The sequence below is a fragment of the Acidovorax sp. CCYZU-2555 genome, assembly GCF_018413525.1.
In the GTDB taxonomy this organism is placed as follows: Bacteria; Pseudomonadota; Gammaproteobacteria; order Burkholderiales; family Burkholderiaceae_C; genus Comamonas.
Map to the genome: position 1 here is coordinate 1 of NZ_JAHCDD010000023.1, position 57671 is coordinate 57671.

28 protein-coding genes and 1 tRNA gene are annotated in these 57671 nt (G+C 66.7%); 9 read left to right on the top strand and 20 right to left on the bottom strand.

From position 1 onward, the window contains the following. Together KHY18_RS10230 and KHY18_RS27350 are read right to left on the bottom strand one after the other, a co-directional pair. Nucleotides 1–776, bottom strand: a 776-nt coding sequence (locus KHY18_RS10230; protein WP_213298919.1) for a phosphate/phosphite/phosphonate ABC transporter substrate-binding protein, incomplete at its 3' end; no start/stop codon positions are given. 13 nt (nucleotides 777–789) lie between these two features. Then, on the bottom strand, nucleotides 790–3159 hold the full coding sequence (locus tag KHY18_RS27350) for a putative bifunctional diguanylate cyclase/phosphodiesterase (protein ID WP_349630270.1): 2370 nt from the start codon (nucleotides 3157–3159) through the stop codon (nucleotides 790–792). 246 nt (nucleotides 3160–3405) lie between these two features. On the opposite strand from KHY18_RS27350, the gene KHY18_RS10240 reads away from it, so the two are divergent. Next, nucleotides 3406–4641, top strand: coding sequence for a spore maturation protein (locus tag KHY18_RS10240; protein WP_213298923.1), 1236 nt, complete (start codon nucleotides 3406–3408; stop codon nucleotides 4639–4641). Nucleotides 4642–4761: 120 nt separating this feature from the next. On the opposite strand, the gene sbcB is transcribed toward KHY18_RS10240, so the two are convergent. From sbcB to dnaE, 5 genes are all read right to left on the bottom strand, one after another. Continuing rightward, nucleotides 4762–6207 (bottom strand): exodeoxyribonuclease I, encoded by a 1446-nt coding sequence (gene sbcB, locus KHY18_RS10245; RefSeq protein ID WP_213298926.1) that lies wholly within the window; start codon nucleotides 6205–6207, stop codon nucleotides 4762–4764. Nucleotides 6208–6244: 37 nt separating this feature from the next. Continuing rightward, nucleotides 6245–7699 carry a cardiolipin synthase gene (gene cls, locus KHY18_RS10250; protein ID WP_213298928.1) on the bottom strand — a complete coding sequence of 485 codons (1455 nt, stop codon included), beginning with the start codon at nucleotides 7697–7699 and terminating at the stop codon, nucleotides 6245–6247. Between the two features lie 75 nt (nucleotides 7700–7774). Beyond that, complete coding sequence (clpA, locus tag KHY18_RS10255; protein ID WP_213298931.1) at nucleotides 7775–10111, bottom strand: ATP-dependent Clp protease ATP-binding subunit ClpA; 2337 nt, start codon at nucleotides 10109–10111, stop codon at nucleotides 7775–7777. Between the two features lie 60 nt (nucleotides 10112–10171). Further along, on the bottom strand, nucleotides 10172–10528 hold the full coding sequence (clpS, locus tag KHY18_RS10260; protein ID WP_213298934.1) for an ATP-dependent Clp protease adapter ClpS: 357 nt from the start codon (nucleotides 10526–10528) through the stop codon (nucleotides 10172–10174). 116 nt (nucleotides 10529–10644) lie between these two features. Then, nucleotides 10645–14181 carry a DNA polymerase III subunit alpha gene (gene dnaE, locus KHY18_RS10265; protein ID WP_213298937.1) on the bottom strand — a complete coding sequence of 1179 codons (3537 nt, stop codon included), beginning with the start codon at nucleotides 14179–14181 and terminating at the stop codon, nucleotides 10645–10647. Nucleotides 14182–14389: 208 nt separating this feature from the next. On the opposite strand from dnaE, the gene KHY18_RS10270 reads away from it, so the two are divergent. Continuing rightward, complete coding sequence (locus KHY18_RS10270) at nucleotides 14390–15190, top strand: outer membrane protein assembly factor BamD (RefSeq protein ID WP_213298940.1); 801 nt, start codon at nucleotides 14390–14392, stop codon at nucleotides 15188–15190. On the opposite strand, the gene yoaA is transcribed toward KHY18_RS10270, so the two are convergent. After that, the gene (yoaA, locus tag KHY18_RS10275) at nucleotides 15153–17252 is read right to left on the bottom strand and encodes a DNA repair helicase YoaA (protein WP_349630271.1); all 2100 of its coding nucleotides are present in this window, start codon (nucleotides 17250–17252) and stop codon (nucleotides 15153–15155) included. The genes KHY18_RS10270 and yoaA overlap by 38 nt on opposite strands. Then, nucleotides 17249–18145: a serine hydrolase domain-containing protein gene (locus KHY18_RS10280; protein ID WP_213298943.1), complete on the bottom strand. Its 897-nt coding sequence runs from the start codon at nucleotides 18143–18145 to the stop codon at nucleotides 17249–17251. Before KHY18_RS10280 ends, yoaA begins: the two co-directional genes overlap by 4 nt. 317 nt (nucleotides 18146–18462) lie before the next feature. On the opposite strand from KHY18_RS10280, the gene KHY18_RS10285 reads away from it, so the two are divergent. Next, nucleotides 18463–19629, top strand: coding sequence for a GGDEF domain-containing protein (locus tag KHY18_RS10285; RefSeq protein ID WP_349630272.1), 1167 nt, complete (start codon nucleotides 18463–18465; stop codon nucleotides 19627–19629). A 12-nt stretch (nucleotides 19630–19641) separates the two neighbouring features. Further along, nucleotides 19642–21438 carry a monovalent cation:proton antiporter-2 (CPA2) family protein gene (locus KHY18_RS10290; RefSeq protein ID WP_213298946.1) on the top strand — a complete coding sequence of 599 codons (1797 nt, stop codon included), beginning with the start codon at nucleotides 19642–19644 and terminating at the stop codon, nucleotides 21436–21438. 13 nt (nucleotides 21439–21451) lie between these two features. Here KHY18_RS10290 and KHY18_RS10295 read toward each other — a convergent pair. Continuing rightward, a tRNA-Gly gene (locus KHY18_RS10295) sits at nucleotides 21452–21525 on the bottom strand. Nucleotides 21526–21704: 179 nt separating this feature from the next. Next, complete coding sequence (locus KHY18_RS10300) at nucleotides 21705–22244, bottom strand: hypothetical protein (protein ID WP_213298949.1); 540 nt, start codon at nucleotides 22242–22244, stop codon at nucleotides 21705–21707. Nucleotides 22245–22515: 271 nt separating this feature from the next. Here KHY18_RS10300 and KHY18_RS10305 point away from each other — a divergent pair, with 271 nt between their 5' ends. The 4 genes from KHY18_RS10305 (at nucleotide 22516) to KHY18_RS10320 (ending at nucleotide 26191) form a co-directional block, all read left to right on the top strand. Next, nucleotides 22516–23355, top strand: coding sequence for an alpha/beta fold hydrolase (locus KHY18_RS10305; RefSeq protein WP_213298952.1), 840 nt, complete (start codon nucleotides 22516–22518; stop codon nucleotides 23353–23355). Nucleotides 23356–23460: 105 nt separating this feature from the next. Next, entirely contained in the window at nucleotides 23461–23790 is a 330-nt protein-coding gene (locus KHY18_RS10310; protein WP_213298955.1) for a c-type cytochrome, read from the top strand. Further along, complete coding sequence (locus KHY18_RS10315) at nucleotides 23787–25067, top strand: NAD(P)/FAD-dependent oxidoreductase (protein WP_213298958.1); 1281 nt, start codon at nucleotides 23787–23789, stop codon at nucleotides 25065–25067. The genes KHY18_RS10310 and KHY18_RS10315 overlap by 4 nt, the downstream gene beginning before the upstream one ends. Before the next feature lie 83 nt (nucleotides 25068–25150). After that, nucleotides 25151–26191: a DNA/RNA non-specific endonuclease gene (locus KHY18_RS10320; protein ID WP_249729032.1), complete on the top strand. Its 1041-nt coding sequence runs from the start codon at nucleotides 25151–25153 to the stop codon at nucleotides 26189–26191. A 5-nt stretch (nucleotides 26192–26196) separates the two neighbouring features. Here KHY18_RS10320 and KHY18_RS10325 read toward each other — a convergent pair whose 3' ends face one another. The 6 genes from KHY18_RS10325 to KHY18_RS10350 all read right to left on the bottom strand — a co-directional run bounded on the left by KHY18_RS10325 (nucleotide 26197) and on the right by KHY18_RS10350 (nucleotide 52291). Beyond that, nucleotides 26197–27384: a beta-barrel domain-containing protein gene (locus KHY18_RS10325; RefSeq protein WP_213298961.1), complete on the bottom strand. Its 1188-nt coding sequence runs from the start codon at nucleotides 27382–27384 to the stop codon at nucleotides 26197–26199. Beyond that, complete coding sequence (locus tag KHY18_RS10330) at nucleotides 27381–29528, bottom strand: type I secretion system permease/ATPase (protein WP_213298963.1); 2148 nt, start codon at nucleotides 29526–29528, stop codon at nucleotides 27381–27383. The genes KHY18_RS10325 and KHY18_RS10330 overlap by 4 nt, the downstream gene beginning before the upstream one ends. Continuing rightward, entirely contained in the window at nucleotides 29525–30892 is a 1368-nt protein-coding gene (locus KHY18_RS10335) for a TolC family protein (RefSeq protein ID WP_213298966.1), read from the bottom strand. The genes KHY18_RS10330 and KHY18_RS10335 overlap by 4 nt, the downstream gene beginning before the upstream one ends. A gap of 137 nt (nucleotides 30893–31029) precedes the next feature. Next, entirely contained in the window at nucleotides 31030–50310 is a 19281-nt protein-coding gene (locus KHY18_RS10340) for a SwmB domain-containing protein (RefSeq protein WP_213298970.1), read from the bottom strand. A 698-nt stretch (nucleotides 50311–51008) separates the two neighbouring features. Beyond that, nucleotides 51009–51281 carry a PsiF family protein gene (locus KHY18_RS10345; RefSeq protein WP_213298973.1) on the bottom strand — a complete coding sequence of 91 codons (273 nt, stop codon included), beginning with the start codon at nucleotides 51279–51281 and terminating at the stop codon, nucleotides 51009–51011. A gap of 98 nt (nucleotides 51282–51379) precedes the next feature. After that, on the bottom strand, nucleotides 51380–52291 hold the full coding sequence (locus tag KHY18_RS10350) for a pseudouridine synthase (RefSeq protein WP_213298976.1): 912 nt from the start codon (nucleotides 52289–52291) through the stop codon (nucleotides 51380–51382). Nucleotides 52292–52516: 225 nt separating this feature from the next. Here KHY18_RS10350 and KHY18_RS10355 point away from each other — a divergent pair, with 225 nt between their 5' ends. After that, nucleotides 52517–54745, top strand: coding sequence for an AsmA family protein (locus tag KHY18_RS10355; protein ID WP_213298979.1), 2229 nt, complete (start codon nucleotides 52517–52519; stop codon nucleotides 54743–54745). A 7-nt stretch (nucleotides 54746–54752) separates the two neighbouring features. Here the strand turns inward: KHY18_RS10355 and KHY18_RS10360 are convergent, their stop codons facing one another. The 3 genes from KHY18_RS10360 to KHY18_RS10370 form a co-directional block, all read right to left on the bottom strand. Further along, nucleotides 54753–56189 (bottom strand): HD-GYP domain-containing protein, encoded by a 1437-nt coding sequence (locus tag KHY18_RS10360; RefSeq protein ID WP_213298982.1) that lies wholly within the window; start codon nucleotides 56187–56189, stop codon nucleotides 54753–54755. Nucleotides 56190–56287: 98 nt separating this feature from the next. Next, entirely contained in the window at nucleotides 56288–56926 is a 639-nt protein-coding gene (locus tag KHY18_RS10365) for a 3-oxoacid CoA-transferase subunit B (protein ID WP_213298985.1), read from the bottom strand. 2 nt (nucleotides 56927–56928) lie between these two features. After that, nucleotides 56929–57636 (bottom strand): CoA transferase subunit A, encoded by a 708-nt coding sequence (locus KHY18_RS10370; RefSeq protein WP_213298988.1) that lies wholly within the window; start codon nucleotides 57634–57636, stop codon nucleotides 56929–56931. Between the last annotated feature and the right edge of the window lie 35 nt (nucleotides 57637–57671).

Consider the following 57671-nt stretch of genomic DNA (forward strand, 5'->3'; position numbering starts at 1 on the left):
GCCTGCAGCGCCGGGCACAGCTTGCGCCGCACGACCAGAGGATCGGTGGGCAGTGGCGACGACATCCACAGCGTGCGCAGCGCGCCGGCGGCCATGGCCTTGCGCTGCTGCGTCAGCGCCAGGCTGTCGCTGGACACAAACGCCGCGTCCACCAGGCCGTCCTGCACGGCCGCAATGGCGCGCGTGTGCGAGCCCGCATAGGAGACGCGCGAAAAATAGTCCTCGAGCCGCATGCCGGTCTGCGCCTTCATCGCCTGGCGCGGCAGCAAGGCGCCCGACGTGCTGGCGGGATCGACCAGGCTCAGGGTGGCGCCGCGCAGGTCCTGCCAGCGCCGATAACGCGAGCCGCCGCGCACGATCAGCAGCGCGTGGTAGCGCGTCAGCACGCCGGGCTGCTTGACCATGGCCGCGACCGGCAGCGCCGACGCACCGCTGCGCTGCATCTGCACATAGGTGGCCGGGCCCAGCTCGGCGACATCGATGCGCCCACCCTGCAGGCCCTGCACCACCGCCGAATAGGAGGCCGCGGACACCAGGTCCACGGGCATGTCCAGCGCCGTGCCCAGCAATTCGGCCAGCAGTCGGTAGCCGCTGGCCTGCGCGTCCTCGTGGTTCTTGGGAATGAAGGCCAGGCGCAGCCGCAGCGGCAGCTCGCACTCCTGGGCGGCCGGTGCCTCGTTGGCCCGCGCCGTGCACATTCCCGCCGCGATACCGCCCAGGCCCAAAAGCTTCGCCAGTGCCAGTCGGCGGTCTTTGGTGTCTGCGCAAGGGTTCATCGCTGCGGGCCTTTCAAGCCGGGTACAAATAGGCAGCGCGCAGCAGTTCCTGCGCGGCTTTCGCGCCCACCGGGCGGCTGAGGAAATAACCTTGGGCTTCGTCGCAGCCCGCGGTCTTGAGATAGACCAGCTGGTCCATCAGCTCCACGCCTTCGGCGACCACGCGCATCTTGAGGTTGTGGGCCAGCGTGATCACCGAGGTCACGATCACGCCGGCCTCGCTGCTGCTGCGGATGTCGTTGACGAACGAGCGGTCGAGCTTGAGCGTGTCTATGGGCAGGTCCTTGATCTGGCTCAGGCTGGAAAAGCCCGTGCCGAAATCATCCAGTCCGATCGAAACGCCCATGGCGCGCACCTGCTCCAGCACGCTCAGCGCCAGCTCCCGGGGTTCGAGCAGGCAGCTTTCGGTGATTTCCATGCTCAGATCGGAGGCCTCGATGCCGTAGTGCGCGATATGCGCCGCGAGCCGCTCGGCAAATGCGCTGTCGCGCAGTTGCACCGGCGAGACATTGAACGCGATGGGCACGGGGTCCAGCCCCAGCGCGCGCCAGTCGGCCACCTGCTGGCAGCAGGCCTGCAGCACCCAGTCGCCGAGCGCGCGTATCGCACCCGTGACTTCGGCCGACGCAATGAATTCGCCGGGGTAGATCAAGCCGTACTCGGGATGCTGCCAGCGCACCAGCGCCTCGAAGCCCATGATGCGGCAGTCGTGCAGCCTGACCTTGGGCTGGAAATGCAGCACCAGCTGCTGGTCGATCACGGCCTTGGGCAACTGGCGCTCGAGGGCGTAGCTGCGCGCGCTGTCGGCGCTGGCCGTCGCGTCGTAGTAGGTGAACTGCCCGCGGCCCGCGCGCTTGCTCGCATACATCGCTGCGTCCGCGTTGCGGCACAGCAGCGTCACGTCATGGCCGTCGCGCGGGAAGAACGCCACGCCTATGCTGGGCGTCACCTGCAGGCTGTTGCCTTCGAGCCCCTCATAGGGCTGACTCAGGCAGTCGACGAGCTTGGCCGCGAGCGCGTCCATGTCGGTCATCGCATCCATTCCCGTCACCAGCACCGCGAACTCGTCGCCGCCCATGCGCGCGATGATGTCCGAACTGCGCAGCAGCAGGCGCAGCCGCTGCGCGACCGCCTGCAGCAACAGGTCGCCCACATGGTGGCCCAGCGTGTCGTTGATCGCCTTGAAGCGGTCCAGGTCCAGGTACATCAGCGCATAGAACTTGCGGCTGCGCCGCGCCAGCGCCAGGTGGCTGGCGACCAGTTCATTGAACATGCGGCGGTTGTGCAGCCCCGTCAGGTGGTCGTTCGCGGCCAGCTCCAGCGCCTTGGCCTTTTCCTGCTCGAGCTGGTCGATCAGCATGTGCTTGTCGCGGTTGGCAAAGCTCAGCGCGGTGAACAGCCCTTCCTGGTGGCGCAGCACGCGCAGCATGCCGCCCACGGCCAGCAGCATGCAAAAGCTCAGCACGCCCAGCAGCGTCCAGACCTTGCGGCTGTCTTCGCGCTGCGAGCCATGCACCCATTCCAGGCCGCGGCTCGCGACCACGAGGAACGGCGAATTGGCATTGCGCCGCCAGCTGAAATGGCTTTTGGCGCCGCCGGGCTGCAGCGCGGCGACGGTCGCGCCGCGGTTGCCGGTCATCTGGGCCAGCGCGGCCACGGGCTCGCGCGAAAACGGCATGGTCAGGCCCTGGGGGCCCAGCTCCGCCAGCGCCACGCCCTGGGCGTTCAGCAGGTGGATGGCACTGCCCGCGCCCATTTCCACGTCGCGGTAGAGGTTCAGGAAATAGCCCAGGTCCAGCATCAGCAGCAGATATCCGCCGGGCGCGCGCGCGCGCGATGCTTCGGCTTCGAGCGGACGCAGCGCATAGACCAGCGGAATCTGCCAGAGATCGGGGTGGCCGGACAGCGCCGACTGGGCTGCGGGCGGCAGACGCGCGTGGCCCTGCTCGGGCGCCTGCAGCGAAACGCGCAGCGCCGCGAGCAGCGGCGTCAGCTCGCTGGGGGACAGTGCGTACGAAGAGTCGACCGGCTGCAGCGCCGCATCGAGCAGCAGATAGCGCGCAAAGCTGTGCTCGGCGACCAGCATGGTGGAAAGGCGCCGGTGGACTTCGGCGGCCGACTGCTGACCGCGCATATGGCCGGCGAGCGCATCGCCCGCGGCCAGACCCATCAACTGCCCCTTGTTGACCACCTGCGCAAGATTCTCGGCCACCACCGCCGCCAGACTCGCCTGCTGTTGCGCGGTGCTGATCTGCTGCTGCTCGCGCTCGGCTTCCACGCTTTGCCAGGCCAGCCACCACACCAGGCCCAGCACCAGCAGCGCCGCGCCTATGCAGGCCATGCGCATTCCGCGCCAGCCCATGCGCCACGGAATCGCTGACACCGGCCGGCGAAAACGCAGCAGCAGAGAAAAACAACGGGCGTACAGGGCAGTCACAGAGCGGGCGCAGACGGGCAGATGCCTGGATGATGCAAATCCAGCAAGTCAATGGCGTGACACTTTGAAATATTTCTCGAATGGCGGGGTATTTGTGACACATCACAAACTCTGTGACAGCCCGCGAGCCGCCACAATAGCGCCCAGGCCGCGCAGCGCGGCCCGCATGCCATTCCTACCAGGAGACCTTCGATGCTCAACGCCTTGTGGCTGGGCTTTTTCATCATCGCCGCGGTCGCGGCGCTGGCCCAATGGCTGGTCGGCGGCCAAAGCCAGGTATTCGCGGGCATGGTCCAGGCGCTGTTCGCGATGGCCAAGCTGTCGGTCGAAGTGATGGTGCTGCTGTTCGGCACGCTGACGCTGTGGCTGGGCTTTCTGCGCATCGCCGAGAAAGCCGGCGTGGTGCAATGGCTCGCCTGGGCGCTGGGCCCGCTGTTCGCCAAGCTGATGCCCGAAGTGCCGCGCGGCCACCCCGCGCTGGGCCTGATCACGCTGAACTTCGCGGCCAATGCGCTGGGCCTGGACAACGCGGCCACGCCCATGGGCCTCAAGGCGATGCGCGAACTGCAGACGCTGAACCCGCGGCCCGACACCGCCACCAATGCGCAGATCCTGTTCCTGGTGCTCAACGCTTCGTCGCTGACGCTGCTGCCGGTCACGATCTTCATGTACCGCATGCAGCAAGGCGCGCCCGACCCGACGCTGGTGTTCCTGCCCATCCTGCTCGCGACTTCGGCATCGACCCTGGTCGCGCTGCTGGCCGTGGGCCTGGTACAGCGCCTGAAATTGTGGCATCCCGTGGTGCTGGCCTATCTGCTGCCGGTCGCGCTGCTGCTGGGCGGCTTCATGGCGCTGCTCGCCACGCTCAGCAGCGCGGCGCTGGCCTCGCTGTCATCTTTGCTCGGCAATTTGACGCTGTTCGGCTTGATCATGCTGTTCGTGGGCCTGGGCGCCTGGCGCAAGGTACCGGTTTATGACAGTTTCATCGAAGGCGCAAAGGAAGGCTTCGACGTCGCCAAGGGACTGCTGCCCTACCTCGTCGCCATGCTGTGCGCCGTGGGCGTGTTCCGCGCGTCGGGCGCGCTCGACTATGCGCTGTCGGGCATACGCTGGCTGGTGGATCTGGGAGGCTGGGACGCACGCTTTGTCGACGCCTTGCCCACGGCCTTGGTCAAACCGTTCTCGGGCAGCGCCGCGCGCGCCATGCTGATTGAAACCATGCAAAGCCAGGGCGTGGACAGCTTCGCCGCGCTGGCCGCCGCGACCATCCAGGGCAGCACCGAGACCACGTTCTATGTACTGGCCGTGTACTTCGGTGCCGTGGGAATACAGCGCGCACGCCATGCCGTGGGCTGCGCGCTGATCGCCGAGTTCGCGGGCGTGGTGGCGGCGATCGCGGTGTGCTATCAGTTTTTTGGCGGGATGTAGGCTCTAAAGGATGAACGGCCCGCGCTCCAGTCATGGCGGCTAGCGTTCATGGTTCGACAAGCTCACCACGAACGCTTGCTCCCGTTTGTGGTGAGTTGACCTTGGCACCCTCGGCCTGCCTCAAGCGTCAGGAACAATCGCTTCCGCGTAATCGTAAAGCGCGCCCAGAATTTCCTCGCCGCGCTCGTCTACCGTCTCCGACAGCTGGTCGATTTCGGCGAACATGCGTTCTGCCGTGCGCGCCCCGCCCTGGCCGTCGAGCAGGCAGGCCGCGCGATGCGCCTGCCAGCGCTGCTGCTCTTCGGGCGACAGCGTGTCGGCGAAGTTGCGTGCGCGGTAGCGGAACACCAGTTCGCCCAGGCGCGCATCGTCAAAGCCCGTGCGGTCCATGGCCAGCTCCAGCGGCGTGAGCGAGCGCAGGTGGTTGAGCCGGCGCCGGTCTTCATTGCCGACAAAGCCGCCATACAGATCCTGATCGGCATCGGTAGCTGCGCCGTTTGCCGGCCGCTGGAACACCTGCTTCCACAGCGCGCTCATGTCTGGCAGGTCGCGCGCCACGGCGGCGAACTGCAGCGCCTGCTCCATGTCTATGCCCCATTGCTGGGCCATGGCCGGGCTCAGCGTCTTGAGGCTGCCGACGACCATGGGCGACTTGTTGATGTGGATGCTCTTGATCGGCAGCCGCGTCACGCCTTCGGGCAGATCGGCGGCGCGCGAGAACATGCGCAGGCGCAATTCTTCCACGCCCAGGCGCGACAGCTCGGACGGGTCCTGAGACAGGTCCCAGGCGATGATTTCGTTCTTGTTCGCGGGGTGCGTGGCCAGCGGCCACATCACGGCGATGCAGCCGCGCGCCGCGCCGAACATGCCCGACACATGCAGGAAAGGCTTGGCATGCGCGGCCACGGCCGGCAGGCCCAGCTCCTGCAGCACGCGGTCTTTCTTGTGCAGGCTGAACGCGAAGTCGAACAGCCGCGGCTGGTGCTTGCGAATCAGCCGCGCCAGCGCAATCGTCGCGCGCACATCGCTCACGGCGTCATGCGCCTGCTCGTGTGCCAGGCCGTTGGCGCGCGCCAGGTCTTCGAGCTTGAAGCTCACCGTGCCGTCTTCCTTGCGCGGCCAGACGATGCCTTCGGGGCGCAGCGCATAGACCATGCGCACCACGTCGAGCAGGTCCCAGCGGCCGCAGCCGTTTTGCCATTCGCGCGCATAGGGATCGATCAGGTTGCGCCAGAACATGAAGCGCGTGATCTCGTCGTCGAAACGGATGGAGTTGTAGCCCACGCCCACCGTGCCGGGGCTGGCGAATTCTTCCTCGATGCGCGCCGCGAATTCGTGCTCGGGAATGCCCTGGGCCACGCACTGCTGCGGCGTGATGCCGGTGATCAGGCAGGACTGCGGATCGGGCAGGTAATCGTTGGACGGCTGGCAGTACAGCGCCAGCGGCTCGCCGATTTCGTTGAGTTCCATGTCCGTGCGAATGCCAGCGAACTGGGCCGGACGGTCATAGCGGGGTTGGGCACCGAAAGTTTCGTAGTCGTGCCAGAAGAAAGTGGTATCAGCCATGCCCGAAGTATGCCCGGGAATGGCTGGCTTCAGCGTATCAAAGCAATGGCGAACACAGGCGCGCGATCGAGTCGCCCAGCCGCGGCAGGAAGCGCTGCTTGCGCTCGTAGTGCACCTGGCGCGCGTTCTGCAGATCGAGCGTGAACTGCCTGGCGAGATCGCCGTTGAGCTTGAGCCCGTAGCCTATGGCGCAGACTTCGTAGTTGAGGAAGAAGCTGCGGTGGTCGAAATTGGCCGTGCCTATGATCGCCATGTTGTCGTCGACCACCAGGGTCTTGGAATGCAGCATGCGCGCGCGGTATTCGTAGACCTTGGCGCCGCAGGCGATCAGCTCGTCGAAATAGGAGCGCGCGGCCATCGTGACGATGAACGAGTCCGACTTCTCGGGCACCAGCAGCTGCACGTCGACGCCGCGCAGCGCGGCATTGGTCAGCGCCGTCATCGCGGCTTCGGTGGGCACGAAATATGGGGTCGTGAGCCACACGCGTGCATCGGCCGCATTGATCGCCGCGACATAGGCGCGGTGTATCGCCTCGAGCCGGTTGTCGGGGCCCGAACTCACGATCTGCACCGCGTGCTGCCCTTCCTTCATGTCGGGCAGCAGCACATCGAGGTCGGGCGGCTCCACCGGGTGGCTGCGCTCCAGCGCGTACGACCAGTCTTCGAGAAACACTGTCTGCAGCCAGTTGACGACCGGGCCTTCGAGCCGCAGATGCACGTCGTGGTAGGCGCATTCCATCACGCGGCGGCTTTCCTCGTCGGTGATGTTGACGCCGCCCGTGAAGCCCACCTTGCCGTCGCAGACCAGGATCTTGCGGTGGGTGCGGAAGTTGATCACCGGGCGCAGGCGCCGGCCGACCTTGGACGGGTGAAAGAACGCGAATTCGCCGCCGGCCTCGACCAGCGGCGCGTAGAACTTGCGGCGTATCTTCTTGGAGCCCATGGAGTCGACCAGCATGCGCACCTTGACGCCGGCGCGTGCGCGCTCGACCAGCGCATCCATCAGCGCCGTGCCGGTCTGGTCGGGCTCGAAGACGTAATACTCGAGGTGCACATGGTGGCGCGCCGCGCGCACGGCTTCGAGAATGCTTTCATAGGTGCGGTCGCCGCCGACCAGCAGCTCCATGCGCTCGGCGCTGCTGACCGGAAACTCGGCCGTGCGGTTCACGAGCCGCGCGACCTGGTGCATGCGCGCGCTGGCCGCCGGGATATGGTCGCGCAGACGCGCGGCGCTCACGCGCAGCCGCGACGATTTGTGCCGCCGCAGCCGCTTGTTGCGCAGCCGCTTGAGCCGCTGCGGGCCGAAGAAATAATAGACGCCCAGCCCGCCCACGGGCAGCGCGGCCAGTGCCAGCAGCCAGCCCAGCGTCGCCACGGGCGCACTGCGCTGCAGCAACACCCAGACGCCTATCACCAGCGCGTATACCGACCAAATCAACCAGAACAGCGAGTACGCGTTATCGGTGTTCCAGTGTTCGCTAAACCATTGCACGTGAAGGCCTTTGAAAAACACAAAAAAAGCCGACAGCGCGGGGCTGTCGGCTTGGGGGATCAAAGCGTCACGCGCTCAATCGGTCGTGGCTTCTTCGGGCTCGGCGGGTTCCGAGCGGCCGCGCTCCTTGCGCGGCAGCGGCTGGATGTCGAGCTGCACTTCGCCCGCTGCGCCGTTTTCGCCTTCGACCCAGTCGACGCCCAGGCGTCCACCGTCGACCAGGCGGCCGAACAGCAGTTCGTCGGCCAGCGAGCGGCGGATGGTGTCCTGGATCAGGCGCTGCATCGGACGCGCGCCCATCAGCGGATCGAAGCCGGCCTTGGCCAGGTGCTTGCGCAGCGTGTCGGTGAACGTGACGTCCACGCGCTTCTCGGCCAGCTGCGTTTCGAGCTGCAGCAGGAACTTGTCGACCACGCGCATGATGACCTGCTCGTCGAGCGACTTGAAGCCCACGATCGCGTCCAGACGGTTGCGGAACTCGGGAGTGAACAGGCGCTTGATGTCGCCCATTTCATCGCCGGCAGCACGCGGGTTGGTGAACCCGATGCTGGCCTTGTTCATGGTCTCGGCGCCCGCATTCGTCGTCATGATGATGATGATGTTGCGGAAGTCGGCCTTGCGTCCGTTGTTGTCCGTGAGCGTGCCGTGGTCCATGACCTGCAGCAGCACGTTGAAGATGTCCGGGTGCGCCTTCTCGATTTCATCGAGCAGCAGCACCGCGTGCGGCTTCTTCGTGATGGCTTCGGTCAGCAGGCCACCCTGGTCGAAACCGACATAGCCCGGAGGCGCACCGATCAGACGGCTCACCGCATGGCGTTCCATGTACTCCGACATGTCGAAGCGGATCAGGTCTACGCCCATGATGAACGCCAGCTGCTTGGCGGCTTCGGTCTTGCCCACGCCGGTAGGGCCGCTGAACAGGAACGAGCCGATAGGCTTGTCGCCCTTGCCCAGACCCGAACGCGCCATCTTGACGGCCGACGACAGCACTTCGAGCGCCTTGTCCTGGCCGAACACCACGCTTTTCAGGTCGCGTTCTAGCGTCTGCAGCTTGCTGCGGTCGTCGTTCGACACGTTGGCGGGCGGAATGCGCGCGATCTTCGCGACGATTTCCTCGATCTCGGCCTTGCCTATGGTCTTCTTGCGCTTGGACGCGACCAGGATGCGCTGGGCAGCACCGGCTTCGTCGATCACGTCAATGGCCTTGTCGGGCAGGTGGCGGTCGTTGATGTACTTGGCCGACAGCTCGGCCGCAGCCTGCAGCGCCGCTGCCGCGTACTTGACGTTATGGTGCTCTTCGAAGCGCGACTTCAGACCCTTGAGGATCTCGATCGTTTCCGACACCGTGGGCTCGACCACGTCGACCTTCTGGAAACGCCGCGACAGGGCTGCGTCCTTTTCGAAGATGCCGCGGTATTCGGTGAACGTCGTCGCACCGATGCACTTGAGCTGGCCGCTCGACAGCGCGGGCTTGAGCAGGTTGGACGCATCCAGCGTTCCGCCCGACGCCGCACCCGCACCGATCAGGGTGTGGATTTCGTCGATGAACAGCACCGCATTGGGTTTGTCCTTGAGCGACTTGAGCACGCCCTTGAGACGTTGCTCGAAGTCGCCGCGGTACTTGGTGCCCGCGAGCAGCGAGCCCATGTCGAGCGAATAGACCACGGCCTCGGCCAGGATCTCGGGCACGTCGCCCTGCGTGATGCGCCAGGCCAGGCCTTCGGCGATCGCGGTCTTGCCCACGCCGGCCTCACCGACCAGCAGCGGGTTGTTCTTGCGGCGACGGCACAGGATCTGGATCGTGCGCTCGACTTCGTAGTTGCGCCCGATCAGCGGATCGATCTTGCCTTCTTTCGCGGCCTGGTTCAGGTTGAGCGTGAACTGCTCCAGCGGCGAGGCCTTTTCCTGGCGCTCGCTGTTGCCGCCCTCTTCGCTTTCGGCCTGGCCTTCGGACTTGGCAGCCTCTGGCGGTTCGCTCTTCTTGATGCCGTGGGCAATGAAATTGACCACATCAAGACGTGTCACGCCCTGCTGGTGCAGGTAGTACACGGCATGCGAATCCTTCTCGCCGAAGATCGCCACCAGCACGTTCGCGCCGTTGACTTCCTTCTTGCCATTGCCCGTGGATTGCACGTGCATGATGGCGCGCTGGATCACCCGCTGGAAACCCAGCGTGGGTTGGGTGTCGACTTCGTCGCTACCCGCGACCTGCGGCGTGTTGTCCTTGATGAAGTTGGACAGCGAGGCGCGCAAATCGTCAATGCTCGCCGAGCAGGCGCGCAACACTTCGGCAGCACTGGGGTTGTCGAGCAGCGCGAGCAGAAGGTGTTCCACGGTGATGAATTCGTGGCGCTGCTGACGGGCCTCGACAAAGGCCATGTGCAAGCTGACTTCCAGTTCCTGGGCAATCATGAGAGGACTCCTTTTGGCTTGCGTGATTTCATTATGGAGATAAATCGGGGCGGTTGCAGCTTATTCAACAGGCTCCAACGTTGCCTGTAGTGGATGACCCGCTTTCAACGCGGCCTGATGCACCTGATCTACCTTGGTGGCGGCGATGTCGCGCGGAAAAACTCCGCAGATGCCGCGGCCGTCGAGATGGATCTTGAGCATGATCTGGGTCGCGGTTTCCCGGTCCTTGCTGAACAGTTCCTGGAGCACGGCGATGACGAATTCCATCGGCGTGTAGTCATCATTGAGCATGACGACCTGGTACATCTTGGGTGGCTGCACACGCTGCGCGCGCCGCTCCATTACGACCGAACCAGCGTCATCTACGCCTGGCCCCTCCGGGGGCTTTGGTGGAATGGAAGGGGGTTGTGTTGCCATGAATTCATTCTAGCGAGCCACACAGGCTCTTTTGTCTTCGCAGATGGGAAGGGAAACACCAATTTCAAGCCTGCACGTGTGGCATTTTCCACAAGTTGCGTGCAAACCCGCTTTTTTCATTCGTAGATCACCGTTGCATGGCCGCTGCCCGCCTGCGCCGTCCAGGCCGCGAGCGCGGCGTCGCTGGGGTAAAAACGGCTGCTGTCGCCCAGTTGCAACTCCGCAACGGCCGCGCCCTGCGGCGCCTCGCAGCGCAGGCCCAGGCGCACGCGCAGGCCATGCACCACGGGCTCGGCCTGCTCGTGCTCCACCCGGCGCGCGGGGAAATCGCCCAGCACGCGCAGCACATCGGGCATGACTTCGCCCACGCTGACCTGCAGATAGCGCCCGAACTTGCAGCGCGCGTCCGACAGGCTCCACAACTGCTGCACTTTCATGCGCAGGCCGCCGCTGAAGTGGTCGAGCTGCAGCCGGCCGCTGACGACGACGAACTCGTCGTCCTTGAGCAACTCCTTGTGCGCGTTGAGCACGGCTTCGTCGGCCGAGGCTTCGATCACGCCCGACTTGTCGTCGATCTTGAACAGCCCCAGGCGGCCGCGCTGGCCCGTGATGGCGCGGAAGTCGCTGATGATGCCGGCCATGACCTGGGGCTCGCGGCTGTCGCGCATCTCCTCGATGCGCGTGCGCACGAAGCGCCGCACCTCGGTCTCGACTTCATCGAACAGATGGCCCGAAAGGTAATAGCCGACAGCCGTCTTTTCGAGTGTGAGCCGCTCCTTGATGCCCCAGGGCATGCGCTCGGCGAGTTCGGGCTCCTGCGTGCTCGAGCCCACGGCGTCGTCGCCCATCATGTCGAACAGGCCGCCCTGGTTGGCGTTGGCATGCGTGGCATTGGCGAACTCGAACGCGGTGTCGATGGACGCGACCAGCGACGCCCGGTTCTGGTGAATGGCGTCGAACGCGCCGGCCTTGATCAACGCTTCGAGCGTGCGCTTGTTCAGGCGCGTGCGATCGACGCGCAGGCAGAAATCGAACAGGCTCTTGAACGGCCCCTTTTCCGTGCCGCGCGGGCCCGTGCCCGTGCCTTCGCGCGCGGCGACGATGGCCTCGATGGCCGCCTGCCCGCCGCCCTTGACGGCGCCCAGGCCGTAGCGGATCACCTTGTCGGTGACCGGCTCGAAGCGGTGGCGGCCGCGGTTCACGTCCGGCGGCTCGAACGTCAGGCCCATTTTCAGCGCGTCTTCATAGAGCACCTTGAGCTTGTCGGTGTCGTCCATTTCCACGGTCATATTCGCGCAGAAGAACTCGGCCGTGTAGTGCACCTTGAGCCAGCCGGTGTGATAGGCCAGCAACGAGTAGGCGGCGGCGTGCGACTTGTTGAAGCCGTAGCCCGCGAACTTCTCCATCAGGTCAAAGACTTCGTCGGCCTTTTCCTGGTTCAGTCCGTTCTTGGAAGCACCTTCGCGGAACAGCTCGCGGTGCTTGGCCATCTCGTCGGCCTTCTTCTTGCCCATGGCGCGGCGCAAGAGATCGGCGCCGCCCAGCGAGTAGCCGCCCAGCACCTGGGCGGTCTGCATCACCTGCTCCTGGTAGACCATGATGCCGTAGGTCTCGGCCAGCACCTTCTCGACCATGGGGTGCGGGTACTCGACGACTTCACGGCCGTGCTTGCGCGCCACGAAGCTGGGAATCAGGTCCATGGGACCGGGGCGGTAGAGCGCGTTGAGCGCGATCAGGTCTTCCAGGCGGCTGGGCTTGGCGTCGCGCAGCATGCCCTGCATGCCGCGGCTTTCAAACTGGAACACCGCTTCCGTCTTGCCTTCGGAGAACAGCTTGTAGGTGGGGTGGTCGTCGAGCGGAATGCGCTCGTAGGCGAAGTTTTCCTGGCCCTTGTGGCGCGCCATGATGAATTCGCGCGCGATTTCCAGGATGGTCAGCGTGGCCAGGCCCAAGAAGTCGAACTTCACCAGACCGATGTCTTCGACGTCGTCCTTGTCGAACTGGCTCACGGCCGAGTCGCTGCCCGGCTGCTGGTAGAGCGGACAGAAGTCGGCGAGCCGGCCCGGCGCGATCACCACGCCGCCCGCGTGCATGCCGATATTGCGCGTCATGCCTTCGAGGCGCTGGGCCATCTCGATCAGCGTCTTGACGTCTTCTTCCTTCTCTATGCGCTCGGCGAGCAGCGGCTCGGCCTCGATCGCATAGGTGTACTTGTCGCCTTCCTTTTTCGGATTGGGCGGGTACTTGAGCGTGACATGCAGGCCCGGCTTGTTCGGGATCAGCTTGGAGATGCCGTCGCAGAACGTATAGCTCATGTCGAGCGTGCGGCCCACGTCGCGGATCGCCGCGCGCGCGGCCATGGTGCCGAAGGTCGCGATCTGGCTCACGGCGTCGCGGCCGTAGCGCTGCTTGACGTAGTCGATCACGCGGTCGCGGTTGGACTGGCAGAAATCGATGTCGAAGTCGGGCATCGACACGCGTTCCGGGTTCAGGAAGCGCTCGAACAGCAGGTTGTATTCCAGCGGGTCCAGATCGGTGATGTTGAGCACATAGGCCACGAGCGAGCCCGCGCCCGATCCGCGGCCCGGCCCGACGGGGCAGCCGTTGTTCTTGGCCCACTTGATGAAGTCGCCCACGATCAGGAAGTAGCCCGGAAACCCCATCTTCAAAATGGTGTTCAGCTCGAACTCGAGCCGCTCGACGTAGCGCGCGCGCTGCGCGTCGCGCTTGGCGACGTCGGGATAGAGCAGCGCCAGCCGCACTTCGAGGCCGTCGAACGACTCCTGGCGGAAGAACGACTCCATCGTCATGCCTTCGGGCACGGGGAAATTGGGCAGCTGCGGCGCGCCCAGCACCAGGGTCAAGCTGCAGCGGCGCGCGATTTCCACGCTGTTTTGCAGCGCCGACGGCAGGTCGGCGAACAGCGCCTCCATTTCGGCCTGGGTCTTGAAGTGCTGCTCGCGCGTGAAGCGGCGCACGCGCTTGGGATTGCCCAGAATTTCGCCTTCGGCGATGCACACCCGCGCTTCGTGCGATTCGTAGTCGTCGGGTCCGAAGAACTGGATGGGGTGGGTCGCGACCACGGGCAGGTTCAGGCGCGCGGCCAGCTGCACCGCGGCCAGCACATGGGCTTCGTCGTCGGCGCGGCCCGCACGTTGCAACTCGATGTAAAAGCGATGCGGAAACATTGCTGCCAGGCGCAACGCCTGGTTGGCCGCACCCGCCGTGTCGCCGCGCATCAGCGCCTGGCCCACGGGGCCGGCCTGGGCGCCGGCCAGCACGATCAGGCCTTCGCCCAGTTCCTGCAGCCATTCCCAGGTGTAGACCGCCTGGGATTTGACGACATTGCGCGTCCAGCCCCGGGCCAACAGTTCGCAGAGGTTGTGGTAACCGGCCTTGTTCTGCACCAGCAGGATCACGCGCGAAGTCGCCGCGCCGTCCTCGCCTTCGAGCTGGATTTCGGTGCCGAGCACGGGCTTGACGCCCTTGCCCCGGCCTTCCTTGTAGAACTTGATGGCGCCGAACATATTGTTGTAGTCGGTCATCGCCATCGCGGCCTGCCCGTCTGCAGCGGCTGCCTTGATGATGGAATTGATACGGGTGGTTCCGTCGACGACGGAAAACTCGGAGTGCAGGCGCAAATGAACAAACATGGGCAGCATTGTAGAAAGGCCGGACACCGGACGGACAAAGCGGGCACCCGCAGGCCCCGCGCGGCGCGGGCCTTTGCGGCCATTACAATGCGGTTTCTAGCGCGTTTTCTTTTCAATGCCTGCCGTGGGGCACCCTTCGACAGGGTGAACGGATCACTCAGTGCGAAAACGCTACAGCCTGCCCTTTATTGCCAGAAAGCTTCCTGCCATGCTGCGTTTGTCCTCGCCTCTTCTTCCTGCCGTGCTCGCTGCGGGCTTGCTGGCGGCTTGTTCCAGCACCCAGGAAGATCCAACGGCCAAGTGGACTCCCGACCGGATCTACACCGAAGCACGCGACGAAGTCTCGGCCGGTGCGTTCGACAAGGCCGTGCCGCTGTTCGAAAAGCTCGAAGGCCGCGCCGCCGGCACGCCGCTGGCCCAGCAGGCCCAGCTCGAGAAAGCCTATGCCCAGTACAAGGCCGGGGAAAAGGCCCAGGCCCAGGCCACGCTGGACCGCTTCCTCAAGCTGCACCCCGCGAGCCCGGCCACCGACTACGCGCTCTACCTCAAGGGCCTGGTCAACTTCAACGACAACCTGGGCATGTTTGCCTGGATCTCGCGCCAGGACCTGTCCGAGCGTGACCAGCAGGCGGCCAAGGATTCGTACGAGTCGTTCCGCGCGGTCGTGACGCGCTTTCCCGAGTCCAAGTACGCCAACGATTCGCGCCAGCGCATGACCTATATCGTCAACTCGCTGGCCCAGTACGAAGTGCATGTCGCGCGCTACTACTACGAGCGCGGCGCCTATGTGGCCGCGATCGGCCGCGCCCAGACCGCGCTGTCCGAGTACGAAGGCGTGCCCGCGGTGCGCGAAGCGCTGCAGATCCTGATCAAGTCGTATGACGCATTGGGCATGACCCAGCTGCGCGACGACAGCAAGCGCGTGCTGGATACCACCTTCCCCGAAGGCGCGGCATCCGGCACGGCCGGCGTCACGCCGAAGTCGAGTCCCTGGTGGAAGCTCTGGTAAGCGCCAGCGCGGCCAGCGCCGCGTCGTAATCCACCGCGGTCTTGAGCCGGCGCATGGGCGGCAAGGCCGCGAGCAGGCGCCGGCCGTACGGCTTGGCGACCAGGCGCGTGTCGGCAATGACCAGCACCCCCTGGTCGGTTTCGCGCCGAATCAGCCGGCCCGCGCCCTGCTTCAAGGCCATGGCCGCCTCGGGCAGCATGTAGTCGCGAAACGCGCTGCGCCCCACGGCTTCGAGCTGCTGCGAGCGCGCCTCGACCAGCGGATCATCGGGTGGCGGAAACGGCAGCTTGTCGATCACCACCAGCTCGAGCGCATCGCCGGGCATGTCTACCCCTTCCCAGAATGTCGCCGATGCCACCAGGATGCAGCCTTTGCCGCCGCCTTCGGAGCCGGTGCGAAAGCGTTCCAGCAACAGCTGTTTCGGCGCCTGGCCCTGGACCAGCACTTCCAGGTCTGAAAACAGTCCGAACTGCGCCTGCAAGGCCGCGCCTATCACCTGCAAGGCCTTGGTCGTCGTGGTCAGCACCAGCGTGCGCCCGCCCAGCACTTCGGCCGAGCGCTGCACCAGCGCCGCGACTTCGGCGCTGTGCGTGGGCGTGCCGGGCGCGGGAAACTCAAGGGGCACATAAACAGCCGCCTGCTGCGCATAGTCGAACGGGCTGTCGACACGCAGGATGCGCGCGTCGCGCAGGCCGCAGGGCTCGGTGAACCAGCTCAGTTCGGCGTCGTCGCCCAGCGTCGCCGAGGTGAATATCCAGGCGTCCGGGCGTCCGGCGTCCGGGCGTCCGGCATCCGGGCGTCCGGCGTCCGGGCGTCCCGCAGCCGCGCTGGCCGCGGCCTCGCCCGGCGTCTCGCTTTCCTGCAGCAGGCGCGTGCGCACGATGCGCGCAATGCTCAGCGGCGATTCGATCATGCGCAAATGGCGGCTGCCGATATCGAGCCAGCGCACGGTGTCGTCGCTGCTGGCGCGGCCAAACAGCGCCAGACGGCGCAGCAGCGCTTCGCCACGCGCATAGAGCTGGCGCAGCTCGGCCGCCATTTCCTCGACACCGCCGAGCGCGACCAGCGCCGCATGCAAGGCCTGGCCCAGCGCCGAGAAGGCGCCCGACCAGACGCGCGCGTCCAGACCGTCGGGCACGGCGCCGAGCCAGCGCAGGCGCTCGCCCACGGCCGCACGCCCGACCGCCAGGCGCAGATCGCGCACCGTGCGCTCGAGGTCGGCGCTCAGCTGCATCCAGTCGCCCATGCCGCGCGCATGCTCCAGCGTCTGCGCGAGAAAATCGCGCCCATAGCCTTGCAGCTGGGCCGTGCCCACGAGCGTGCCCGCGAACTGGATGCCGGTTTCGTTGAGCTGGTGGGCTTCATCGAACACCACCACGCCCACCGACGGCAGCAGTTGCGCCACGCCCGATTCACGCACTTCGAGATCGGCAAAGAACAGATGGTGGTTGACGACCACCACATCGGCGGCCAGCGCCGCGCGCCGCGCGACGTTGAGATGACAGGGTTCGAACTGCGGACAGGCGCTGCCCAGGCAGTTGTCGCGCGTCGACGTGACCAGCGGCCAGACCGGCGAGTCTTCGCTCACGGCCGACAGCTCGGCGAGATCGCCGGTGCGCGTGACGCGCGCCCACTCCTCGACGCGCGCCAGCGTGCGCAGCAGCTGCGGGTCCTGCGGCGCACCGCGTCCCTGACGCGCCTGGCCCAGGTGGTGCTGGCACAGATAGCTGGGCCGGCCCTTGAGCTGGGCCGTGCGCAGCGGCAGACCCAGCATGCGGGTCAGGCTGGGCAGATCGCGTGAGAAAAGTTGGTCCTGCAAGGCCTTGGTGGCGGTGGAAATCAGCACGCGCTGGCCGCTGAGCAGCGCCGGCACGAGATAGGAATAGGTCTTGCCCACGCCCGTGCCGGCCTCGACCACCAGCACACCGCCGTCGGCAATGGTTTCAGCGACCGCGAGCGCCATTTCAGTCTGCCCGCTGCGTGGGCGGAAATGCGGCTGCGCCTGGGCAATCACTCCACCTTCCGAGAAAGCCGCTTGCACGGCGGAAAAATAATCGTTCACGCCGCTCCTGGAACCGTTTCAGACTTCACATCAGCGAGGATTTTAAAAGCTTCCCGCGTGGGGTCGATGTGCATGGACTCTGCGGCCCACAGCGCACAGACCGCGCCTGCCTGGGCATAGACCGCGATCTGGCTGCCCGGCCCCGCCCCCGAATGGCCCAGCGGGTGCTGTTCGACGCCATGGGCGTGCAGCATCAGTCCCAGCCCATAGGCGGGATCGGGGTGCAGCGCGCAGCGGTGCTCGGGCAGCGCCCGGCTCTCGCACATCTGCGCCAGGGTGTCGGCCTGCAGCAGCCTGCCGTGCACCAGCGCCGCCAGCAGGCGCGCCGCATCGAGTGCCGTGCCGGTCACCAGGCCGTGGTAGACCCAGCCCGGGTGGTAGCTCGGCGCATCGCCCATGTTCACTTCCGCCAGATCGGGCGGCAGGCGCGCAAGCCGCGCGGTCGTCAGTCCTGCGGGCTGGAACACGCAGGTATTGAGCGCCTCCGCGAGGCCCAGGCCCATCGCCTGGGCGATCTGCCGGCCCACATACAAGTAGCCCACATTGGAGTAGCGCCAGACTTCGCCGGGCGTGCCGCGCGACGACCGCACATCGACGCGGTCGAGCAGTTGCTCCACCGACCACGGCGAACGGCCCGCGGCGACATCGCCCTGGTATTGCGCTATCAGCCCGTAATCGGCCAGGCCCGCCTCATGGCGCAGCAGCTGGCGCAGGTTGAAGCGCTCCCCGGCGACGGGCGTGTCGAGACACAGCATGCCATCTTCGACCAGGCGCAGCGCGCCTATCGCCAGCACGGTCTTGGTGAAGCTCCACCAGGGCACGGGGCCGGTGTCGCCGCGCAGCGTGGGCGGGCCGGAAGAATCGATCAGGGCGAGGGATTGGGTTGCAGGCATGGCGTTCCGCAAAAAAAGGGCGACAGACCGGAGTCTGACACCCTTGCGCGCCCGAGCCCAATCCAGGGAATTCAGCAGCGCGGCGCCCGGACGCAGCGGCCACGGCGGCCGCAGCGCCAGCGACGATAGCCGGCGCAATGCAGTGCAGATCGCGTCCGGGCATGGCAATCGCTGCCAAAATGCTGATATGGCGAGACGCAGAAAACCAGCGAGCGACGGGCAAGGCGCTCGAAACCCGGTGCGGCTGTTCTGTCTCACCGATCTGTCATGCATTGTCCTGACCCCTTCCCCGCGCGCCCTGCGGCTGCGTTGATCACGTGTCCATCCTCGTTGACCGCCTTTTTCTGTTGATCATCCCGGCGTGCATGCTGCTGCTGGGCGCAATGCTTGTCGGCTGCTGGCTGGTGCAGCGCCGCCAGTCCTATTTGCTGTGGGTCGCGACGTCCTATTCGCTGGTCGGCAGCGCCCTCGCCTGGCAAAGCCTGCTGGCCCCCGAAGGCCTGGACCGCTGGGCCGTGGTCACGGGCGTGATGTATCTGTTCGGCGCCTGGTGCTTTGCGCGCGGCATGGCCGGTTACTACAGCGTGTCGGCGCGCCCGCGCCTGGGCGTGCTCATAGGCGCCGTGGTGCTGCTGGCGCTTTATTACTACAGCCGCGTCGAAGTCAGCCTGTGGATGCGCATGCTCTGGCTCAACGCCGGGCTGGGGCTGCTGCAACTGCTGCCCGCGGCCGGCATTCTGCGCCGCCGCCTGCCTGCGGACGGGCTGGAGCGCGCGATGTATTGGTCCTACGTGGTGTTTGCCATCAACACCAGCATTCGCCCGCTGCTGTCGCTGGCCATGGGCAGCATGGGCCAGAACGCTGCCTGGTTTTCTTCCTACTGGCTGATGGTGCTGGCCACCACCGTGCTGTTCGCACTGCTGTTTTCCATGCTGCTGCTGGCCAACACCGTGCGCGACGCCATGACCGCGCTGCGCGCGGAACGCAACATGGACCCGCTGACCAATCTGCTCAACCGCCGCGCCTTCCAGGAAGCCGCCGAACCCCTGCTGCGCGACGCGCGGCTGGGACCCTGGACGCTGCTGATCGGCGACATCGACCATTTCAAGCGCATCAACGACACCTGGGGCCATGCGCATGGCGACCATGTGCTGCAGACGGTGGCCGGCGCGCTGACCCAGCAGGTGCGCAACGACGACCTGGTCGCGCGTTTCGGCGGCGAGGAGTTCGTGCTGCTGCTGCGCACCGACCTCGCCAGCGCGGAAAGCATTGCCCAACGCATACGCACCCAGTTGAGCGAAGACAAGAGCCTGCTGCCCGACGGCGATCGCATGACCATCAGTTTCGGCATCGCCCCGATCGCCGACCAGACCCAGCTGTCCGCCACGCTGTCGCGCGCCGACAGCCTGCTCTATCAGGCCAAGCAGGCGGGGCGCGATCGCGTGTATGTGGCCCGACCGCCGAACGAAACACAGACTTCATGAAGGAAATTCCCTATGGCCGCTGAAGGTAACGCCAGCCAGCTGATCAGCATCATCACCTTGCTCGGGGCGGCGGTCATCGCCGTGCCGCTGTTCAAACGCTTCGGACTCGGCTCCGTGCTGGGCTATCTCGCCGGAGGACTCGCCATCGGGCCCTACGGCCTGGGCCTGGTCAACGACGCCCAGACCATCATCCACATCGCCGAGCTCGGGGTGGTGATGTTCCTGTTCGTGATCGGCCTGGAGATGAAGCCTTCGCACCTATGGAATCTGCGCGGCCAGATCTTCGGCCTGGGCAGCATGCAGGTCGTGCTGTGCGGTGCTCTGCTCACGGCGGTGAGCATGGCCTTCGGCTTCTCCTGGCAGGTGTCTTTCGTCTGCGGCGCGGGCTTTGTGCTGACTTCCACGGCCGTCGTCATGCAGGTGCTGGCCGAACGCGGCGATATTCTCGCGCCGCGCGGACAGCGCATCGTCTCCATCTTGCTGTTCGAAGACCTGCTGATCGTTCCTTTGCTCGCGGCCGTGGCGTTTCTCGCGCCGGCCGACGCCTTGCCCGTGGCCAGTGCGTCGCCGTGGCAGCGCCTGGGCCTGGCCGTTCTCGCGCTCGCGGCCCTGGTGGGCGCCGGCTTGTGGCTGCTCAATCCCCTGTTCCGCGTGCTGGCCAGGGCCAAGGCGCGCGAAGTGATGACCGCTGCCGCGCTGCTCGTGGTGCTGGGTGCGGCGCTGCTGATGGAGCTCGGCGGCCTGTCCATGGCCATGGGCGCGTTCATGGCCGGCGTGCTGCTGTCGGAGTCGACTTTCCGCCACCAGCTCGAAGCCGATATCGAGCCGTTTCGCGGCTTGCTGCTGGGCCTGTTCTTCCTGGGCGTGGGCATGGCATTGAACCTGGAAGTGGTGGCCCAGAACTGGAAGCTCATCACCGCCGGCGTCGTGGCCCTGATGCTGGCCAAGGCGGCGTGCATTTATGTGGTGGCGCGCCTGGCGAAGAGTTCGCACGCCGATGCCGTCGATCGCGCGATTCTCATGGCCCAGGGCGGCGAGTTCGCATTCGTGCTGTTCGCCGAAGCGCTCAAGCTGCGCGTGATCACGCCCGAAGTCAATGCGAACATGACCGCCATCATCGTTCTTTCCATGGCGCTCACGCCCCTGGTCGTGATCCTGCACAAACGCTTCATCGGTGTGCAGAGCGTGACGCTCGACGGCGTGGAGGCACCGAACAATCTGCAGGGCAATGTGCTCATCATCGGCTTTGGCCGCGTCGGCCAGATCGCCAGCCAGGGGCCGCTGGCGCGCGGCGCCCAGCTGTCCATCATCGACAGCGACCCGGATGCCATACGCGCGGCCGAGCCCTATGGCTTCAAGGTCTACTACGGCGACGGCGCCAGGGCCGACGTGCTGCATGCCGCGGGCGCCCACCACGCCCGGGCCATTCTGGTGTGCGTAGACAAGAAGGACGCGGCAACGCGCATCGTGGAGAACATCCAGCGCGAGTTTCCCAACGCCGTGGTGATCACGCGCGCGTTCGACCGCCAGCATGCGCTGGAGTTGATCAAGCTGGACGCGCAGCATGTCGTGCGCGAGACTTTCGAGTCGGCCGTGTTGATGGGCCAGCATGCCGTAATGGCGCTTGGTGCCACGGACGATGAAGCCTCGGCCATCACGGAACGAGTGCGCAGACGCGATACCGAACGCTTCGAGCGCGAGGACGTGAGCGGCGTGTTTGCGGGGCGCGCCCTGCTGCTGGGCAATATCGAACACATCGATCCGCCGGACCATTCGCGCGATGCGCCGTCGGGTGACGACAAGCGTTGAAGTGTGCTGCGCCTGGAGCGGGCGACGGGAATCGAACCCGTGCCATTTGCTTGGGAAGCAAAAGTTCTGCCATTGAACTACGCCCGCATTCTTTGACAAGTCAAATCGCCAGATGCCAGGCAAGTATATGGGATTTGCCCAACCAGACCCGGTCACCCCAGGCCACACGCAAAACGGCACCCCAGGAGCAATCACCGGGGTGCCGTTTTGCCGAGCGCAGCGCAGTCGCGATCCGCGACTGCCCCGGGACAGCCGTCTCAAGCCGCTCAAGGCTTCTTGCAAGCCTTGTCGCGGTTGGCTTCTTCAGGCAGCTTGATCGTGCCGGACAGCTCCACCGACTGCGTGCCCGAGTCCTTGGCCAGCAGGTTGTCGAAGGTGACCGTGCCCAGCGTCAGGTTGACCTTGGCCTTGCTCAGATTGTTGCCATCCTTGACGAAGGAATACGTGGTGTCCTTGATCTTGATGTTGTCGCCGTTGAGCGCGGGCGCGGCGTTGCCGTTGGGATAGGCGTAGCGGATGTCGCCCATCATCGCCAGCGTGCGGTCGCCGGTGATCTTGGTGAAATTGTCGAAGTCGAACGCGCACTCGTTGGGACCGATCTTGCCGGTGTCGGCGACGCCGGTCAGGCCCACATTGCCCGTGCCGTACCAGCCGTTGAGGTTGGCATCGGTGGCTTGCGAGATGCGCAGAATGCCGATGTCGCCGCTGGGGTCGGTGTCGTCGTCATTGCCGCCGCCACAGGCGGTCAAGGCGAGCGCGGCGCTCAGCGTGGCCACATAGAAGAGGTTTTTTTTGATGGTGGGCATGGTGTCTCCTGGTGGATAGAGTGAAAGTGAAACGCGCTGTGCTGCTGCACTAAGCCTCGATGGTCGCCAATTCACCCGGGGCCATCCTGTCGTCAATCGGCCCAATCCTTGCCAGAAAATACGGAATCGGGCTGTAGTGGCCGTCCTACGAAGCTGACATCTGGTTTCCATTCGCCGGCACCGAGGCCGCGCAATGTCATCAATGGATGACAGACAGCATGCCGCGGGCTTGCGACGCTAGAGGTTCGTATCCAACCCAGCGGGAGCTCGCATGCCTTTTGTCAATCTTCCTCAATTTGCCGGCCAGGACCTGCAACTGCACTATCAGGATTTCGGCCAGGGAAAGCCCGTGGTGCTGATCCACGGCTGGCCGCTGAGCGGCCGCACCTGGGAACCGCAGGTCGGCGCGCTGGTCGCGGCCGGCTACCGCGTCATCACCTATGACCGGCGCGGCTTCGGCCATTCGACCCAGCCCTGGGACGGCTATGACTACGACACGCTGGCCCAGGATCTGCACATCCTGCTCAACAGCCTGAACCTGCATGCGGCAACGCTTGTAGGCTTTTCCATGGGCGGCGGCGAAGTGGCGCGCTATGTGGCGAAATACGGCACCGAGCGCGTCGCCAAGGCAGTGTTCGCGGCGGCCGTTCCCCCCTACCTGTTCAAGGCCGACGACAACCCCGAGGGCGCGGTGTCCGACGCGGACATCGAGACCAAGCAAAAAGGCGTGCGCGACGACAGGCTCGCGTTTCTCGACGAGTTCACGCAGAAGTTCTTCACGCCCAAGGGCGGCGAGCTGGCGGTGAGCGAAGCCCAGCGCGAATACGCCAAGACCATTGCGGCCTTTGCCTCGCCACAAGGCACGCACGAATGCATTGCCGCGTTCTCGCGCACCGATTTCCGCGAAGACCTGAAGAAATTCAAGATTCCTACGCTGGTGATCCACGGCGACAGCGACCAGACCGTGCCGTTCGAAGTCAGCGGCGCGCGCACGCACCAGGCGATTGCGGGCAGCCAGTTGCACGTGATCAAGGGCGGGCCGCACGGCTGCAATCTGTCGCACGCAGCCGAATTCAACCAGGCGCTGCTCGACTTCCTGCAGCAGCGCTGAGCCGCGGCTGTCGGCGGCCGCGCGCAAGGCAACGCGCCCTGCCCTTATCCGGGCGGGCCGCCCGCACAGGCATGCTGGCAATCCTGTGTAGGAAAGGCCCGCTCCATGCCCTCTTTCATTTGGCGCCCGCGTGCGCTGCTGCTGTGTGTGCTGTCAGGCACGGCCCAGGCCGGCCCGGCTGATGTGCCGGTGCCGTCGCCTTCTTCGGTGGCCGTGCTCGCCGGCGCCTGTGTGAGCTGCCACGGGCCGGGCGGGCATTCGGCGACCTCCATCCCCAGCATCGCCGGCCAGCCCGAAGACCAGCTGCGCGAGCGGCTGCTGGCCTTCAGGAACGGCAAGGCGCCGGGCGCGACCATCATGACGCGGCTGATGAAAGGCTATGACGATCAGCAGATCGGGGCGCTGGCCCGTTGGTTTGCGCAGGAGCGCAAATGACGGAATCCACACCCCCTCTTTCGCGTCGCGCGCTGCTCACCGGTCTGGGCGCGCTGGCCATGCCTGGCGTGGCGCGCGCCCAGCATGGTTCGGCACATGTGGTCGTGGTCGGCGGCGGCTTTGGCGGGGCCACGGCCGCGCGCCATCTGCGCCTGCAGATGCCCGGGCTGCGCATCACCTTGATCGAGCCCGCGGCGCGCCACTACACCTGCGCGTTCTCCAGCCTTTATCTGGCAGGACTGCGCGACTGGGAAAGCCTCGGCCATGGCTTCGAGGCGCTGCGCGCCATGGACATCGCCGTGGTGCATGCCGCGGCCGTCGACGTGGACGCCGTGGCGCGCACTATCACGCTGTCCGACGGCCAGCGCCTGGTCTGGGACAAGCTGGTGCTGTCGCCGGGCGTGGACATGCGCTGGGGCGAGCTCGAAGGCTACGACGCCCAGGCCTCCATGTATGCGCCCCACGCCTGGAGCGCCGGCGCGCAGACGCGCCTGCTGCGCGACCAGCTGCACGCCATGCCCGACGGCGGCACGTTCGCGATGGTGATTCCCGCCACCCCTTACCGCTGCCCGCCCGGACCCTACGAGCGCGCGGCGCTGGTGGCGCACTACTTTCGCGCGCGCAAACCCAAGTCACGCATTCTGCTGCTCGACGCCAAGAACGAGTTCTCCAAGAAGCCGCTGTTCCTGCAGGGCTGGAAAGCGCTGTACGGCGACATGATCGACTGGCGCAGCCTGGACCATGACGGTCAGGTGGTGCGCGTCGATGCGCGCCGGCGCGAAGTCGAGACCGCTGCGGGCGCGCTGCACCGTGCCGATGTGCTCAATGTGATTGCGCCGCAGAAAGCCGGCTGGATCGCCGAACGCGCAGGCCTCACCGATGCCAGCGGCTGGGTGCCGGTGCACCCGGAGAATTTCGCCGCGCGCCAGCAGGCCCATGTGCATGTGATAGGCGACGCCAGCCAGGCCGCGCCCATGCCCAAATCGGGCGCGAGCGCGAACTCCCAGGGCCGGCTGGTCGCGGCAGCTATCAGCGCCGAACTGCTGGGCCAGGAGGCTCCCCAGGCCGTCTACACCAACACCTGCTACAGCCTGATCGGGCCCGAATACGGCATCTCGGTGGCCGGTGTCTACAGAGCCAAGAATGACACGATGGAGGAGGTGCCGGCAGCGGTCGGCATCAGCCCGCTCGATGCCCAGCCTTGGTTCCGCGCGGCCGAAGCGCGCTATGGCACGGCCTGGTACCAGGCCATCAGCGCCGATACCTGGGGCAACTGAAAGCAACATTCTCGCTACCTGGGGGTATATACAGCTGCGAATGGAAAAAAGCGCGCTGTTTGGCGGTTAACATCCGCGCAGACATGACGAAGCGTTCCCGCAAAGCCAGCCGCAAACGCACCCGCAAGAGTGCCCTGCTCTCCAAGATCAACGACCTCCTGCGGATGCGCCGGTTCTGGCTCGGTTTGACTTCGTCCGCGGCCGTGGGCCACCAGGTTTCGGGCTGCACGCCCCACATGGGCTGGTATGAGGGCTTGCTGGCCAAGGCCTCGGCCGTGATCGGCCCGCCGCTGCTGGCTTCGGTCACATCGCTGGTCGGGCCGGCCGCGGCCTCGACGCTGGCCGCGCTCGCACCGCTGGCCGATGGCCTGGCGCGCTTTGCGCTCAACGATCTGCTGGGCCTGCCCCAGACCACGACCAGCAGCCCGGCCCCGCCGCCCTACGCCGGCCAGGGCGCCAGCACGGCCACGCACTTCTCCCAATGCCGCCAGCACTTCCCGGGCGGCGTGCCGCCCGTCGTGCCCCAGGCCGGCGATCTGCGCGAGCTGTGCTACAGCAGCTTCGCGGTGCTGCACAGCGGCAGCCACAAGACGCCGGTGTTCGTCGCCGAACGACTCAACCGCGCGAGCATCACCCAGGCCAAGGGGCTGCAGCGCACCGACAAGTTCTTTGCCGATGCACGCCTGCCGCGCGCCGAGCGCGCGGAACTCGCCGACTACCAGGGCTCGGGCTATTCACGCGGCCACATGGCCCCGGCCGGCAACATGGCCAGCGCCGAAGCCATGGCGCAAAGCTTCAGCCTGGCGAACATGGTGCCGCAGAACCAGACCCACAATGCCGGCCCGTGGAGCCAGATAGAGCAGGACACGCGCCGCTACGCGCAGCGCGCGCAAGGCGATGTCTATGTGTTCACCGGCCCGGTGTTCTCGGGCCCGACCCGCACCATAGGCCCGGGCAAGGTGCAGGTGCCCAGCCATCTGTTCAAGCTGGTCTATGACGCGAGCACGGGCAAGAGCTGGGCCCACTGGCAGGAGAATGCGGCCAGCACGCGCCTGAGCGCGCCCATCAGCTATGACGAGCTGGTGCGGCGCAGCGGCATACGGTTTCTCGACAACGTCTCCTGAGCACCTCAGTTCAGCCGCGCCTTGATCAACGGCCGCAAGAGGTAGTTGAGCACCGAGCGCTTGCCGCTGAGCACATCGACTTCGGCCACCATACCGGGCTTGATCGGCAGCTTCTCGTCGCCCTTTTGCAGATGGCTCACGTCGGTGCGCACCAGGATCTTGTAGAAGGCCTCCTTGCCGCGCGGCGTGTCTTCCTGGATGGTGTCGGGGCTGATTTGTTCGAGCCGGCCCGACAGGTCGCCGAACACCGTGTAGTCGTAGGCGGTGATCTTCACGCGCGCAGGCATTCCGGGCACGAGAAACGCCACGTCCTTGGGCTTGACCTTGGCTTCGACCAGCAGTTGCTCGTCGAGCGGAATGACTTCCATGATCGCTTCGCCGGGCTGTATCACGCCGCCGCGCGTGGTGATCAGAATGGCGTTGACGCTGCCCTTGACGGGCGAGATCAGGTCGGTGCGGCGCAGCTGGTCGGCTTTTTGCAGCGAGGTCTGCTGCAGCGCGCTCAGTTCAGCCTTCTTCGCCGACAGCTCGCTATAGGCCTGCTGGAAGTATTCATTGCCCAGTTCGAGCAAGCGCCCTTCGAGCGCCGCGGCTTCGCGCCGCAGGCGCAAGGCCTCCATTTCGCCGACCGAGCGCGACGCCACCAGCGGCTCTATCACCGCGAGCTGCTGGCGCGAAAGCCGCAACTCGTTTTGCAGCGAGGCCTGGGAGGCCTTGAACTTCTCGCGTTTGGCCTTGAACAGCGCCTGCTCCGAGGCCATCGCCAGGCTGCCCGGCTCCAGGCCTTGGGGTACGCTGATGCGGTCCTTGTTGAGCGTTTCGGCTTCGAGCCGGGCGACGGTCGCGCTCAGCGCCTCGATATGACTCTGCCCTTCGAGATAGGCCGAGCGAAAGCGCGTGTTGTCGATTTCGGCGAGCATCTGGCCGGCCTCGACTTCCTCGCCTTCCTTGACGTGCAGGCGCTTGAGAATGCCGCCTTCGAGGCTTTGTATCTTCTGCACGCGGCTGAACGGAACCACGCGGCCGTCGCCGCGCGTGACTTCGTCGAGTTCGGCCCAGGCGGCCCAGGCGATGAAGGCCGCGATGACCAGCACCGAGACCCAGAACACGCGCGACGCGCCCGGATGCTCCATGGACAGCGCGGGGTCGTGCAGTGAGCGCAGCAGCGCGTCTTCCTTCTTGCGGGAACTCATGCCTGCACCTCCTGCGCCTGGACGCGATGGCCCTGCACCAGCTGGTTCTGCGCGCCGTCCATGACCACCTTGCCCTGGCGCAGCACCAAGGCGCGCTGCGTCAGATCGAGCAGCTGGCGCTTGTGCGTGGACAGGATCAGCGTGCGGCCGTCGAGCCAGGTCTGCAGATAGCGGATCACGCGCAGCTCGCTTTCCTGATCGAACGCCGCCGTGGGTTCGTCGAGCAGCACGATGCGCGGATCGAGCAGCAGCAGCCGCGCCAGACCTATCGCCTGGCGCTGGCCGCCCGAGACGCTGGCGCTGCCGCTGATCTGCATGTCCAGGCCCAGCGGGTGGGAGCGCACGAACTCGCCCAGGCCCACGCCCTCCAGCGTGGCCAGCATTTCGTCGTCATCGAGATGGGCGCCCAGCGGCGACAGGTTGTCGCGCAGCGTGCCGAAGAACAGCGCGGTGTCCTGCGGCAGATAGCCTATCGACTGGCGCAGTTCGGCCGGGTCGATCTGCGACAGCGCGAGGTTGTCCAGCGTGATCTGGCCTTCCGCGGGCGAAGTCAGGCCCGACAGCAGTCGCAGCAGCGTCGACTTGCCCGCGCCATTGCCGCCCAGCAGCGCGATGCGCTCGCCCGCGCGGATTTCGAGGTGCTGAATATCGAGCGCCACCGGGCTCTGGCTGCCGTAGCCGGCGCGCACGTTCTCGAGCCGGAAATGCCCGGCCAGCGCGGGCGGGCGCGCAAAGCGCCGTTCAGCGGGCCGCTCCACGGGCGAGGCCATCAGGCCGTCCAGCCCTTCCATCGCCACCTTGACATGCTGCCAGCGCGCCAACATGCTCGCCACCAGCGACATCGGCGAGATGGCGCGCGAGGCGAGCATGGAGCACGCGACCAGCGCGCCCGTGGTCATCTGGCCCTGGCTGATCTGGTAGACGCCCACCACCACCACGCCCACATAGCACAGCTGCTGCACCAGGCCCGCGGCATAGCCGATCAGCGCCGTGAGGCTGCGCGACTTGACCGTGGCGCTCGACATCTCGGCCGTGAGCCCTTCCCATTGCTGCAGCAGCCGGCCTTCACCTTGGGTGGTCTTGACGGTCTCGAGGTGTTCTATGGCTTCGAGCAGCACGCCGTTCTTGATTGCGCCTTCGCGCAGGTTCTGGCGCGACAGCCGCGCGAGCGTGCCCTGCGTCAGCAGGCCCATGGCCAGGATCAGCAGCACCGCGACCAGCGGCACCCAGGCGACGGGCCCGCCGATCACCCACACGATGCCTATGAACAGCAGCACGAACGGCAGATCGCTGATGGTCGCGGCCGTGGTCGAGGTGAAGAACTCGCGCACCGATTCGAACTCGCGCACCTGGTTGCTGAACGCGCCCATGGACGCGGGCTTGGACTGCAGGCGAATCTGCAGCACCTGGTTGAACAGCAGCGACGACAGATGCAGGTCAAGCCGCTTGCCCACGACTTCGAGCATGTGCGAGCGCAGGCTGCGCAGCACGAACTCGAACACGATGGCCAGCACCGCGCCCGTGGCCAGCAGCCACAGCGTCTCGAACGCGCTGTTGGGCACGACGCGGTCGTAGACCTGCAGCGCGAACAGCGAAGATGCAATCGCCAGCAGATTGGCCATCAGCGCGGCCAGGCCCACGCGCGCGTACTCGGGCCAGCAGGCGCGCAGCGGGCCCTTGAGCCAGTGCGCAGGCGCGTCCTTGGCATAGCCCTGGGCACGCGCGTCGGGCCGGTAGCGCGGGCGCGCGAACAGCGCCTGACCGGCATACAGCGCCTGCAAGTCCTGCAGCGCCAGCCGCTGCTGGCCGCCGCCGCTGTCGGCGTCGAGCAGCACCGCCTGGTCGCCGTCGCGCTCCACCCACAGCAGCAGGCGGCCGTCGTGCAGCTGCAGCAGCACGGGCAGCAGCGCGGGCGTGATGTCGGCCAGCGCCATGCGCTGCACGCGCGCATGAATGCCCGCGCGGCGCAGCGCGCGCGGCGCCATTTCGAGCGGTAGCCGGCCGCGCTCCAGCGCAAAGCCCTGGCCCAGCTCGGCGACGCTCACGCCATGACCGAAATGCGCGCACAGCAGAACCAGGGCTTCGCGCACCGGGTCGCGCAGGCCCGTCGAAGCGCTGGGGGGGCTCAATGGAATGGCGCTCATGGGAGGATTTTTTCTGCCATACGGCCTTCAAGCAGGGGCACGAGCAGGCCCAGTTGCGCCACGCCGCGCAAAGGCAGGCGGTGGCGGTCGCTTTGCAGTTGCAGCAACTGGCGCTCGGCTTCGAAACGGTCCGATTCGACCGACAGCAGATCGACCATGCTGCGCATGCTCACAAAAAACTGTTCGCGGTAGATGCCGCCGATATCGACCGATCCCTGGATCTGCTGGCGCAGCGCGGCCTCGCGCCCGGCCAGCGGCGCCTCGCCTTCCATCAGCGTCTGCACCTTGCGACGGATGTCGCGCTCCACCTGCTCGGTATCCCACTGCGCGGCGTCGAGCGCCTGGCGCGCGGCATCGACGCGTTTGAAATTCGACATGCCCTGGAACGCCGCCATGCGCAGGCGCAGCATCAGGGTGGCATCGCGCGTGAGCTGGCCGCCGATTTCGCGCCGCTGCACCGCGCCTTCGAGATTGAGCTGAGGCTTGAGCGCGGCATCGGCGGATTTGATCTTGGCCTCTTCGACCCGGCTCTTTTCCACGGCCTGCAGGTACAGCGGCGATATGGTGACCAACGAGGCAATGTGCCGGCCCTGGGCCAGCAGGCGCGACAGCGGCTGCAGCGGCGGCAGTTGCAAGCCGGCCGCGGGCACGCCCACCAGCAGCGCGTATTGCTGCATGGCCTCCTGCTGCTTGCCCTGCTCGAGCAGCAGCTGCTCCTGGGCGCGCGCCAGCGCCAGCGTCACGCGGCCCGATTCGCTGCGGTCCACATAGCCCGAGGCCACGCGGCGCTCGCTGAGCGCCAGCAGGTCATTGAGACGTTCGATGAATTGCTCCGCGGCCGCGACGCGCTGGCGCGCGAACAGCACATCGAGATAGCTTTCGCTGATGTCGAGCGCCGCATCTTCGCGCGCCACCAGCAGCTCCTGCGCCGCGTGGCGTTGCGTGGCGCGCGCGCTGTCGACCTGGCTTTCGACGCCGCCCCAGTCGTAGAGCATCTGCGTCACCGTGACGTCGTAGCCCAGCCGCGGATTGCCCGAGCCCGATGTGCCCACGCCCGCCTGCACGTTGGGCTGGTAGCCGGCCTGGGCGATCTCCACTTCCGTGCCTGTCCTGGCGAGCCGCGACATGACGGCGCGCACGCCCGGATTGCGCTCCAGCCCTTTTTGCACCGCATCGCGCAATGCCAGCAGGGGGCCGCCAACCGGCTGCACCGCACCCGCCGTGGCAAGCGTGCGCGCCAGCCGCAGCGGGCGCTCCTGCGCCGCGGCGGCGCCGGCAACGCCGCAGCAGCCCAGCAACAGCAGACAAAGACACCAATGACCTGGGGTGCGCCCTGCCCCTTGCGTGCGATATCCGCTGCTCATCGGATCGCCGGGCCCATGCCGGGGCGCGTGAAAGACTTGCGCTGAATTTCTGAAACCATGTAGACGGCAGTCGAATCGATGAATAAACCCATAGATGCCAATAGCTCCTGAATGGTCAACTGCCCGAGAACGCCCACTTACACCACTACGTTGGTCACCTCCTGCTCGACCAGTACAACAGCCGACACCCCGGCCCATGCATACGAAACAAAACTCACATCGCCGACCACCGAGGTCGCGCCCTTGACAGCTCCCGTCATCACCACGCGATCGAGGGCGTCGCCGACGATCTGCAAGGTATGCGAGGGCCCATCGGTCAGCTCCAGCACGGCCTGCGAAGTCAACGTCAGCACCGAGCCCGTGCTACCCGTGCCCAGATCGATGCGCTCTATGCTGCTGATACGGCTGGCCGTGCCGGCGGTGAAGGTCAGGCTGATGCCGCCATCGAGCAGCAGCGTATCGAAGCCGGTACCGCCATCGATGGACGCATAGTTGGCGCTCAGCAGTTGTATGGTGTCAGAGCCTGGGCCGCCGATCAAGGTGTCATTCCCCAGGCCGCCTATCAGCAGGTCGTCGCCATCGCCACCATTCAAGACGTCGTCGCCCGCGCCGCCGCGCAGCAGATCGTCGCCCGCGCCGCCCAGCAGCGTGTCGTTGCCGCCATGGCCGTAGAGGCGGTCGGCGCCCGTGGTTCCGTTGATGACGTCAGCGCCGTTCGTGCCTTCCTGCAGGCTGGCATTGCCGTTGAGGTTGCTCGCCAGGTTCGCCGCGAGCAGCTGGCTGGTCGAGCCTGTAGTGGACGCACCCTGGCTGTCGGTCGCGGTGATGGTCAGCGCGTTGAGAACATCGGCGCTCAGCAGCGCGCCATTGAGCAAGGTGCCGGCCTGGTCGGTCAGATGCACCGAAGCCAGCAGCTCGTTGATCGCCTGGTTGCTGATGACCGCGCCCGCGACCAGCGAGGTGATGAACAGCGTGGAACTGGGCGCAAGAACGTTGAGCAGGCCGGGGTTGTTCTGCACGCGCAGCTGCAGCCCGAGTTCGGTGGCGAGGTTCTGCGACGCCGTGAGCTGCAGCGGCGTGAGGTTCAGCGCCAGCACCGGCTGATAACGCACCTGAACCTGGCTCAGGTTGCGATCGCGGTCCACCACCGTGAGGTTCTGCTCGCTCAGATTGACCACGTTCAAGGCATCGACACCGATGATGCCCAGCAGCGCCGACGACGCGATCTGCACTTCGGGCGCGCGGTTGTTCGGGTTGAACGCGCCCGCATTCACGGCGCTGCTGTCGAAAGTCACGGCGCCGGTCGTGGTGTCGCCGTCACGGTCGACGAGGGTGAAGCCCACGTCGGTCGTGCCGTCGAGGCCGCTGGCATTGATCGCCGCCGAATCGACTTCGAGTTTGCCCTGGCCCAGCAGGTGGGTGATGATGGCGCTGTCGTTGCCGAATCCCGTGACCAAATCGACGTTCTTCAGCAGGATCTGCTGATCTGTCCTGGCGGCATTGCCGGTGTTGTAGCCGCCGACGAAACCGCCCTGGCTGCTGATGCTGATCATGGTGTCGTTGCCGACCTTGGCGAAATGCAGATAGTTGGCCAGGTTGCCCGTGGTGAAGCCTATGCGCCCTTCCCCGTTGAGCAAGGACGCCAGGTGCAGCACGTCGCCACCGGCCCAGACGCTGTTGACGTCGAAGTCGGTGATGGTGTCGACCACGGGCGTGCCTTCGGCGCCCGCATCGCCGGCCTCCCAGCGGAACACGTCCAGCCCCGATCCGCCCGTGAGCGAGTCGGCGCCGCTGCCGCCCACCAGGATGTCGTTGCCCGCGGAGCCGTTGAGCGTATCGTTGCCCGCGCCGCCGCGCAGGATGTCGTTGCCCAGATTGCCCTGCAGCGTGTCATTGCCCGCATAGCCATAGAGCCTGCGGCTGGCGCTCGCGGCCAGGCCGTCGGCGCCGTCGAGCGTGTCCGCTCCCGCCGTGCCCACTTCCAGGCCCGCGGGCGGGGTGCCGACCAGCGAGCGCAACAGCTGGAGGTTCAGCAGTTCGGAGCTGGCCGCGGTATCGGTTAGTCCGCCCTGGTCGGTGACGGTCATGCTCAGCGAGCTGGCCAGGTCCAGCGTCAGGATGTTCAGCAGGCTGGAGTTGAGGCTGATCGATCCCAGCAGCTCATTGAGCTTGAAGTTGTCCACCGTCTGCCCGGTGGTGATCGAACTGATGCGCAGCGTGTGCGTCAGCAGCGTGGTGCTGTAGTCGACGCGCAGGCCCAGCTCCGCGGCCAGCGTCGCCGAGAACCTCCAGGGATTGAACAGCAGCGAACCCACGCTCACGCCGCCGAACACCAACGAGACTTCGCGGATGTTGTTGTTCGCATCGCTGGCCGTGAACGCCTGCTGGGCGCTCAGATTGATCAGCCCAAGCGCATTCACGCCGACCAGTCCCAGCAGCCCGCCGGCCTCGCCCAGGTTCGCGACCGGAGCGACATTCGCCGGGACGGACGCGCGCACGCCCGTGGCGGTCATGCTGTATTGGCCCGTCGCCAGGTCGATGGTGAAGGTTTCGCCGCGCAGCGTGCTGACCGTCAGCGTCGACTGGTTGTCGTAGGCGTACGAATACACCGAAGTCGAGGCACCGGTCTGCGCCACGGTCTTGGCCGTCGGGTTGTAGCTGAACTGGATGCCGTCGACGCTCACGTTCTGTACATAGCCGCCATCTGCTCCAAAAGTCAGCGCCGCATTGCCCTGCAGCGTTCCGGCCGCGCTGAAGACCTGGGTCGATGCGGGCGTGGCCACGGGAATATCGTCGACCACGCCGACCGTGAGCTGCAGATTGCCCGTGGCGCCGTTGACCAGCACGCCCACATTGAAGTTGCGCAGGTCTTCGGCGTTGGCGACGCTGTGGTCCAGCGGCTTGAACAGCGATACGGTGTACTTGCCCGCGTCGGCGCCGCCGCTCGCAATGCTCACCACCACCGCCACGGCGCCCGCGGCCGAGCCCACATGGCCGGTCAGCGTGGCCGTGCCCGCGCCGGTCCACACAATCGCCTGGCCGCCCGAAGTCAGCGCGCCCACGGGCGCCGCCAGCGTGTACGTCGCATTCGCGGACAGGCCGACGAAGGCGCCGTTGGCCACGGCCGGCAGCGTGGCGGTGATATCGTCTTCATCGATCTGTATCAGCGCCTGGGTGTTGGTCACGGGCGCGGCCACCAGGCTCGCGGCATCGTTGCCCGCCGTGTCCTGCACCGCATTCGCATCGTTGCCAGCGGTAGGATCGGTGTAGCCCACGGTCACGACCGCGCCCGCGGCGACCGCGCTGGCCAGCGTCAGCACCACCGTGCTGCCCGTGATCGCCACATTGGTCACGGCGACGCTCGCGCCGCCCGCATTGACGACAAAGCTGCCCGCGGTCGGCGCGGGCATGCCCAGCGCTTCGTCATAGGTCAGCGTCAACGTGGCGCCGGCGACGCTGGCGCTCTGCAGCACGGGCGGCAAGGTATCGACCACCGGTACATTGCTGCGCGTCGCCGCATCGTTGCCGGCCAGATCCTGCACCGCATTCGCGTCGTTGCCCGCCGTGGGGTCGTTATAGCCCACGGTCACGGTTGCGCCGTTCTTCACGGCGCTGGCCAGCGTCAGCACCACGGTGCTGCCGACCACGGCGACCGCGCTCACCACGACCGGCGAGCCGCCCGCATTCACGACGAACTGCCCCGCGGCCGGTGGATGGGCGGAGTCGAGCGCTTCGCTGTAGGTCAGCACCAGCGTCGTGCCGCCCGTGCCCGTCGCGGCAGAAACCAACGTAGGCGGCGTGATGTCGGCCGTGAAGCCGGTGGCGGCATTGAGCGTATAGCCCAGCCCCTGGTTGCCCGCCGCATCGGTGAAGGTGGCATTGGCCACGCTGATGCTAGGCGGCGTGGCCGTGCCGTTTTGCGTGAAGGTCGCGGTCCAGGTATTGGAATTGACCTGGGTAAAGGCCGACAGCGTGCCGCCCAAGGCCGTCACGTCGCTCAGCGTGAAGTCCAGCACCGATTCATTGAACACGAACGTGACGGTCGTGGCTTCGCCCAGCGCCAGCTGCAGGTCTTGCGCCGTGATCAGCAACTGCGGCGGCGTCACGTCGGTCGACGGCACGTTGTTGGTCACCGTCTGCGCGGCCAGGGTCGCGGCGTCATTCCCCGCGATGTCCTGGACGGCGTTGGCGTCATTGGCCGCGCTCGTATCGTTGTAGGCCACGGTCACGCTGTTGCCGAACACAACGGGCGCGGCCAGCCCCAGCACCACGCTGCTGCCGACCACATTGACGCTGCTGACGGTCACCAGCGCGCCATTGACGCGCACGGCGAAATTGCCGGCCGCGGGCGCATGCGCCGGGTCCAGCGCCTCGCTGTAGACCAGCGTGATTTCCAGGCCCGAGGTGTTGGTCGCGACCGACTGCCAGACGGGCGGCGTGATATCGGCCGACCAGCCCGTGGCGCCATTGAGCGCATAAGCGGTGCCGGGGTTGGCAGCGAGGTCGGTGTACGTGCCCGCGGCGACACTCAGGCTGGGCTGGGTTGCCGTGCCGTCCTGGGTGAAGGTCGCCGTCCAGGTGCGCGCATTGAGCTGCGTGAACCCCGTGAGGCCGCCGCCCAGCGGCACCACATCGGCCAAAGTGAATCCCGCCACGGCCTCGCTGAACGTGAAGGTCACGAGCGTCGCCTCGCCATTGGCCAGCGCCAGATCGGCGGCGGTGATCACCAGCGAGGGCGGCGTGATGTCTGCCGACAGGCCCAGGCTCGCGTCCAGCGTATAGCCCGCGCCGGGGTTGAGTGCCAGATCGGTGTACGCGCCCGCGGCGATGGCGATGCTGGGCGCGATGCTGCTGCCATCCTGCGTGAACGTCGCGGTCCAGGTGCTGGGATTGATCTGCGTCAGGCCCGTCAGCGCGCCGCCCGCCACCGCCACGTCGCCGGCATCGAAGCCGGTCACGGCCTCGCTGAAGGTGAACGTGACCAGCGTGGCCTCGCCGCTGGCCAGCAGCAGATCGGCGACGCTGATCTGCACCGTGGGCGCGAGCGTGTCGGGCACCAGATTGGTGACGCTGGTCGCGCCCAGCGTCAGCGCATCATTGCCCGCGGCATCCTGGATCGCCAGCGCATCGTTGCCGGCGCCGGGGTCGGCATAGGCGACCGTGACGCTGGCGCCATGGGCGACCGGCGCGGCCAGCGTCAGCACCACGCTGCTGCCGACGATGCTCACCGCCGTCACGCCCACCGCCGCGCCATTGACGCTGACCGCGAAGCGGCCTGGCAACGGCGCATTCCCGGCATCCAGCGTTTCGTCGTAGCTCAGCACCAGCGTCGCGCCGTTGGCGCCGGTCACCGCCGAGACAAATGCCGGCGGCGTGGTGTCGGGCACGAGATTGGTCACGGTCGTGATCGGCAGGCTCTGCGCGTCGTTGCCAACCGCGTCCTGGATGGCACCGGCGTCGTTGCCAGCGGTCGGGTCGGTATAGGTGACGTTGACTGCGGCGCCGTTGGCCACGGGCGTCGCCAGCGTCAGCACCAGGTTCGCGCCATTGACGGCCACGGCGGTCACGGTCACGGGCGCGCCGTTGACGTTGACCACAAAGCTGCCCATGGCCGGCAGGTTGGTCGCATCGAGCGTTTCGTTGTAGCTCAGCACCAGCGTCGTGCCGTCGGTGCTGGTCGCGGCCGAGATGAAGGTGGGCGGCGTGGTGTCGGGCACCGCATTGTTCACGCTGGTCGCGGCCAGGGTCGCGGCATCGTTGCCGGCCGCATCCTGGATGGCGCTGGCGTCGTTGCCTGCCGTGGGATCGGCATAGGCCACGGTCACCGTGGCCGCATGCGCGACCGGGCTGGCGAGTGTCAGCACCACGCTGGCGCCGTTGACGGCCACGGCCGTCACGGCCACCGCCGCGCCGTTCACATTGACCACGAAACTGCCCGGCGTCGGCGCATGGGTCGCGTCCAGCGTTTCGTTGTAGCTCAGCACCAGCGTAGCGCCGTCGGCACTGGTCGTTGCCGAGACAAAGGCCGGCGGCGTGGTATCGGGCACGAGGTTGCTGACGCTGGTGACCGGCAGGGTCGCGGCGTCGTTGCCCGCGGCGTCCTGGATGGCGTTGATGTCGTTGCTGCCCGTGGGATCGGTGTAGACGACGCTGACGCTGGCGCCGTTGGGCACGCTGCTGGCCAGCGTCAGCACCACATTGGCGCCGCTGATGGCCGCGGCGGTCACCGAGACCGCTGCGCCATTGACGTTGACCACAAAGTTGGCCGCGGCCGGCGCATGGGCGGCATCCAGCACTTCGTTGTAGGTCAGCACCACGGTCGCGCCATTGGCGCTGGTCGCGGCCGAGACGAACACCGGCGGTGTGGTGTCGGGCACGAGATTGCCCACGTTGGTGGGCGGCATGCTCGCCGCGTCGTTGCCGCTCGCATCCTGGACAGCCTTGATGTCGTCACCCGTCGTGGGATCGAGATAGCCGACCGTGACCGTCGCGCCATTGGCCACGGGGCCGGCCAGCGTCAGCACCACGCTGCTGCCGGCCACCGATACTGCCGAGACGATCACCGGGCTGCCGTTCACATTGACCACGAAGCTGCCCGGGAGCGGCGCATTGGCCGCGTCCAGCGCTTCGTTGTAGTCCAGCACCAGCGTCGCGCCATCGGCGCTGGTCACGGCCGAGACCAGCGCGGGCGGCGTGGTGTCGGGCACGAGGTTGCTGACGCTGGTGACCGGCAGGCTCGCCGCATCGTTGCCGGCCGCATCCTGAATGGCATTGACGTCATTGCCCACGCCAGGGTCGGCATAGGCGACCGTCACGGCCGCGCCGTTGGGCACGGCGTTCGCCAAGGTCAACACCACGGTACTGCCGTTGATGGCCACGCCGCTGACCCCCACCGGCGCGCCGTTGACATTGACCACAAAGCTGCCGGCCGCTGGCGGGTGGGCCGCATCCAGCGCTTCGTTGTAGTTCAGCACCAGCGTCGCGCCATCGGCGCCGGTCACGGCCGAAACGAAGGCCGGCGGCGTGGTGTCGGGCACGAGGTTGCTCACACCCGTGGCCGGCAGGCTCACCGCGTCATTGCCCGCGGCATCCTGAACAGCACTCACATCATTGCCGCCCGTGGGATCGGCATAGGCCACGCTCACACCCGCGCCATGGGGCACAGCCGTCTCCAGCGTCAGCACGGCGCTGCTGCCCACAATGGACACCGCGGTGACCGACACTGGCGCGCCGTTCACATTCACCGTGAAGCTGCCGACCGCTGGCGGGTGGGCGGCGTCCAGCATTTCGTTGTAGTTCAGCACCAGCGTCGCGCCGTCGCTGCTGGTCACGGCCGACACCAAGGCAGGCGGCGTGGTGTCGGGCACCACATTGCCCACGCTCGTGGCGGCCAGGCTGGCCGCATCGTTGCCGGCCGCGTCCTGGATGGCATGGATGTCATTGCCTGCTGCATCCACATAGGCGACCGTCACGGCCGCGCCATGGGGCACGGCGCTGGCGAGCGTCAGCTGCACGCTGCTGCCCGCAATCGCCACGCCCGTCACCAGCACGCCAGCGCCGTTGACCCGTACCGTGAAGCTGCTTGCGACGGGCAGATTCGCCGCATCCAGCGTTTCGTTGTAGCTCAGCACCAGCGTCGCGCCATCGGTGCTGGTGACCGCCGAAACAAAGGTCGGCGGCGTGGTGTCAGGCACCACATTGCTCACAGTCGTGACAGGCAGGCTCGCGGCGTCGTTGCCGGCCGCATCCTGGATGGCGCTGCCATCGTTGCCCGTGCCTGGGTCGGTATAGGCAAGCGTCACCGCCGCGCCATTGGGCACGGCACTGGCCAGCGTCAGCACCACCGTGCTGCCGCTGATCGCCAGGCCGCTGACCCCCACACGCGCGCCATTGACGGTGACGATAAAGCTGTCCACGGCGGGCGGATTGCCGGCGTCCAGCGCCTCGTTGTAGCTCAGCACCAGCGTCGCGCCGTCGGCACTGGTCACGGCCGAGACAAACAGCGGCGCCGTGGTGTCGGGCACCAGATTGCTGACATTGGTCGGCGCCAGGCTCGCGGCGTCGTTGCCGGCCGCGTCCTGCACCGCGAGCGCATCGTTGCCCGGTGTCGTGTCGCTGTAGGCCACAGTCACGGCCGCGCCATGGGCCACGGCCGTGGCCAGCGTCAGCACCAGGGTGGCGCCGGCCACCGACACGCCGGTCACGTCCACCTCTACGCCATTCACATTGACCACAAAGCGCTCCACCTCGGGCAGACTGGCGGCGTCGAGCGCTTCGTCGTAAGTCAGCACCAGGCTTGCGCCGCTGGCGCTGGTGGCGGCCGAAACGAAAGCCGGCGCAACGAGGTCGGGCACCAGATTGCTGACATTGACAGGCGCCAGGCTCGCGGCATCATTGCCCGCGGCATCCTGGATGGCGCCAAAGTCGTTGCCCACCGAAGGATCGTTGTAGGCCACGGTCACCGCCGCGCCATGCGTCACGGACGTCGCCAGCGTCAGCCGCACGTTGCTGCCGGTGACAGTCACCAGCGTCACCCCCACCGCCACGCCGTTCACCAGGACCGCGAAGTCGCCGGCCACGGGGGGATTCACCCCATCGAGCGCTTCGTTGTAGCTCAGAACAATGCTGGCGCCATCGAGGCTGGTCGTGGCCGCGACAAAGATCGGCGCCTGCGTGTCGGGCACCAGATTGTTGACGGCCGTGGCCGCAAGACTGCTCGCGTCATTGCCCGCCGCGTCCTGGATGGCGTTGACGTCATTGCCCGCGCCGGCATCGGCATAGGCCACGGTCACGCCCGCACCATGCGGCACGGGCGTCGCCAGCGTCAGCACCACGCCGCTGCCCACGACGGCCACGGACGCGACGCCCACGGCAGCGCCGTTGACGCTGACCGTGAAGCTGCCGATCGCCGGCGGCCGGACCGGGTCCAGTGCCTCGCTGTAGTTCAGCACCAGCGTATTGCCGTCGGCGGCCGTGGCGGCCGAGACGAACACCGGCGCCGTGGTGTCGGGCACGGTATTGTTCACATTGGTCGCCGGCAGGCTTGCCGCGTCGTTGCCGGCCGCGTCCTGGAGCGCCGCTTCATCGTTGCCCGCACTCGGATCGTCGTAGGCAACGGTCACGGCCGCGCCGCTCGCCACCGGCGCGGCCAGCGTCAGCGTGGCGGTATTGCCGGCGATGGCCACGGCCGCCACCGCCACGGGCGCGCCATTCACCGTGACCGTGAAGTCGCCCCGCACCGGGAGATTGCCCGCGTCCAGCGCTTCGTTGTAGGTCAGCACCAGCGCCATACCGTCGGCCGTGGTGGCCGCGGAGAGGAACACCGGCGCGGCGATATCAGGCACCTGGTTGGTCACGCTCAGCGCCAAGAGGCTTTGCGCATCGTTGCCGGTGAGGTCCTGGATCGCCTTGCCGTCGTTGCCCGCCGTGGGATCGGTGTAGTCGAGCGTGACCACGGCGCCCTGCACTACCGCGTTCTCCAGCCCCAGGGTCACGGTGGCGCCGCTGACCTGCAAGGTGGTGACCGTCACCGCCACGCCGTTGACGCGGACCACAAAGTTGTCGATGTCCGGTCCATTGGCGGAATCGAGCTGATCGTCATAGGTCAGCAGCACCGCCGTGCCATCGGTCGTGGTCGCGGCCGACAGCAGCGTGGGAGCGATGTTGTCGGGCACCAGATTGTTCACGCCCTCGGCCACCAGATTGGCCGCATCGTTGCCCGCCACGTCCTGGAGCCCGCCAGCGCTGTAGTTCACGCGCACGGTCTGTCCATGCGCGACCGGCGTGGCCAGCGTCAGCACCACCTGGCTGCCGGCAATCGCCACGCCGCTGACCGCCACGGGTTCGCCATTCACCCGGATCACGAAGCTGGCGCCACTAGGCACATTGGCGGCATCGAGCGCTTCGTCATAGGTCAGCACCAGCGAGCCGCCATCCGCGCTGGTCGCGGCCGCGACGAATGTCGGCGCCTGGGTGTCGGGAACGAGGTTGCTCACGCCCGTGGTCGCGAGGCTGGCCGCATCGTTGCCCGCGGCGTCCTGGATGGCATTGGCATCATTGCCGCCCGTGGGATCGCCATAGGCCACGCTGACCGCAGCGCCATGCGCCACGGGGGTCGGCAGCGCCAGCACCACCGTGTTGCCGGAAACCGCGACCGAGGCCACGGTCACCGCCCCGCCGTTGACCAGCACCGTGAAGGCGCCAGCGGTCGGCGCATTCGCGCCGTCGAGCGCTTCGCTGTAGGTCAGCACAACACTAGCGCCATCGGTGCTGGTCGCGGCCGAGACAAAGGTCGGCGCCGTGGCGTCCAGCACCTGGTTGCTCACATGGATGGGCAGCAGCGTCGCGGCATCTATGCCCGCGAGATTCTGGATCGCCGCCGTATCGTTGCCGCTGGTGGGATCGTTATAGGCGACGGTCACGGTCGTGCCATTGGCAACCGCGGTCGCAAGCTCCAGGCGCACAACGCCGCCGTTGACCGTAACCGATTCCACGCTCACGGTCGAACCGTTGACAGTGACCACAAAGCTGTCCGCCGTCGGCAGCATGACTGCATCGAGGTCTTCGTCGTAGGTCAGCAGCAGCGCAAGGCCATCCGACGTGGTCACGGCCGAAACGAATGTCGGCGCCGTGGCATCGGGAACGAGGTTGTTGACGCTGGTGGCGGGCAGGCTCGCCGCATCGTTGCCGGCCGCATCCTGGATGGCGCTCGCGTCATTGCTTGCAGTGGGATCGGCATAGGCGACCGTCACCGCCACCCCATGTGCCACGGGCGTGGCCAGCGCCAGCACCACGGTGCTGCCGACGATGGTCACGTTGCTGACGCCTACAGGCAAGCCATCCGCCAGCACCGTGAAGCTGCCCTGCAGCGGGCCGTTGGTCACGTCCAGCGCTTCGTTGTAGGTCAGCACCAGGGTCGTGCCGTCGGCGCTGGTCGCCGCCGACACAAAAACCGGCGCCGTGCCATCGGGCACCAGATTGCTCACATTGGTGGCCAGCAGCTCGGCCGCGTCATTGCCCGCCGCGTCCTGCACCGCGTTGCCCTCATTGCCCGGCGTGGCACCGGCATAGGCCACGGTCACGGCAGCGCCTGCGGTCGCTGGCGTCTGCAGCGTCAGTACCACGGTGCTGCCCACCACAGTGACGCCGGTCACCTGCACCGCCACGTTGTTGACCTTCACGGTGAAGTCCGCGGCCACCGGCGCATTGCCGGCGTCCAGCGCTTCGCTGTAAGTCAGCACCAGCCGCGTGCCGTCGGCGCTGGTCGCCGCCGTGACAAACGTCGGCGGCGTGACATCGGCGACGAGATTGCTCACGTGCGTGGAAAGGTCCAGCGCATCGTTGCCCGCCGCATCCTGAATGGCGCTGTCGTCGTCGTCGCCGGTAGGGTCGGCGTAGACCACGGTCACGGCCGCGCCATGCACGACCGCACTGGCCAGCGTCAACACCACGGTGTGGCCCGTGACCACCACGCCATTGACCGCGACCTGCACACCGTTCACATTGACCGTGAAGCTGGCCGCGCCGGGCGGGTTGGCGCCATCCAGGGTCTCGTCATAAGTCAACACCAGTTGGCTGCCATCGGCGCTCGTCGCGGCCGAGACGAATACCGGAGCGAGGTTGTCCGGGACCAGATTGCCCACCGGAGCGGCCGTGAGGCTCGCGGCATCGTTGCCGCTGGCGTCCTGGATCGCGGCCGCGTCATTGCCTGTCGTCGGATCGTTGTAGCCCACGGTCACGGGCAGGCCGTGCGCCACCGGCGTGGCCAGTGCGAGCAGCACGCGGCTGTCGGTCACCGTCACGCCCGTGACCACCACCGGCGCGCCGTTCACATTGACCACAAAGCTGCCGGCCAGCGGTGGATGGCCTGCATCGAGTGCTTCGCTGTAAGTCAGCACCAGCGTCGTGCCATCCGCGCTGGTCACGGCCGAGACGAAGGTCGGCGGCGTGCCATCGGGCACCAGATTGCTCACATTGGTGACCGGCAGACTCGCCGCGTCGTTGCCCGCCGCATCCTGAATGGCGCTGGGGTCGTCGCCCGGCAAGGGGTCGTCGTAGGCCACGGTCACCGCCGCGCCGCTGGGGACCGGCGTCTGCAGCGTCAGCACCATCGTGCTGCCCTGCACCGCCGCCACGTTGACCGTCACAACCGCACCGTTCACTTTGACCACAAAGCTGTTGGCCAGCGGTGGATGGTCGGCATCGAGGACTTCGCTGTAGGTCAACACCAGCGTGGCGCCGTCGGCGCTGGTCACGGCCGACACAAACGCCGGGGCCGTGAGATCGGGCACGGCATTGCTCACATTGGTCGTCAGGGTCGGCGCGTCATTGCCCGCAGCATCCTGGATCGCATTGAGGTCGTCGCCACCGGACGGATCGGCATAGGCGACGGTGACCACGGCGCCATTCGTCACCGCAGTCGCCAGCGCCAGCACCACGCTGCGGCCGTTCACGGTCACATCATCGACCACCACGGCGACACCATTGACCCGGACCACGAAGCTGGTCGGCGGCGGCCCGTTGGCGCCCAGCGCTTCGTCATAGGTCAGCACCAGCGCCGTGCCATCGGCGCTGGTCACGGCCGACACCAGGGCCGGCGGCGTGACATCGGGCACCAGATTGCTCACATTGGTGGCCGGCAGCGTTGCGGCATCATTGCCCGCGGCGTCCTGGATGGCCGAAGTGTCGTTGCCCGCCGAGGGATCCAGATAGCCCACGCTCACCGCAGCGCCATTCGCCACCGGCGTCTGCAGCGCCAGCACCACGGTCTTGCCCACGATGGACACGCCGGTCACCACCGCGGCAGCGCCATTGACATTGACCGCGAAGCTGTCCGCTGTCGGTCGATTCGCCGCATCGAGCGCTTCGCTGTACGTCAGCACCAGGCTCGCGCCATCGACGCTGGTCGCGGCCGAGACGAACACCGGCGCCGTGAGGTCGGGCACGAGATTGCTCACATTGGTCGTGGGCAGATCGGCCGCATCATTGCCGGCCGCATCCTGGATGGCATTGGCGTCATTGCCCGACGCGGGATCGGGATCGGCATAGGCCACGGTCACGGCCGCGCCGGTCGCGACCGGGCTGAGCAGCGTCAGCACCACGGTGGCGCCGACGACGGCCACGGACGAAATGGGTACGGCCGTGCCGTTCACATTGACCGTGAAGCGTGCGCCATCAGGTGGGTTCGCGGCGTCGAGTGCCTCGCTGTAGGTCAGCACCAGCGTCGCCCCGTCGGCGCTGGTCACGGCGGACACAAACGTCGGCGCCGTGCCATCGGGCACCAGATTGCTCACGCCCGTGGCCGGCAGCGTCGCGGCATCATTGCCGCTCGCGTCCTGAATGGCGTTGTCATCGTTGCCGGTCGACGGATCGCTGTAGGCCACCGTCACCGCCGCGCCATGGGCCAGCGGCGTGGCCAGCGTCAGCACGACGCTGCTGCCGACGACGGCCACAGCGCTCACCGTGACCGGCGCGCCATTCACATTGACCACAAAACTGCTCAGTGGCGGCGCATGGTCCGCGTCCAGCAGTTCGTTGTAGCTCAGCACCAGTGTCGTGCCGTCGACGCTGCTGGCTGCCGACACAAACACCGGCGCCGTGCCATCGGGCACCAGATTGCCCACGCTGGTCGTATCCAGACTCACCGCATCGTTGCCGGCTGCGTCCTGAATGGCCTTGCCGTCGTTTTGCACCGTGGGGTCGGCATAGGCGACAGTCACCGCCGCGCCGTTGGCCACGGGCGTGACCAGCGTCAGCACGACGCTGCTGCCGACCACGCTCACACCGCCCACCGTGACGGGAGCGCCATTCACATTGACCACAAAACTGCCCACCGGCGGCGCATTGCCCGCGTCCAGCGCTTCGCTGTAGGTCAGCACCAGCGTCGCGCCATCGGCGCTGGTGACGGCCGACACAAAAGTCGGCGGCGTGCTGTCGGGCACCAGATTGCTCACATTGGTGACCGGCAGGCTCGCGGCATCGTTGCCGGCCGCATCCTGGATGCCACCGGGGTCGTTGCCCGTCGAGGGATCGGCATAGGCCAGCGTCACCGCCGCGCCATGCGCGACGGGAGCGGCGAGCGTCAGCACCACGCTCGCGCCCAGAACCACCAGGCTGGTCACGCCCACCGGCGCGCCATTCACGTTGACCACAAAGCTGCCCACGTCCGGTGGATTGGCCGCGTCCAGCGCCTCGTTGTAGCTCAGGACCAGCGTCGTGCCGTCAGCCCCCGTCACGGCGGAGACAAACGCCGGCGCCGTGGTGTCGGCCACAACGTTGCTCACGTTGGTGACCGGCAGGCTCGCGGCGTCATTGCCGGTCGCGTCCTGGATCGCCGCCGCATCGTCGCCCGGCGTGGTGTCCGTGTAGGCCACGGTCACCGCTGCGCCATTGACCACTGGCGTGGCCAGCGTCAGCACCACGCTCGCGCCCACCACGCTCACCCCGGTCACTGCGACCGCGGCGCCGTTGACCTTGACCGCAAAGCTGGCGGCCAGCGGCGCATGGGCCGCGTCCAGCGCTTCATAGTAGGTCAGCACCAGGCGCGTGCCGTCGGCGCTGGTCGCGGCCGAGACAAAAGCCGGCGGCGTGCCATCGGCCACCTGATTGCCGACACTGGTTGCCGGCAGACTCAGCGCATCATTGCCGGCCGCGTCCTGAATCGCGCTGATGTCGTTGCCCGTCGATGCATCTTTGTACGCCACACTCACCGCCGTCCCGTGGATGACCGGCGTGGCCAACGTCAGCACCACGCTGCTGCCCGCCACCGCCACGGCCGTGACCGGCACGGCAACGCCATTCACATTCACCACAAAGCTGCCGGCGGCTGGCGGGTGGGCGGAGTCCAGCGCTTCGCTGTAGGTCAGCACCAGCGTGGTGCCGTCGGCGCTGGTCGCGGCCGAGACGAATGCCGGCGGCGTGATGTCTGGCACCAGATTGGCCACGGCCGTGGCCGGCAAGCTGGCCGCATCGTTGCCGGCCGCATCCTGGATCGCATTCGCATCGTTGCCCAGGGTCGCATCGGCATAGGCGACGGTGACGGCCGCGCCATTGGGCACGGCGCTGGCCAGCGTCAGCGCCACGCTGCTGCCCGAGACCACCACCGCGGTCACGGTCACGGCCGTGCCGTTGACATTGACCACAAAGCTTCCGGGCGGGGGCACGTTCGCCGCGTCCAGTGCTTCGTCGTAGGTCAGCACCAGCGTGGCGCCGTCGGCACTGGTCGCGGCGGTCACGAACGCGGGCGGCGTGCTGTCGGGCACCAGATTGCTCACCGCGGTCGTGGGCAGGCTCGCCGCGTCATTGCCGCTGGTGTCCTGAATCGCATTCGCGTCGTTGGCCGGTGAAGGGTCGGCATAGGCCACGCTCACGGGCGCGCCGTGCGGCACGGGCGTGGCCAGCGACAGCACCACGTTGTTGCCCACCACGGCAACGCCGGTGACACCGACCGGTACGCCGTTCACATTGACCACAAAGCTGCCGACGGCGGGCGGATTTGCCGAATCGAGGCCTTCGCTGTAGGCCAGCACCAGCGCCGCCCCATCGGCCGTGGTCGCGGCCGACACCAATGCGGGCACGCCGGTGTCGGGCACGGTGTTGTTCACGCCGGTAGGCGCCAGGCTCGCGGCATCGTTGCCGGCTGCGTCCTGAATGGCGCTGGGATCATTGCCGGGCAAGGGGTCGTTGTAGGCCACGCTCACCGCGGCGCCGTGCGTGACCGGCACCGCGAGCGTCAACACCACATTGCTGCCGACCACGGCCACGCCGCTGACGGTCACGGCCACGCCACCGACAGTCACCACGAAACTGGCCGCTGCCGGTGGATTGGCCGCATCCAGCGCTTCGTTGTAGCCCAACACCAGCGTCGCGCCATCGGAGCTGGTCACGGCCGAGACAAAAGTCGGCGCATCGGTATCGGCGACGAGATTGTTCACCGCGGTCGGCAGCAAGGAGGCCGCGTCATTGCCGTCGGTATCCTGGATCGCGCTGGTGTCATTGCCGGGCGTCGGGTCGTCGTAGGCCACGGTCACGACCGCGCCACGCAGCACGGGCGCCGCCAGCGTCAATACCACCATGCGGTCGTCCACTCTCACGCCGCTGACCCCCACCGTCACGCCATCGACGCTCACCGCGAAGCGGCCCACGTCCGGCAGCGCGGCGGCGTCAAGGGTTTCGTCATAGGTCAGCAACAGCGTGCCGCCATCGGCGCTGGTCGCGGCGGAAACAAACGTCGGCGTGATGTTATCGGCCACCAGATTGCTCACCGGCGTCGGCGCCAGGCTGGCCGCATCGTTGCCGGCACCATCCTGTATCGCGCCATCATTGCCCTGGTCCTCATAGGCCACGGTCACGGCCGCGCCGCGCGGCACGGGCGTGGCCAGCGTCAGCACCACCGTGCTGCCCACAACGTTCAAGCCCGTGACCGCAACGCCTGCGCCATTGACGGTGACGGCAAAGCGCGCCATCGCGGGCAGATTGCCCGCGGCAAGCGCTTCGTCATAGGTCAGCACCAGCGAGCCGCCATCGCTGCTCGTTGCGGCCGAAACGAATGCCGGCGGCCGGCCGTCGGGGACGAGATTGCTGACATTGGCCGCCAGCAGGGTGGCTGCGTCATTGCCGAGCGCATCCTGGATGGCGCTGGCATCGTTGCCGCCCGACGGATCGCTGTAGTCGAACGTCACCGCCGCGCCGCTCGTGACCGGACTGGCCAGCGCCAGCACCACGGTCGCACCGGCGATGCCGACGCCGGTCACGGTCACAACAACGCCGTTCACGCGCACCACGAAGCTGCCCATGCCCGGCGGGTGCAGCGGATCCAGCGCTTCGCTGTAGGTCAGCACCAGCGTATTGCCGTCGGCGCTGGTGGTCGCCGAGACAAACGCCGGCGGCGTCACATCGGGCACCAGATTGCTGACACTTGTGGCCGGCAGGCTCGCCGCGTCATTGCCGGCCGCGTCCTGAATGGCATTCGCATCGTTGCCCGGCGTCGCATCGCTGTAGGCGACCGTCACCGCCGCGCCCTGAGGCACGGGCGTGGCCAGCGTCAGCCGCACGGTGCTGCCGACAATCGCCACGCCGGACACGACAACGGTGGCGCCATTGACCTGAACCACAAAGCTGCCCGGAGCCGGCAGATTCGCGCCATCGAGCGCTTCGTTGTAGGTCAGCACCAGCGTGGCGCCGTCGGCGCTGGTCACGGCCGACACGAATGCTGGCGCCGTGGCATCGACCGCCAGGTTGGTCACGCCCGTGGCCGCAAGACTGGCGGCGTCATTGCCGGCCGCGTCCTGGATGGCATTCACATCGTTGCCCGGCGTCGCATCGCTGTAGGCGACCGTGACCACCGCGCCCACCGGCACCGCACTGGCCAGCGTCAACACCACGCTGCTGCCCGTGACCGAAACGCCCGTCACGAGCACCCGCACGCCATTGGAATTGACCACAAAGCTGCCCACGGCCGGGGGATGGCCCGCATCGAGCGGCTTGTCGTAGGTCAGCACCAGTGTCGCGCCGTCGGTGCTGGTGGCGGCCGAGACAAAGGTCGGCGTGAGGCCATCGGAAACCAGATTGCTGACGCTGGTGGGCGCGAGGCTGGCCGCATCGTTGCCGGCCGCATCCTGAATCGCACGACCATCGTTGCCCGCCGTGGGATCGTCGTAGGCAACGCTCACCGCCGCGCCGCTGACCACGGCCGCGGCCAGCGTCAGCACCACCGAGCTGCCGCTGACGCTCACGCCCGTCACCGCCACGGGAACGCCATTCACAGTGACGACAAAACTGCCCGCCAACGGCGGGTTGGCGGCATCGAGCGCTTCGCCATAGGTCAGCACCAATGCGCTGCCATCGGCGCTGGTCGCGGCCGACACGAATACGGGCGGCGTGGTGTCGGGCGGTGCCGCGTTGCTCACATTCGTGGCCGGCAGGCTGACAGCGTCATTGCCGGCCGCGTCCTGAATCGCATTGGCGTCATTGCCGGTCGAGGTATCGTTGTAGGCCACCGTCACGACCGCACCCTGGGCCACCGGCGCAGCCAGCGTCAGCACCACCGTGCTGCCCACCACATTCACACCGCTGACCGCCACCGCGACGCCATTGACCGTGACCACGAAGCTGCCCGCAGCGGGCGGATTCGCCGCATCGAGGGCTTCGTCATACGTCAGCACCAGCGCACTGCCACCGGCGCCCAGCGCCGCCGAGACAAAGCTGGGCGCGACTGTATCGGACACACGATTGTCGACACCCGTGGGCGCCAGGCTCGCGGCATCGTTGCCGTCGCCGTCCTGGATCGCGCTGACATCATTGCCCGTCGATGGATCGGCATAGGCCACGGTCACCACCGCGCCCTGCGACACCGGCGTGGCCAGCGTCAGCACCACCGTGCTGCCGACCACGCTCACGCCCGTGACGACCACCGCCACGCCATTGACCGTGACCACGAAGCTGCCGGCAGCGGGCGGATTCGCGGGGTCCAGGGCTTCGTCATAGGCCAGCGCCAGCGTAGTGCCGTCGGCGCTGGTCGCGGCGGAGACAAACGCCGGGGGCCGGTTGTCGCCACCGGGATCCACTCCCCCCGGGTTGGCGGCGCCGGTGGCCGGCAGGCTCAGCGCATCGTTGCCGGCCGCGTCCTGAATGGCGTTGGCATCGTTGCCCGCGCTCGGATCGGTGTATCCCACGGACACCGCCGCGCCTTGAGGCACAGGGCTCGCCAGTGTCAGCACCACGTTGCTGCCGACCACGCTCACGCCCGTCACGGCCACCGCCACGCCATTGACCTGGACCACAAAGCTGGCTGCTGCCGGCGGCCGGGCGGCGTCCAGCGTCTCATCGTAGGCCAGCGTCAGCAGTGCACCATCGGCACTGACCGAAGCCGAGAGAAACTGCGGCGCGCGGGTGTCGGGCACGGGAGGTACAGGCGGCGTGGAATTGGAACTGGACGACGAACGCGAGGCCACGCCCACCACCGCGGCGCTGAGCAGCACCGCGCCCAGTACGCTGCCCGCTGTCGACAACCCGGCGGCGGACTCGGCAAGGCCGGAGCTGGCCTGCGGCGCGATCACGCAGGCCAGCGGCGCCGTCAGCGATTCGAACGGCGCGGCGTCCAGCAGCGGAATGAAGCGCGCGATGATTCCGCCATCAAGGCCCACGCTCTGCAGTTGCACCGCCAAGGCCTCGCCTTCGGCTCCGCGCAAAAACAGCTGGCTCTGGGCTTCGGGGAGAAAGAATCCCGCGATCCGCACCACTTCGCCGCAGACGACCAGCACCAAATCATTGCCGACACGGCTGAAATTCCACACGTCCGCCGGACTGATATCCAGATAAACCCGACTCGCTTCTGCGAGCGGCAACTCCTTGGAAAACTCCACGCCTTGGCTGAGAACGCCTTCTTGGCGCAGCGGTGCAGTTTTCGCAAGGAAGTTCATGTCATCTCCAAAAACGAGGCGAAAAGAAAATCAGGAAATTTGAAATAAAGATTAACCCAATTTCTCAAAAATATAAAACCGCCTCATGGAAACGAAAGACGTGAGAAATTTCTTATTCTGTAACAAAACCCATAGAAAACCACCATGATCCACATGACAGAGGCCTCACGCCCTCTGAGCGCACCTGCATTCACGACGCTATTAAGAAAATCAATCCACCACGCCTATTACCTACTTATTTTCAATTATGCGTTGTGATAAATAGCCTACGGCCTACAAATCAGCGCGCCAAGCGACCCGAATTACTCAAATATAAATGGAGAAATTCCGATTGATTTAAAGTATTAGACACCAAAGAATGATTAACAAAAAATCATCTCTTGGTGCGACGACCGTCGTCGCGAAAAACGAAATCGCATGTGCAGACAGAAAAAGTGTCTTTCGCGCCGGCCCTGCGCGCACGGGCAATCACCCATTGCGGGAAATCGCCTCGCACAGAGCCGGAGGAATTAATAAGGCCGCGAGCAGGGCCCGACTTTCATCGGTTTCGCAGAGAAATCCAGATATTGGCCGGCGCGGATGGCGCGGGCCTTCGACTATTTGCGGCAGGCTGCAAGAAAGCGCCACCGCCCGTCCCGCACGCTGCGCCTGCGCCGGGAACACAACGGGCCGCGCGCGCGGCGGCCCTGCATGCAACGCTATTTCTTCAGGCACTGGCCCATGAAGGCCTTGCGCTCATCACCCGCCTTGCCCGTGGCCTGGGTGTTGCACAGCTTCATGCGCTCCTGCTGCAGTTTCTTGCCGTCCGAGAGACAGGACTTCATGAACTCCTTGCGTTCATCGCCTTTCTTGCCCGTGGCTTCTGTATTGCAGGTGCCCATCAGCTTTTGCTGCGGCGTGGGAACCTTGTCTGCCGCCAGGCTCAGACTGGCGGCCAAGGCCAATGCGGCCAGTGCAACGAATTGCTTCATGAGAATGTCCCCAAAAAACGCTGACGACCAGCGCAAAGCTATTCCACCACATCCTCGCGCTTTCCTGAAGCGAGGCTTGCCCGCAGCGCAGCATTCTTTCAGGGCAGCGGGTTCAAGCTCCGTTGGCTTTCGAAACCGCGCTGCGCGCCCGTCAGCGGGTCGCGAAAAGCCAGCGAGCGAGCCAGCAACTGCAGCGGCCGCGAAAAATCGCCTTCGGGCGCGTCGTTGACTTCGGGGTACAGCGTGTCGCCGACCAGCGGCAGGCCCAGCGCCGCCATGTGCACGCGCAGTTGGTGGCGCTTGCCGCTCACCGGCATCAGCCGGTAACGCGCCCAGTCGCCGGCCTGCTCCAGCACCTCCATGCGCGTGAAGCTGTTGGGCGCACCGGCCACTTCGTGCATGCGAAAGAACTGCGCGCTCTCCTCCAGGCGGCTCGCGTGCTCGCGCGGAAACGCCAGATGCGCGCGCCACGGCGCCACGGCTTCGTAGGTCTTGTCGATCGCGCGGTCGCGGAACATTCCCTGGTAGAGGCCGCGCGTGGCGCGCTGTGTCGAAAACAGCACCAGTCCCGCGGTCTCGCGGTCTATGCGGTGGATGGGCGACAGGTCGGGCAGGTCGAACGCGCGCTTGAGACGCACCAGCAGGCTTTGCTGCAGGTAGCGCCCGGCCGGCACCACGGGCAGGAAATGCGGCTTGTCGGCCACCAGCAGATGTTCATCGCGAAACAGCACCTGGGCTTCGAACGGCACGGGGGCTTCGTTCTCCAGCGTGCGGTAGTAGTACAGGCGCAGGCCTGGCACCATCTGGCGCGCGGGCAGCACGCGCTGTGCGTGCTCATCGACCACGTCGCCGGCCTCCATGCGCGCCTGCCAATCGGCGCGCGACACCGCGGGCAGCCGTTCGGCCAGGAAATCGAGAATGCTGCCGTCGACCTGGTTGGGCAGGGCGATGCAGCTGGGGCTGACGCCGGCGCGCATGGGCAGAACTTTGGGATCGTGCGGGTTGTGCATGGCGGCGTGATTTTAGGGCCTGTTCGCCCCGTTGCCGCCGGTGCGCGGCCTGTGCGCGGGCCTGGAACAGGGCTCTACGGGGCTTTTTCTGTAAGCCAATGGCGCGAGCGTCTGCCCCGCGCTTGGATGCCGCGTCCTGCGGGACTAGGATGCATTCATCCTGCAACCGAGGACGGTTGCCCGCGCGGATCCGCGCTTTTTCGACTGATTTCCCCTTTGCCGCGCATGACTCCACAAGAACACCCAGACACCTCTGCAGTCCAGCCTCCCGTACGACGCAAACGCCAGCGCGCGCTGCGCTGGGTGGGCGCCATCGTCGCGCTGCTGCTGGCGTTGCTGGTCGCGGCCATTCTGTTCATCATCTATGCCGACCTGAACCGCTACAAACCCTGGATAGAACAGAAAGTCAGCGAGGCTACGGGCCGCAGTTTCTCCATCGCCGGGCCGCTGACCGCCCAATGGCAGTGGCCGCAGCCGCTAGACACCGGCTGGCGCCACTGGATACCCGGCGTCACGCTGCACGCCGAACAGCTGACATTGGGCAACCCGCTTGATTTCACCACCCCCGAAGCGCCCGCGAAGGCCGTAACGGGCCTGCCCGCCCTGCCCGCGCGCCAGGCGCTTGCTGCGGCCACGGCCAAAGCGACTGGCAAGACCGACGCCAAGGCCGCCGCGGCCCAACCGGTTGCCGACACCACCGCCGTCGCCCCGCCGGCGCGCGATCCCGCGACCATGGGCAGCGTGGCCCGCGCCAGCGCCTCGCTGCGGCTGTGGCCGCTGCTCGCGCGCCAGCTGCAGATAGATACGCTGGTGCTCGAGGAGCCCGATATCGTGGTCGCGCGGCGCAAGGACGGCAGCACGAACTGGCGGTTCGAGCGCCCTGAACCCAGTGCCAACCCCTGGCAGTTCGACGTGGACGAATTGCAGATCAAGCAAGGCTGGCTGGGCTACCTCGATGGCACGATCGACCTGGCGGTGCGCGCGCGTCTGGCGACCATAGACGATGCGCCCGCCGACAGCCCCTACGGCATGGGCTTCGTGCTCACGGGCCGCTATGGCAAAGCCAACGTCACGGGACAGGGCAAGGCCGGCCCGGTGCTGAGCCTGCGTGAGCGCAAGGTGGACTATCCGCTGCAGTTCTCGGCGCGCGCGGGCAGCATCGCGGCCACGGCCGAAGGCATTCTGGCCAATCCCATGGCGCTGTCGGGCCTGGACTTCGACGTGACGCTCGAAGGCTTCAGCATGGCCGACCTCTATCCGCTCACGGGACTGGTGTTGCCCAACACGCCCACCTTCGACACCCGCGGCCATTTGACCGGCAGCCTGGAGCCCGGAAAAGCCGTCTGGAAATATGAAGATTTCCGCGGCAAGGTCGGCCGCAGCGATCTGCAGGGCAGCCTGGCCTACACCTCGGGCAAGCCACGCGCCAAGCTGGTCGGCAACATGCGCTCCGAACAGCTGCGCCTGGCCGATCTGGTGCCGGTGCTGGGCACGTCCGAAGCCAAGGCCCAGCAGGCCCGGGCCACGGGCGCACGGATACTGCCCGACAAGACTTTCGAGATCGGTCGCTGGAATGCGATGGACCTCGATCTCAAATTCGATGGCAAGCATGTCATAAGCTCGGACAACCTGCCCATAGACGCGCTGAACACGCACGCCATACTCAAGGACGGCGTGCTGCGCCTCGATCCGCTGCGCTTCGGCGTCGCCAAGGGCAAGTTCGACACCGTCGTGGTGCTCGACAGCAACAAGAAACCGCTGCAGGGCGAGATCAAGGGAACGGTCGCCGGCCTCAAGCTGTCGGCGTTGTTCCCCAAGGTCGCGTTGATGGAAAAGAGTCTGGGCCAGATGGATGGCGCCGTGGCGCTCAGCGCCCAGGGCAACTCCATCGCCAAGCTGCTGGGCTCGAGCACGGGCGAGTTCAAGCTCTATGTGCGCGACGGCACCTTGAGCCGCCAGCTGCTCGATCTCGCGGCGCTTAACGTAGGCTCCATCGTGGTCGCCAAGCTGTTCGGCGACGACAAGGAAGTCAAGCTGCAGTGCGCGGTCGCCGATTTCGCGGTGCGCCAGGGCGTGGCCCAGGCGCGCGTGGTGAAACTTGCCACGCCCGAAGCCAATGTCGAGGCCACGGGCACCATCGATCTGGCGCAGGAGCAGCTCGATCTGCTGATCAAGCCCGAATCGCTCGAATGGAAGTTCTTCTCGCTGCGCACGCCGCTGTATGTACGCGGTCCCTTCTCCAAGCCCCAGGTCGGGCCGCAGGCCGGGCCTTTGCTGCTGCGCGCGGGCGCGGCGGCGGCGGCGATTGCCATCGCGCCGGTCGCGCTGGCACTGGTGCCCATCACCGTGCCAGGCGCTGAAGACGACGCCAATTGCAGCCAGCTGCTGGCCCAGGGCCGGGCAGCGGTGCAGTCGGGCAACAAGGGCGCGAACAAGAAGCCGCGCGCGCCCTGAATGGCGGTTAGACGCTCGGTGCGTCGGCCTGCTCGGGCAAGGCCTCAGGCGCCGGCTCCGCGGGCGCTTCGCGCTGGACCTTGCCGGACTGCGGGCCCACATGCCGGCCCGCGGCCTGGCACCAGGCAGCGAGCGCATGCTCGACAGGTGTGGCGCGGTCCAGCAGTTGCGGCCAGCGCCGCAGACAGTTGTTGGCCGTCGATTCGAGCTGCCATACGGCTTCGCGGTGCAGCAGCGCCAGTTCGGCCATGCCTTGCAGATCGTCCTTCAGATAACCCAGCAAATCGGGCAGCTGCTTGGGGTGGGAGCCGGCCTGGGCCAGTTCCTTTTCCAGCACCTTGAGGCGCCCGTCGAGCCAGACCACGGCACGGTCCACAGGCCGTGGCGGGGTCTTGGCCAACGACGGTGACGAAGCCGGCAGCGACGCGGGCAGCTGCGCGCGCAACTGGCCCCAGCGCGCAAACGCCTCGCCCAGCAAGGCGGTCAAGCTCTGCACTTCATCGAGCAGCGGCCCGATCTCGAGGCTGGTGTCGACTTCTCCCGCGAGCAAGGGAAGGATCTTGCGCACCAGGTCGGGCGGATAGCGGCGGTGGTTCATGCGCAGCATCAGCGACAGGCGCGAGCCCGCCATGTCGGCATACTTTTCGTGGAAGGCCGAAACCACTTCGGCCAATATCAACATCTGCCCCATCGCCGAAATCTGCTCGCCCTGCAGGCCGCGCGGGTAGCCGCTGCCGTCCATGCACTCATGGTGCTCCAGCACCGCGACCTGTACCGACAGCGGATAGACGCGCTGCTCGCGCAGCACCCACATGGCGGTGACCGAGTGCGCGACCAGCTGCTTGCGCTCCTCGGGCGTCAATTTGTGCTCGGTATCGGTCCAGGCCGGCGGCATGTAGAGCATGCCGATATCGTGCAGCAGCCCGGCCGCGGCCAGCGGAACGCATTCGCGCTCGGTCCAGCCGGCCTTGACCGCGAGATAAAGCGCCACCAGCATCATCTGCAGGCTGTGGGCGTAGAGTTCGGGCCGCTGCTCGCGCATCAGCGTCAGCTTGAACGCAATCGGCCTGGGCAGGGGCATGAAGCGCAGCGGCGTGAGCAGGCGGTCTACACCGCCCAGCGCTTCGACCAGGCTGCGCACCAGGCCCACGGTTTCGCACTGCACCATGACTTCGGCTTCGATGGACTGGATGCAGACCATGTTGTCGACCATCAGATGGTGGTCTATCGCCTCGCGCAGCGGCGCCTGCACCAGCCGGTCATAGAGGCGGCTGTCGATGCGCGCACCGCTTTCGACCAGCTTGATGCCCTTGTCGGTGAAGATCGGGCTGTGCGTGATGACGTTGTCGTTTTCGGCCAGTTGCGTGATCGCCCGCAGGAAATGCACACTGTCGCGCAGATCGTCCGGCACCGCATCCGGGTCTGGGAGAGCACTTGTTGACATTCGTTGGAGTGTATTGGGACAGGCCCTAAATGTAAGCCAATGCAAGCCCCAGATGGAACGGCCCTTGCGGGCCGTATGTCATTGCAGCGAAGAAAGACTCAGCGCAGCAGCGTCACGCCGGTCTGGGCCTGGACCTCATCGAACGCCACACCTTCTGCCAGCTCGACCACTTTGAGGCCTTCAGGCGTCACGTCGAACACGCCCAGGTCGGTGATGATGCGGTCGACCACGCCCACGCCGGTCAGCGGCAAGGTGCACTGCGGCAGGATCTTCAGGTCGGTCGTGCCGTCCTTTTTCTTCGCGACATGCTCCATCAGCACGATCACGCGCTTGACGCCGGCCACCAGGTCCATCGCGCCGCCCATGCCCTTGACCATCTTGCCCGGGATCATCCAGTTGGCCAGGTCGCCCTTTTCGCTGACCTGCATCGCGCCCAGGATGGACAGGTTGATCTTGCCGCCGCGGATCATCGCGAACGACTGGTCGCTGCCGAAGATCGCCGAGCCGGGAATGGTCGTCACGGTCTGCTTGCCGGCGTTGATCAGATCGGCATCGACCTGATCTTCGGTCGGAAACGCGCCTATGCCCAGCATGCCGTTCTCCGACTGCAGCCAGACTTCCTTGTCGCCCGTGTGGTTCGCCACCAGGGTAGGAATGCCTATGCCTAAGTTGACGTAGAAGCCGTCTTCGAGTTCCTGCGCCGCACGCGCGGCCATCTGGTCTTGGGTCCACGCCATGGTCAGGCTCCTTGCTTTGCGGTGATGGTGCGCTTCTCGATGCGCTTTTCGGGGTTCGGGTTGTGCACGATGCGGTGCACGTAGATGCCCGGCAGATGGATGTCATCGGGCGCGATCTCGCCGACTTCGACCACCTCTTCGACTTCGACGATGCAGACCTTGCCGGCCGTCGCCGCCGCAGGGTTGAAGTTGCGCGCGGTCAGGCGGAACTGCAGATTGCCGCTCTTGTCGGCGCGGTGCGCCTTGACCAGCGACACGTCGGGCACCAGCGCGCGCTCCATCACATAGGTCTCGCCGTCGAAATCGCGCAATTCCTTGCCTTCGGCGACCAGCGTGCCCACGCCGGTCTTGGTGAAGAACGCCGGAATGCCCGCGCCGCCCGCGCGCAGCTTCTCGGCCAGCGTGCCCTGGGGCGTGAACTCAAGCTCCAGCTCGCCCGCGAGGTACTGGCGCTCGAATTCCTTGTTCTCGCCCACATAGGACGAGATCATTTTCTTGATCTGGCGCGTCTCGAGCAGCTTGCCCAGGCCGAAGCCGTCGACGCCCGCATTGTTCGAGATGACAGTGAGGTTCTGTACCGCGCTGTCGCGCAGCGCATCGATCAGCGCTTCGGGAATTCCGCACAGGCCAAAGCCGCCGACGGCCAGCGTCTGGCCATCGGCCACCACGCCTTGCAACGCTTGCGCCGCTGAGGGGTAAAGCTTTTTCACTCTTGTCTCCTGGTAAGGGGTTTGCGCTAGGATAC

What these genes read in the sequence shown, in the direction of transcription:
- KHY18_RS10240 (WP_213298923.1), top strand. Translation starts at nt 3,406, where the DNA reads ATGCTCAACGCCTTGTGGCTGGGCTTTTTCATCATCGCCGCGGTCGCG.
- KHY18_RS10365 (WP_213298985.1), bottom strand. Translation starts at nt 56,926, where the DNA reads ATGGCGTGGACCCAAGACCAGATGGCCGCGCGTGCGGCGCAGGAACTC.
- KHY18_RS10355 (WP_213298979.1), top strand. Translation starts at nt 52,517, where the DNA reads ATGACTCCACAAGAACACCCAGACACCTCTGCAGTCCAGCCTCCCGTA.
- KHY18_RS10340 (WP_213298970.1), bottom strand. Translation starts at nt 50,310, where the DNA reads ATGAACTTCCTTGCGAAAACTGCACCGCTGCGCCAAGAAGGCGTTCTC.
- KHY18_RS10320 (WP_249729032.1), top strand. Translation starts at nt 25,151, where the DNA reads ATGACGAAGCGTTCCCGCAAAGCCAGCCGCAAACGCACCCGCAAGAGT.
- KHY18_RS10290 (WP_213298946.1), top strand. Translation starts at nt 19,642, where the DNA reads ATGGCCGCTGAAGGTAACGCCAGCCAGCTGATCAGCATCATCACCTTG.
- KHY18_RS10335 (WP_213298966.1), bottom strand. Translation starts at nt 30,892, where the DNA reads ATGAGCAGCGGATATCGCACGCAAGGGGCAGGGCGCACCCCAGGTCAT.
- KHY18_RS10360 (WP_213298982.1), bottom strand. Translation starts at nt 56,189, where the DNA reads ATGTCAACAAGTGCTCTCCCAGACCCGGATGCGGTGCCGGACGATCTG.
- KHY18_RS10310 (WP_213298955.1), top strand. Translation starts at nt 23,461, where the DNA reads ATGCCCTCTTTCATTTGGCGCCCGCGTGCGCTGCTGCTGTGTGTGCTG.
- KHY18_RS10325 (WP_213298961.1), bottom strand. Translation starts at nt 27,384, where the DNA reads ATGAGTTCCCGCAAGAAGGAAGACGCGCTGCTGCGCTCACTGCACGAC.
- KHY18_RS10350 (WP_213298976.1), bottom strand. Translation starts at nt 52,291, where the DNA reads ATGCACAACCCGCACGATCCCAAAGTTCTGCCCATGCGCGCCGGCGTC.
- KHY18_RS10345 (WP_213298973.1), bottom strand. Translation starts at nt 51,281, where the DNA reads ATGAAGCAATTCGTTGCACTGGCCGCATTGGCCTTGGCCGCCAGTCTG.
- sbcB (WP_213298926.1), bottom strand. Translation starts at nt 6,207, where the DNA reads ATGGCTGATACCACTTTCTTCTGGCACGACTACGAAACTTTCGGTGCC.
- KHY18_RS10270 (WP_213298940.1), top strand. Translation starts at nt 14,390, where the DNA reads ATGCTGCGTTTGTCCTCGCCTCTTCTTCCTGCCGTGCTCGCTGCGGGC.
- clpS (WP_213298934.1), bottom strand. Translation starts at nt 10,528, where the DNA reads ATGGCAACACAACCCCCTTCCATTCCACCAAAGCCCCCGGAGGGGCCA.
- KHY18_RS10300 (WP_213298949.1), bottom strand. Translation starts at nt 22,244, where the DNA reads ATGCCCACCATCAAAAAAAACCTCTTCTATGTGGCCACGCTGAGCGCC.
- KHY18_RS10330 (WP_213298963.1), bottom strand. Translation starts at nt 29,528, where the DNA reads ATGAGCGCCATTCCATTGAGCCCCCCCAGCGCTTCGACGGGCCTGCGC.
- KHY18_RS10305 (WP_213298952.1), top strand. Translation starts at nt 22,516, where the DNA reads ATGCCTTTTGTCAATCTTCCTCAATTTGCCGGCCAGGACCTGCAACTG.
- KHY18_RS10315 (WP_213298958.1), top strand. Translation starts at nt 23,787, where the DNA reads ATGACGGAATCCACACCCCCTCTTTCGCGTCGCGCGCTGCTCACCGGT.
- dnaE (WP_213298937.1), bottom strand. Translation starts at nt 14,181, where the DNA reads ATGTTTGTTCATTTGCGCCTGCACTCCGAGTTTTCCGTCGTCGACGGA.
- KHY18_RS10280 (WP_213298943.1), bottom strand. Translation starts at nt 18,145, where the DNA reads ATGCCTGCAACCCAATCCCTCGCCCTGATCGATTCTTCCGGCCCGCCC.
- clpA (WP_213298931.1), bottom strand. Translation starts at nt 10,111, where the DNA reads ATGATTGCCCAGGAACTGGAAGTCAGCTTGCACATGGCCTTTGTCGAG.